Origin of the sequence: Burkholderia sp. AU45274 (genome assembly GCF_030482505.1) — a bacterium.
In the GTDB taxonomy this organism is placed as follows: domain Bacteria; phylum Pseudomonadota; class Gammaproteobacteria; order Burkholderiales; family Burkholderiaceae; genus Burkholderia.
Window position 1 is genome coordinate 1888545 of sequence record NZ_JAUJQE010000001.1, and the last position, 57671, is coordinate 1946215.

A 57671-nucleotide genomic window follows, 5' to 3' on the forward strand; every position below is an offset into this window, starting at 1 on the left:
CAGCGGCCACCTGTTTCACGACTGCCGGATCAGCGTGACGGAGTCGCACCAGGCCGGCAAGACGTCCGTCCCCGGCACGGCCGTCGGGATCGGCCAGTCGCTCGGCGTGCGGCCGGAAGACATCCGCTCCGTGCGCGACCCGGACGTGCAGCGCAGCGAATTCGCGGTCGCCGACGATCAGCTCGGCCGCCATGCGATTCACCGGATCCGCATCGACGACGGCGCGTGCAGCCTGCAGTTCGAATCGCGCGTGGTGGGTGCGACGCCTTACGCCGATGGCGTGTCGCGCATCGTCGATGCTGTTCGGCTGCACGATCTCGAGCACCGCCGCTATTCGATCGTCGAGTTCATCCGCAACGGCTGGCTGTAATCGCGGCGATGCGCGGCGGGCGGCACACGCGCTTGGCGGCGCAGACGTTTTTTGCGCAACGCAAGAAGAGGTTCGGTGCCGATTTCCGTGGAGGTCGTCGATCGCCCGATCCGCGACATCCGGGCCGCCATGAATCTCGCCGGCCGGCGCCTGACGTCCCGCATGGCCGGCGTTCAAGATCACGCCAGCCGGCTTCGCCGCCACGGCCGCTTGCGAAATTCGACGAGTAATCGTCCCGCCGCATTCGCTGGTAAGTTATCGGCCGAGGTTCATTGGCCGAGCGGGGGCGCGGGTCACCGTCACGCGCCGCCAAGCACCGCGCCGCTCTCGGGCAGCGTCGCACCGCCGTCGACGACGATCGTCTGCCCCGTAATGTAAGCGGCATCCGCCGATGCGAGAAACAGCATCGCGTTCGCGATATCTTCCGGTTCGCCCATCCGCGCGAGCGGAATGTCGCGCGCGATCTGCGCCGCGACCGACGCGTCGCCGAGATTGCCGGCCGCCGGCGTGCGAATCATGCCCGGCTCGACGCCGTTCACCGTCACGTTGCGGCGCGCGAGCTCAAGCGCGGCCGCGCGAATGAAGCCGTTCACGCCGGCCTTCGACGCCGCGTAATGCGCGAGCCCCGGATACGCGACACGCGGCCCCGTCACCGACGACGTGACGAGCAGCCGCCCCGCTCCCGCACGCTCGAATGCCGGCAACGCGGCCTGCGCGAGCCAGAACAGCGCCGACAGGTTGACCGACAGCGTCCGGTCGAGCGTCGGCTCGTCGATCTGCGTGAACGGCGTCAGCGGAAAATACGCGGCATTGTGGACGACCACATCGAGCCGGCCACCGTCGCGCTCGACCGCCGCGACCAGTGCGCCCAGTTCGTCGCGGCTGGCGGCATCCACCCGATAGGCGCGCGCCTCGCCGCCCGCGCTCGCGAGCGCATCGGCCTGCGCGGCGGCCGCCTCGCCGTTCAGGTCGGCGAGCGCGACGAACGCGTCGGATTCCGCGAATCGGCGTGCGATCGCCGCGCCGATCCCCTGCGCGGCGCCCGTGACAAGCACGACGCGCCCGCTGAAATCCGCCCGCAGGCGGCCGCTGCCCGGCACGGCATTCATCGCTGCGCCTCGCCGCCGAGCGGATGCGCGGTTTCGTTGAGCACCTGCGCGTGCGCGCCGATCGGGAAATTCGACAGCGTGCCGAAATCGCCGCCCTGGTAGCCGAAGATCTTGCCGTCGGTCTTGCGCTGCGCGAGGTCGATCAGCACGACGCCGAGCGTCGGCACCACCTTTTCTCGCCACACGAACAGATACAGCGCGTCTGCAATCCTGAAGTAATGACAGCGATCGACATCGGCCAGCCCGCCTTCGACACCCTGCAGGCACTGCCACGCATAGAAATTCTCGTTCAGGTAGATGTGCTCGTAGCATTCGGTCGGGCTATAGCGATACATCGTCCGCTTGCCGATCAGCTCGCGCGTGGGCCCGTGCAACGGCCCCGGCTGCGTGTGGCCGCCGAGCGTGCCGTGCCGGAACTCGGCCTCGACGCCCGTCAGCGGCAGCCCGCGCGCAACCCGTGTGAACGCGTCGATGCGCGTGTCGGCTTCGGTCGGCAGCGCGCCGACGACCGACGTCCATACACCGTTGTCGAGGTCGATCACGAGACTGACCGACGTCGCACGGGCGGCCGAATCGATGTAGTCGACGAAGTACAGCCCGTCGCGCAGCCGCGTCACGCGGCACGGCTCGCGGCCGCCCGTATCGGTCGCCGCATCGCGCCACTGCAGTGCGCCGGGCTCGAACGTATAGACGCGCCATGCACCCGATGCGTCGCCGAGCGCAAGTGTCCGCCCGGCGAGCGCGTCGACGGATGCGAGGATGTTCGCTTCCGGCGCGAAGCCGTCCGCGAGCGCGCCAACCTGAATGAATACCGGATCCTGTCGTTCCACCTGCCGCCTCCCGCGCAGCTTCAGGCCCGGCGGGCCGTGTACGCTGCTCATGTGCACATGGTGCGGGCTGCGCGCGCCGCGCGGTATCGGCCAAAAGGATGAAGGGCGCGCGGCGCCGGAACACGCTAAAGTGCATGACATCCGCGCCGCAACCGGCGCGAGGAGCGCACATGCACCGCGTCACCCATTACCGACGGACCGGCGAAGGCATCGAGGCAATCAGCCTCGACTCCGACCGTGCATTTCCGCGCCACGCGCACGACGAATTCGGGGTCGGTGTGATCGTCAGCGGCGCGCACCGGTCGTGGAGCGGCCGCGGGCAGGTCGACGCGCTGGCCGGCGACGCGATCATGGTCAACCCGGGCGAGATGCACGACGGCTCGCCGATCGAGGCCGGCACGGGCCGGCACTGGCGGATGCTGTACCTCGCACCCGCGCTGGTCGCGGGCGTGGCGGCGGAAGAAGGCCTCGGCGGCGTCGAACTGGCGCATCCGGCGGTACGCGACGCGCGGCTCACGGCTGCCGTCGGCCAACTACACGCGCGTATCGTCGCGGAATCCCAGCCGCTCGCCCGCGACGAAGCGCTCGTGATGCTCGTCGCCGGGCTGCTTGCCCGGCACGCGAACCGCACGCTGCCGGCGGCGGGCGTCGCACCGGCAATCCGCCTCGCCCGGGAGCGGCTCGACGCGGCGCCGGCCGCGCCCGTTTCGCTCGCCGAGCTGGCCGACCTGAGCGGCGTCAGCCGCTTCCAGCTGCTGCGCGGGTTTGCCCGCGAAGTCGGCATCACGCCGCACGCGTACCTGATCCAGTCGCGTGCGCGGCTGGCGCGCGCGCTGCTTGCCAGCGGCTTGCCGATCGCCGATGCCGCGGCCGAAGCGGGCTTTGCCGATCAAAGCCATTTGACGCGTGCGTTCGCGCGCCAGTTCGGGATCACGCCGGGGCGGTTCACGCAGGCCGTTTGACGCCGCCGCCATCCAGCGGGGCTCGTCGCCAAACACACCGGCCTCGAAGGCTGCGCTCACATCGACAACTGCGACGGCACGCCGCGCCATGCGCTGCTCGCGGTGGCTGTCGCCCGCCCCTGCGGCCCAAGCATGCAGAGTCACGCGCTCCGTATTCGACATGCCCGCGCGCGCTGCAATTTCGTTCAAGACGCGCATCAACGCCGTACGCGACGATGCGGCGCATGAAGACACGACTGATTGGCTATCTCTATCTCGCCGCCGCAATGGCAGGCGTCGGCAGCACCGTCATCGCGAGCCGTCTCGCGGCCGGCGGCCTGCCGCCGTTCGCGGCCACCGCGCTGCGCTTCCTGATCGCGACACCGCTGCTGTTCGCGCTGATGTGTGCGCAGCGCATGCGCTGGCCACGCACCTCCACGCGCGACGCCGTGCTGCTCGTCATCCAGGCGGCGGCGGGCGGCGTCGGTTATACGGTGCTGCTGATCTGCGGCACGAAGCTGTCGTCGCCGCTCGATGCGGGCGTGATGCTCGGCACGCTGCCCGCGATGTCGACGCTGATCGCGGCCGTCGTGCTGCGCGAGCGGCAGACACCGCGCGACTGGGTGGCCGCCGCGCTCGCAACGGCCGGCGTGCTGTTCGTCACGTTCGCGCCCGGCCAGGCCCTGCCGTCGCTCCGCACGCTCGCCGGCGATGCGCTGGTGCTGGCCGCCGTCGCCTGCGAAGCCGTATTCATCCTGCTCAACCGGCGGCTGGCCGCACCGTTGCCGCCGCTGGCGCTGTCCACCGCGATGTCCGGCCTCGGCTTCGTGCTCGCCCTCGTGCCGGCCGCGTTCGAATGGCACGCGGTGGCGACCGGCTGGACTGTCGACGCGGTGTCGGCGATCGCCTACTACGCGCTGGTGCCGACCGTGCTCGGCTACCTGTGCTGGTATGCCGGTTCGGCGCGCACAAGCGGAACCGAGGCCGCGCTGTTCACGGCGGTCGCGCCGGTCTCGGCCGTGCTGTTCGCGGTCGCGCTGTTCGGCGAAACGCTCAGCGGCACGCGTATCGCGGGAATCGCGCTCGTCGTCGCCGGCATGGTCGTCGGCGCGACGCGTCGACGCGAACCGCGAGCCGAAGCACGCAATACGCACCCGGCGAATCCGGATCGACCGTCCCGCCCCGCGCCCGCCGCGCAAACCGCCACCGACTGACTCGCGCTCATCGCGTCGTTGCTTCGTTGCGTCGTTGCGGAAACGGCGGCGTCTCCGCCCCGCCGTATAACCCGTCGATCCTCGCGTTTCCCCCGTGCGGCCGGCCACTGTAGGAATGTGTCCGCGCACCGCAAAACCGTTGCGCACCACCCCGCAAGATGCAATATTCGCGTGGCCGGGACCTTTGACAACCATCGCACAACAATCCGCCACGCAATGAACAGGAAGGAAGCCAAAACAAGAATCGCGGTGCTGCTGTCCGCGGGAACGAGGAAGGCCGACGCGTTGGCCGAACTGTCCGGACAGGGACTCAAGGATCGCGTGCTCGCGCACCTGATCGCGTCGCGCCCCGATCCCGAACGCTGCCGCCAGAACAAGCTGCACATCCGGATCCTGGTCGCGCTCGGCATCGCCCAGCTCGCGATCAGCCTCATGCTCGCGTACTACTTCTTCGCCACCGGCGCCGGCAACGGCCTCGTGCTGGTATTTCTCGCGCTGACCGTGCCGCTGTCGCTGCTGTTCATCTGGGGCTTTGCAACCCATCGTGTCGGCGCGTACCACGCGTTCATCCTGCTGTCGCTGCTGCAGGTGCCGAAGACCATCGCCGAGCTCGGACGCGATCCGTCGACCGCGCTGCCGAGCCTCGCGATCACGGTCCTGCTGGTGGGCTATGTCTGGTTCGTCCGCAACCGCCTGTTCCCCGACTACGGCTGGTTCACGCCGCGCAAGGTCGAAGGCCGTTACGCGTTCGTCGAGCACGCCTGACGCCACCGGCATCGAGCGCCGGCCAAAAGAAAAAAGGCGCCGGGCCGCCCCGCAATCGCGGGACGGCCCGGCGCCTTCTGCATTCCGGAACCGGTCGGCTTACTTGGCCTTTTCAGCCGAATCGCTGATCGCCTGGCCGCCCTTCGAAATGTCCTGCCCCACACCGGCGACCGTGTTGCAACCGGCAAGCGCGGCGGTCACCACCAGCAGCATTGCAGCAATCGTACGCGTCATTCTCATTCTCCTTGGAATCAACAAGCCCGACGGGCGAATCGTTTGCGGCGTCGCGCCCGGCAGATGCCGGGCACGGGGCCTGACCTGATTATACGGAGACGGCCGCCGCGCGCCAGTCCGAACCCGCCGCTGTCACGCGGGCCATACAGCCGGTTCGCGCAGATTTTCCTTGACTTCAACACGCGAGGAACTAATATACGCACCGCGTATATTTCTCGTCAGGAGCCGCCGATGACCGTTCCCCAGCAAGCCTTCCTCCGCGACGCCATGCGCCGCCTCAACATGACGCGCGAAGCGTTCGCCAGCCGCATCGGTGTGAGCCGGCGCGCGCTGGATACCTGGCTTCTGCCCGACGATTCGCAGGAATCGCGCGGGATGCCCGAGATCGTCGAGCGCTTCGTGTCGGAAATCGTCGAGCGCTCGGTGCCGGAAGGCGGCAACTATACGCAAAGCGTAGATAACCAGGGGCTCGCCAAGCAGTTCTTTTTCGAGGGCAAGCCGCAACTGCTGTCGGTCGACCAGTTCTCGCGGGAATCGGTCGAGGCGCTGTTTCGCGTGGCCGACGTGATGCAGCCGATCGCGCGCCGCCACAAGATTTCGCGCGTGCTGGAAGGTGCGGTGCTCGGTAACCTGTTCTTCGAGGCCAGCACGCGTACGCGCGTGTCGTTCGGCGCCGCCTTCTGCCGGCTCGGCGGTTCGGTGTGCGATACGACGGGCTTCACGTTCTCGTCGATGGCCAAGGGCGAATCGATCTACGACACGAGCCGCGTGATGGCCGGCTATGTCGACGCGCTCGTGATCCGCCATCCGGAGAAAGGCTCGGTGGCCGAGTTCGCGCGCGCGACCAACCTGCCCGTGATCAACGGCGGCGACGGCCCCGGCGAGCACCCGAGCCAGGCGCTGCTGGATCTCTATACGATCCAGCGCGAGTTCTCGCGGCTCGGCAAGATCGTGGACGGCGCGCACATCGCGCTGGTCGGCGACCTCAAGTACGGCCGCACGGTGCACTCGCTCGTCAAGCTGCTCGCGCTGTACCGCGGGCTCAAGTTCACGCTCGTGTCGCCGCCGACGCTCGAGATGCCGGCCTACATCGTCGACCAGATCGCGACGAACGGCCATGTGATCGAGCAGACGACCGATCTCGCAGCCGGGCTGCGCGGCGCGGACGTCGTCTATGCAACGCGGATCCAGAAGGAGCGCTTCACCGACGAGTCGTTCGAAGGCTACACGCCGGATTTCCAGATCAACCAGGCGCTCGTCGATTCGGTGTGCAAGCCGGACACGCTGATCATGCACCCGCTGCCGCGCGACAGCCGGCCCGGCGCGAACGACCTGTCGGTCGACCTGAACCGCGACCCGCGCCTCGCGATCTTCCGCCAGACCGACAACGGCATTCCGGTGCGGATGGCGATCTTCGCGGTGCTGCTCGGCGTCGAGAACCTCGTCCAGCATTCGATGCGCGACGCGACGTGGCGCCCGCCGGCATATCTCGGGCCGGAGGATGCGGTGTTTCACGGGGTCGATTGAGAAGGAACTGCGGGGGCGAGCCAGTCAGGCGCCCCCGCAGTTCAACGGAAAGCGCGCCGGGCAGCCCGGCGCGCTTTTTTTACGCGCGGTGGAAAGGTAGGCAATCAGCGCCTAGGACGCCCAGGGATCGATTACCCGCAGGCCGACCGACTCGAACGGCGCGTCGCAATCACTCTAACCCGCCTGATAAGCACGTCACACCTGGCCGATCGGCCATTGACCCTGCCCAGACCACCCCGTCACATTAGTTGACACTTTCCTTACTAACGCTAACAAGAACGCTTCTCATTCAATAAAAAATTACATAGAATGCCGCCTGAAAACAAATCGTAATAATTCCCGGCGGCATGCACATTCCCGTAGCGCACCGCCCCCGGGGCCACACCGCGAGGTCGAAGCGCACCATGAAGTCACGTCCCGACGAGTTGAAGCTCGGTAAATTCACCACCCTGTGCAGCGTGCTCGCCGCAAGCCCGGCCTTCGCGGCGGACGGCACGCCGCCGCCCGCCCCGGCCGGCACCGAAGGCCATCTCGCACCGATCGAAGTCCAGGGCAAGGCCGAGCACAGCTACAAGGCCGACTTCTCCGCTTCCGCGAAATTCACCGCGCCGCTCGTCGACACGCCGAAATCCGTCACCGTGATCCCGCAGGAGCTGATCCAGAACAGCGGCGCGTCAACATTGACCGAAGCGCTGCGCACCGTGCCCGGCATCACGTTCGGCGCCGGCGAAGGCGGCAACCCGCTCGGCGATCGTCCGTTCATCCGCGGCTACGACACGCAGGGCAGCATGTTCGTCGACGGCATGCGCGACACCGGCGCGACGACGCGCGAGATCTTCAACACCGAGCGCATCGAGATCACCAAGGGTTCCGACGGCGCGTACGGCGGCCGCGGCGGCGCGGGCGGCAGCATCAACCTGATCACGAAGGCCCCGCACCTCGGCACCACCGCCGCCGCGAGCGCGGGCCTCGGCACCGACCGCTATCGCCGCTTCACGGCCGACGGCAACTGGCAGTTCGCCGATCACGCCGCGTTCCGCCTGAACCTGATGAGCCACAACAACGACGTCGCCGGCCGCGACGCGGTGAACAACGAGCGCTGGGGCGTCGCACCGTCGATCGCGTTCGGCCTCGGCACGTCGACGCGCGTCGTCGCGAGCTACTACCACCTGCAGACGGACGACCTGCCCGACGGCGGCATCCCGTACTACTACGGCTTCAACCTCCCGAAAGGCGTTGCCACCGACGGCCCGGCGCCCGTCGACCGCCACAACTTCTACGGCCTGACCAACCGCGATTTCCGCAAGACGACGTCGGACATCAGTACGCTGAAGATCGAGCACGACATCACGTCGTCGCTGACGATCCGCAACACCACGCGCTATACGGAATCGACGCAGGACTACATCTGGACGCAGCCCGACGACAGCCAGGGCAACGTGGTCAACGGCAAGGTCTGGCGGCGCGCGAACACCCGCAACAGCGCGATCAACAGCATCGCGAACCAGACCGAGCTGTTCGGCGAATTCCGCACCGGCCCGTTCAAGCACAGCTTCACGACCGGTATCGAGCTGTCGCGCGAATGGGGCAAGCGCGACACGTACAACGTCGCCGCCGCGAACGGCAAGATCTGCCAGAACGGCATCGGCGCGGCGTCGGGCTACAACTGCACGAGCCTGTGGTCGCCGAACCCGAACGACCCGTGGGCCGGCTCGATCACGCGCAACAACGACTACGCGCGTGCCCGCACCGTGACGAAGTCGATCTACGGCTTCGACACGATCGAGATCACGCCGCGCTGGCAAGTCAACGGCGGCGTGCGCATCGACGACTACTCGACCCGCTTCACCGACACCAAGGCCAACGGCGGCAAGACCACCACGCGTGACGACACGCTCGTGAACTGGCAGGCCGGCCTCGTGTTCAAGCCCGCGCAGAACGGCAGCATCTACGCGTCGTACGCGACGTCGTCGACGCCGGCCGGCATGATGCTCGGCGAAGGCAGCGAAACGCAGTCGCTCACGCCGGGCCGCGGCGGTGTCGGCTCGAACGCCGATCAGCTGGCGCCGGAAAAGAACCGCAGCATCGAACTCGGCACGAAGTGGAACGTGCTGAACGACAAGCTCGCGCTGACCGCCGCGCTGTTCCAGATCGATACGACGAATGCGCGCGTGACGCTGCCGAACAACCAGTATGCGATGGTCGGCAACAAGCGCGTGCAGGGTCTCGAACTCGGCGTCGCGGGCCAGCTCACGAAGCAGTGGCAGCTGTTCGGCGGCTATACGTACATGAAGAGCGAACTGCGCGACAACGGCAAGGACACCGCGAACAACGGCAACCGGTTCCCGAACACGCCGAAGCACAGCTTCACGATGTGGTCGAACTACGACGTGACGCCGAAGTTCACCGTCGGCGGCGGCGCGTTCTACATGTCGCAGGTGTTCGGCGATCCCGCGAACCAGCACGCGGTGCCGTCGTACTGGCGCTTCGATGCGATGGCGCAGTACCGCATCAACAAGAAACTCGACCTGCAGCTGAACGTGAACAACCTGTTCAACCGCACCTACTTCGACCAGGCGTATCCGGCGCACTACGCGTCGATCGCACCGGGCCGCTCGGCGTTCGTCACGCTGAACGCGCGCTACTGATCGATGGAAGCCGTGTCGCTGAAGGCGCTCGCGTCGGTTTCGCCGCGCGAGTTCGCCGACATCCTGGCCGGGCCGCCCGAGCGCGCCGCCGCGTGGGTCGCGGCGGCGGCCGACAACGGCATCGTCGATGCCCAGGCCGTCTACGGACAATACCTGCTCGACGGACATGGCGTCGCGCGCGATCCGGCGGCCGCGTTCAACTGGTTCCGGCACGCGGCGCGCGCCGGCCACGCGATGGCGATGAACATGCTCGGCCGCTGCTACGAGTTCGGCTGGGGCACGGCCGCGTGCGCGCAGGTCGCCGTGTACTGGTACCGGCTCGCCGCGCGGGCGGGGCTCGACTGGGGCATGTACAACTACGCGACGGCGCTCGCGCTCGGTAACGGCGTCGACGAGAATCGCGCCGAGGCGCTCGACTGGTTCCAGCGCGCGGCCGCGCTCGGCCATGCGAAATCGATCAACCTGATCGGCGGCTTCTACGAGGACGGCTGGGTCGTACCGGTCGACCGCGACGCCGCGTTCGACCACTATCGACGCGCCGCCGTGGCGGGCGACTTCCGCGGCCAGTTCAACCTTGCACGGCTGCTCGCCGAGCGCGGGCGCATCGACGAAGCGCTCGCGTGGCTTGCACGCGTGCCGGCCACCGCTACCCCCGCGTTCGTCGCGAAGATGCGCGCGTATCTCGCGTCGTCGCCGATCGGCGCGTTTCGTGCGGCGGCGCTGGAATTGCAAACGCCACCACAGCCGCAGCCGCACTGTACGGAATCCATATCATGATGCTTCACGTCCCCGGCGTATTGACGAAAGCGCAGGTCGCGCAATGTCGCGAACTGCTCGATGCGGCCGAATGGGTCGATGGCAATGCGACGTCCGGCACGCAGTCGGCGCTCGCGAAACGCAATCGCCAATTGCCGGAAGGCGCGCCGGCCGCACGCGCGGTGGGTGACGCGATCCAGGACGCGCTCGCACGCCATCCGCTGTTCTTCTCGGCAGCGCTGCCGCTCAAGGTGTTTCCGCCGCTGTTCAATCGCTACGAAGGCGGTGAGACGTTCGGCACGCACGTCGACAACGCGATCCGGCTGCTGCGCGGCACGGATTTCCGCGTGCGCAGCGACCTGTCGGCGACGCTGTTTCTCGAAGAACCCGATGCGTACGATGGCGGCGAGCTGTGTGTCGAGGATACGTACGGCACCCATCGCGCAAAGCTGCCGGCGGGCGACCTCGTGCTGTATCCGGCGTCGAGCCTGCATCACGTCACACCCGTGACGCGCGGCGAGCGCGTCGCGTCGTTCTTCTGGATCCAGAGCATGGTGCGCGACGACGGCGACCGCACGCTGCTGTTCCAGCTCGATACGCAGATTCAGGCACTGTCCGCCGAGAAAGGGGCGAAGGACCCGATGGTCATTTCATTGACGGGGATTTATCACAACCTGTTGAGGAAGTGGGCGGATGCGTGACCAACGATATGCAATGCAGCCGCTGGACGTATTGCGCGGCTCGGTCGTGCGCTACGACGGTCCCGTCGATCCAATCGAGGAAAGCGGTTGGGAGGCGGCGCCACACGACACGCGAAACGACGGCGTCCACGCAGGCACGACCATCGATACGCGAGGATAAGAGGCTCACGCTCCCGCAGCGGAAACCGCGACACATCCTCCGCCCGACTCTGGCATATTGGCGATTCGTCTGACCAAATCAACCACGAGCACCCGGCCTCGTGCAATAGCGCTTCCTGCTGCCAGCCGGACGTGGCCCGCAACCGTCATTGCGCCACTTCGTCCACTATCGTGATTTCGCTCTCCGATCCCGTTGTCCGGTCCATTGCCCTGCTGGAGTCGCACGAAGGGTTTGTCGATCTCGCAGGCTTCCATGACCGTATCGCTGTTGCGCCCGGCCCCGACGACGTCGCAAACAAGAGCCCGCATTTCCTGAAAGTGCGTCGTGGCGTGGCGGACCGGCTGATCGCCGCAGCGCACGCGCTCCCCGCCGGCCTGCGCCTGTACGTCAAGGAGGGCTATCGCCCGCTGGCCCTGCAGCGTCACTACTTCACCGGGCATCTCGCGCACCTGCGCCGGACGCTGAAGCCGTTGCCGGATGAAGACACCCTGGTCGCGCTGACGAGCCACTACGTTGCACCGCCGGAAGTCGCCGCGCACCCGACGGGCGCAGCTGTCGACCTGACGCTCATCTCGGCGGATGGCATCGAGCTCGACATGGGTTGCATGCTCGATGCCACCGACCAGGAATCATCCGGCGCGTGCTACACGCACAACCCGTTCATCAGCCGCGCAGCCGCCCGCAACCGTCAGGTGCTGATCACCGCGCTGACGGGCGCCGGCTTCACCAATTACCCGTCGGAATGGTGGCATTGGTCGTTCGGGGACCGCTATTGGGCCGTGATGCACGATCAATCGCACGCCATCTACGGCCCCGTCGAAGAAAACATGCTCGACGAAGCCGCGTGCTGACATTCTTTCCGACGAAACGCGCCCGCCTCGGTAACATCCTCACTTGTCGATCCCTGCCCGCTCCCGCACAATCGCAGCACCTGCATCACTCTCCCCCGCGCCGATGTCCTATGCGTCACTCGCCACCGGCGTCCTCCTCGCGGGCGGCCTCGGTCAGCGCTTCGACCCGAGCGGCCTGCACAGCAAGCTGCTCGCGCTGCTTCCCGACGGCACGCCGGTTGCGGTCGCGGCCGCCCGTCATCTCGCGGCGGCCACGGCCGACGTGATCGCCGTCGTGCGTCCCGGTGCCGAAAAACTCGCGATGCTGCTGAACGAAGCCGGCTGCCACGTCGTCTATGCACCCGACGCCGCGCGCGGCATGGGCGCGAGCCTCGCGGCCGGCGTGCGCGCGACGCCCGACGCGAACAGCTGGCTCGTCGCGCTCGGCGACATGCCGTGGATCGCGGCGTCCACCTATGAAGCCGTCACGCGCGCGCTCGACGCCGACGACGCGTCGATCGTCGCGCCCGCGCACCGCGGCGTGCGCGGCCATCCGGTCGGGTTCGCCGCGCACCATTTCGATGCGCTCGCCGCGCTCGACGGCGACACGGGCGCCCGCGCGCTGTTCGCCAGCGCGCCGGTCAGGCTGCTCGACGTCGACGATCCCGGCATCGTGCGCGACGTCGATACACCGGCGGATTTGCGCTGACCGGGATCGCGCAGAGCGCGCGGTGCAATACAGCGCACGCGCCGCGCGCGGCGGGTGCCTGCCCGAAAGCGGCCCGGGCCCGGATTGCACCGGCGACACACCACCCGCCGCCACAATCCCGCTGCAAACGCACGCCCGATTGGCTATAACGGAGACGAGGCGCCCCTGCCGCGCCACCGCCGTCACGCACCGCGCGAGTCCTCCATGACCGATCACACGACCCCGACGCCCGAGCCACCGGCCGACCCGAACCGCGATCCGGAAGACGATCCGTTCTCGTCGCCGCCCGGCCATCACGACAACCCGCAGCAACCGGACGGACCGCCGAGCAAGGATCCTGTCTAGCCTCAGGGCTGTCGCGCCGCGCATTCACCGCGGGTTCCCGTCATGCGCCGTCGGCGCCGCATGAGGTTGGCTAGCGCGCCGTATACCCGCCGTCGATCGGCAACGACACGCCGCTGACCATCGACGCCGCGTCGCTGAGCAAGAACAGGATCGGTTCGACGACCTCGTCCGGCTCCGCGAATCGCCCGAGCGGAATCGCGGCCAGCATCGGCGCCCGCTTTTCCGGTTCGCTCCACGCGAACTGCGCCATCGGCGTGAGCGTGACGGTCGGGTTCACACTGTTCACACGAATGCCGTGCGGCCCGAGTTCGATGCACAGCACGCGCGTGATCGCATCCATCGCCGCCTTCGACGCGCAGTAACTCAGATGCGCGGGCAAGCCGACGAGCGCGGCCTGGCTCGATACGTTGACGATGCTGCCCCGCGCGTGCGCGACGCCACGCGCGTCGCGCGCGATCATCTTCCGTGCGACGGCCCGGGCAACGAGCGCCGCGCCGCGTGCATTGACGGCCATCACGCGATCAAAATGCGCGGCGCTCACCTCGAGCGCCGATTCGAGTGACGCGATCCCCGCGCAATTCACGAGGCCGTCGAACGCATCGTGCGCGGCGAGCGCCGTATCGATCGCGTGCTCGTCGCCACCGACGTCGAGTCGCAGCGTCTCGCACGCGGCCTCGCCGGCTAGCGCATCGAGCGCGGCCATGTCGCGCCCGGCCGCGACGACCTGCGCGCCCGCCTGCGCCAGCGCGACCGCGCACGCGCGCCCGATCCCGCTCGACGCCCCCGTGACGAGCACCCGCAAACCGTCGAAATCGAATCGTGTCTTCATGATGGCGTGTGCAACTCGTGCATGATCGGTTTGAGCGCCGGATACAGCGCCGTATAAAGCGCAAAGCGCGCCGCATACGCTTTCGCGCGTCCGGCATCGGGCCGTGCGCGCTCGACGAGCGTGACCCAGCCGCCTTGCGCGTCGTCGTGTGATACGAGCCCTGCCCCGACGCCCGCGAGCAAGGCCGCCCCCATCGCGGCTTCGACGTCCTGCTCGATCGTCCACACCGGGAAGCCCGTCACGTCCGCGATGATCTGCATCCACAGCGCCGAATGCGCGGCCCCGCCCACGACGATCAGCCGGTCATCCAGCGCCACCGCGCCGCGCCGGCCGGCCTCGATGTTGTGCCGCAACGCGAACGCGACACCTTCGAGCACCGCGCGATACAGGTGCGCGCGCGTATGCGCGAGACTCAGCCCGACGAACGCACCGCTCGCCTTCGCGTCCCACACGGGGCTGCGCTCGCCCATCAGGTACGGCAGGAACAGCACGCCGTCGGCGCCCGGCGGCACGCCTTCGGCTGCTTCCTCGAGCAGCACGTGCGGATCGCCGTGCGGCAGCAGGCGTGCCGCATCGATTTCCGCGTGGCAAAACTGATCGCGAAACCACGCAACCGACGCGCCGGCCGTGATCGCGCCGCCGAACACGTAGAGGTCGCGCTGCCCGTTGAACACGTGCGGCATGCTGACGAGCCCGTGACGCGCATCGACGTGCCGGCTCACGTAACCCCAGCACATGCTGGTGCCGATCATCGCGACATGCTGCCCCGCGCGCGTCGCGCCGGCCGCGAAGGTCGCGACGGCCGCATCGACGCCGCCGGCGACGACGGGCGTGCCGGCCGGCAGCCCGAGCTGCTCCGTCCATTGGGACAACAGCCCGCCGACGATGTCCGTCGATTCGACGAGCCGCTCGGGCATCATCGTCGCCGGAATGCCGAGCATGTCGAGCGCGTCGTCGGACCACTCGCGGCGCGCGACGTCGTACACGCCGCCGATATTGCCGGCCGAACTGTGATCGACCGCGACCTCGCCGGTCAGCAGGTAGATCACGTACGCGTTCGGCGGCAGGAAATAGCGCACGTTCGCCCACACGTCCGGCCGCTGGTCGCGCAGCCACAGCATCTTCGTGAAGCCGTAGTAGCTGTCGACGCCGTTGCCCGTGATCACGCGCAGCCGCTCGACGTTCACGTTCGCGTTGACCCAGTCGACTTCCGCGGTCGCACGCCGGTCCATCCAGATCAAGCACGGATGGAGCGGCCGCATGTCGATGTCGACCGGAATGCCCGAGCCGCCGTACAGGCTGCCCACGCACACCGCGCGAATCGCATCGGCCGGCACGCCCTGCGCGCGCGCATCGCTCACGCAGCCCGCGATGCACGCGAGCACCGCATCGAACCACACCTGCGGCCATTGCTCGGCCCACAGCGGGCGCGGCGTATCGGGCTGGTAGCCGGCCGAGCGCCGCGCGACGATCGTGCCGTGCCGGTCGACGAGCAGCGCCTTGGTGCTCTGCGTGCCGATATCGACGCCTATGACGTATTCCATGATGTCTCCGGTGAGGCGCACGCCGGCCGTCAGCGGGCCGGTTTCAGCAGCACCTTGATCGATTCGGGCGATTTCGCGACGCGGATCGCGTCGTCCCAGTCCTCGAGCGCGAAATCGTGCGTGACGATGCCTTTCGACGTGACGAGCCCGCGCGCGAGCAGGTCGATCGCGATCGGGTAGCAGTATGGCCCCAGGTGCGCGCCGCGTACGTCGAGCTCCTTGCGATCGCCGATGATCGACCAGTCGACGGTCGCATCCTCGCCGAACACGCTGAATTCGACGAAGCGGCCGAGCTTGCGGATCAGGTCGAGCCCCTGGCTCACGCCGACCGGCGCGCCGGTCGTCTCGATGTAGACGTCGCAGCCGTAGCCGTCGGTGAGCGACCGGACGATCTCGCGCGCATCGTCGCGCGCCGGGTTGATCGTCACGTCCGCACCGTACTCGCGCGCGAGTTCCAGCCGCTCGTCGATCAGGTCGATCACGACGAGCTTCTTCGGCGTCTTCAGGTGCGCGACCTGCGTCATCATCAGCCCGAGCGGGCCCGCGCCCGCGATCACGACCACGTCGTCGAGCTGGACGTCGCCACGGCTCACCGTATGGATCGCGCACGAAAGCGGCTCGATGATCGCCGCGTCCTCGAGCGACACGCCGAGCGGAATCTTGTGGACGATCGCGGTCGGCGGAATGCGCATGTACTCGGCCATCCCGCCGTCGGCCACCTCGCGCTGGAAGCCGAAGATGTTGTGCACTTCGCACATCCAGTACTGGCCCGACTTGCAATAGCGGCACTTGCCGCATGGCACGATCTGCTCGGCGATCACGCGATCGCCCACCGCCACGCCGAAATGCCCGGCCGCGCCGTCACCGAGCGCTTCGACGTGGCCGAAGAATTCGTGGCCGGGAATCACGGGCGCCTTCACCCATGGGCTCGGGCCGCCCCAGAACATCTTCGCGCCGGTGTAGCACTTGCAGTCGCTCGCGCAGATTCCGCATGCGGCGATGCGGATCACGAGCTCGTTCGCGCCGGGGCGCGGCTTCGCGACCTGTTCGACGCGGTAGTCCTCGGGGCCGTGGCAGACGACCGCGGTCATCCGCGGCAGGGCTTCGGGTGTCGTCATGGATAGTCTCTTTCGTGGATGATCTGGATGACTGATGAATCGATCGCTACCGCGACCGTTCGCGGCTGATGTAGATCGCGAGCAGGATGATTCCGCCCTTGATCACGTTCTGCACATACGGGTTCACGCCGATCATGTTCAGCCCGTTGTTGAGCACGCCGAGCAGCAGCGCGCCGACCAGCGTGCCGAGGATCGCACCGCGCCCGCCGGAGATCGACGTGCCGCCCATCACGACAGCCGCGATCGCGTCGAGCTCGAAGCCCACGCCTGCGTTCGGCTGACCGCTCATCAGGCGCCCGGTCAACACGATCGCGGCGAGCGCCGACGTGAGGCCGGCCAGCGTGTAGACGATCAGCTTCACGCGCGCGACCCGCACGCCGGTGAGCCGCGTCGCCTGCTCGTTGCCGCCGATCGCATACACGTAGCGGCCGAACGGCATCCGGTCGAGCAGCAGCCACGCGATCGCATAGACCACCAGCATGATCAGCACGGGCGCCTGGATGCCGAACACCTTGCCGCTGCCGAAGAACGCGACCCAGTCGGGCAAGCCGTCGATCGGATAGCCGCCCGTGTAGATCAATGCCAGGCCGCGCGCGATACCCATCGTCGCGAGCGTGACGATGATCGGCGGCATCCCCGCGAACGCGACGAACACGCCGTTCAGGAAACCGAAACCGAAGCCGACCGCGATGCCGATCGCGAGCGCCGCAACCGCGCTCACGCCCGCGACCATCAGCCCGGCCGCGAGCGTGCCCGACAGCGCCATCACCGAGCCGACCGACAGGTCGATCCCGCCGGTCAGGATCACGCAGGTCATGCCGACCGCGATGATCGCGTTGATCGACACCTGGCGCAGCACGTTCTCCAGGTTCGCGGCGGACAGGAAGCTCGGGCTCGCGATCATCATCGCGATGCACACGACGATCAGGCCGACGAGCGGATAGAACAGCGTCGAGCGCCGCAGCTGCGCCCACCTCGCGCGTGGCGGCGGTGCGTCGCCGTGTCCGGCTGTCGCCGCGAGCGTCGTGGAACGCGTGGAAGAAGAATCAGGCAGGTTCATGGGTCGCTCCTCGCGTGCCGGCCGTGGCATAGGTCATGACCGTGTCGGGATCGATCTCGTCGCCTGCGAGCGTCGCCTCGATGCGGCCCTGCCGGAACACGGCGACGCGATCGCACATGCCGACGATTTCCGGCAACTCGGACGAGATCATGATGATGGCGTAGCCGCGCGCGGTGAGTTCGCGCATCAGCCCGTAGATTTCGGCTTTCGCGCCGACGTCGATGCCGCGCGTCGGCTCGTCGAAGATCAGCACCGACGTGTGATGGTTCAGCCAGCGCGCGATCACGACCTTCTGCTGGTTGCCGCCGGACAACGTCGCGACCTCGGTGTGGATCGACGGCGCCTTCACGCCGACGCGCCGCATCACGTCGTGCGTGGTGCGCGCCTCGTCGCGGCGGTCGATCAGCCAGCGCATCGACCGGTACTTGCCGAGGTTGTTCAGCGAGATGTTGTCGCGGATCGAGAACGACGTGATGAGCCCTTCCGTCTTGCGGCTCTCCGGCAGGATGCCGATGCCCGCGCGCAGCGCGTCGGCCGGATCGGCGAGCTTCGCCGCCGTGCCGCGTACGCGCACGTCCTTGCGGTGCGCACGCGTCGCGCCGATCACCGCGAGCGCGGTTTCCGTGCGGCCCGAGCCGACCAGCCCGGCGAAGCCGAGGATCTCGCCGGCATGCAGCGTGAAGCGGTTCACCGGGCCGCCGCGCTCGATCTGCAGTTCGTTGACCTCCAGCACCCGCGGCGCATCGGCCGCGCGCGCCGGTTTCGGCGGAAAGCTGCTTTCGATCCGGCGGCCGACCATCATCCGTACCAGTTGCTCGACGTCCGTGCGCGCGACGTCGGTCGTCGCCACGTACTGGCCGTCGCGCAGCACCGTGATGCGGTCGCACACCGCGAAGATCTCGTCGAGGTGATGCGAGATGAAGATCATCGCGACGCCCTGCCGCTTCAGCTCGCGCATGATCGCGAACAGGTGCTCGGCCTCGGCCGGCGTGAGCGTGGCGGTCGGTTCGTCGAGGATCAGGATGCGCGCGTCGAGCGACAGCGCCTTGCCGATCTCGACGAACTGCTGCTGCGCGACCGACAGCGCACGGATCGGCGCATCGAGATCGATCGCCACGCCGAGCCGCGCGAAGATCGCGGCCGCCGCGTGACGCATCCGCTTGCGGTCGCGCGCGCCCCAGCGGTTGCGCAGCTCGCGGCCGAGGAACAGGTTGTCGACGGCGTCGAGATGCGGAATCAGGCTGAATTCCTGGAACACGATGCCGACGCCGGCCGCGACCGCATCGTGATAGTCCGCGAAATGGCGGGCGGTGCCGTCGATTTCGATCGTGCCGGCATCCGGCTGATGAATGCCGCACAGGATCTTCATCAGCGTCGACTTGCCCGCGCCGTTCTCGCCAAGCAGCGCGTGGATCTCGCCGCGCGCAATCTCCAGATCAATGTCGGACAGCGCCTTCACGCCCGGAAAGCTTTTCGTGATGTGGCTGAGCCTGAGTATCGCGTCCATCGGCTTCTCCGTGCGAAGAGCGCCGGCCGTGCCGCCGCCCTTCGCGTCGCATCGCACGTCGTTCACCAGCTGAAGCCCTTCGCGTTGCCGCGATCGACCACCTTCACGTCGACGGGAATCGCCTTCGGCACCGTCGCGCCCCACTTGCGCGCGATCGCGATGCCGAGCGCGATGCGCACCTGGTCGGCCGGGAACTGCGCGGTCGTCTCGATGAACTTCGAATTCGGCTTCTGGATCGCGGCGATCGCCTCGGGCGCGCCGTCGACGCTCGTCAGCTTGATGTCCTTGCCCGAGCTCTCGATCGCGGCGAGCGAGCCCATCGCGCCGCCGTCGTTCACGCTGAAGATGCCCTTCAGGTTCGGATGCGCGGAGATCATGTTTTCCGTGACCGACAGCGCGGTCGCGCGCTCCTGCTTGCCGTTCTGCGTGTCGACCAGCTTCACGTTCGGGTATTTCGCGAGCCCGGCCTTGCAGCCGCGCACGCGTTCGAGAATCGGCACGACCGGGATGCCGTCGAGAATGGCGACCTCGCCGCTGCCGCCGATCGCCTTCGCGAGGTAGTCGCACGACATCACGCCCGCGTCGTAGTTCTTCGAGCCGACGAACGAATCGACCGGGCCGTTCGCGTTCGCATCGACGGCCACCACCACCGCGCCGGCCTTCTTCGCCTGCGTGATCGCCGACTGGATGCCGGTCGAATCGGTCGGGTTCACGAGCAGGATGTCGATCTTCTTCTGCAGCATGTCCTCGACGTCGCTCACCTGCTTGCTGACGTCGTGATGCGCGTCGGTGACGACGACCTGCGCGCCGATCGACGCGGCCGCGTCGTTCAGCGCCTTCTGCATCGTCACGAAATACGGGTTGTTCAGCTCCTGAAACGTCATGCCGATGCGCAGCGGTGCGGCCTGCACGGCGGCAGCGGGCAGCCAGGCCGCGACGGCGAGCGCGGCAATCACCGCCATACGGGCGGCGCGACGGGGGGATGAAGCGGGCGATGCATGCGTCATGACGGTGTCTCCGGTTATGTGTGCAGCTTTTTCGTGGTTGAACGCGCCCCTCGCGACGTGGGCGACGCGATTGCGCTGGGTGAAACGGTCGGGAAAGTCAGGCGGGCCGCGGCCCCGCGATCATCCTGGCTGCGGCGCGAGCTCGGGGATGCCGGCCGTGACGACACGCGGCGGCAGCGGATTGCCGGTGGGCGCCGCGTGCAGCGCGAGCTCGCGACTGCGCGCGTTCAGGCGCTGCAGCGCGCGGAATTCGGACGGCGCCATCCCCTTCACCGCGCGGAACTGGCGGTTGAAGTTCGACACGTTGTTGAAGCCGGCCTGGAAGCAGATATCGGTGATGTTCGCGTCGTCGGCGAGCAGCATCTGGCACGCGGACTCAATCCGCAGACGATTCACGTACTGCACGAACGGCATGCCCGTCTGGCGGTGGAACGCTCGCGAGAACGCGCTGACGCTCTGCCCGGTCAGTTGCGCGAGATCGGCTTCCCGCAGCTCGGACGCAAGGTTCTTGCCGATGTAGGACAGCGCATGGCTGAGCCGCGTGGGCGTGACGTCGGCCTGGTCGTACGCGGGGCTCGCGAGCAGCGTGCGTTCGGCCGCCCCGCAAAGCCGTTCGAGGATCGTCATGAACAGCGCGATGCGGCGCATGCCGCGCGCGGCCAGCAGTTCGTCGAACAGCGGCGCGATCGCGGCGCTGGTCGCCGCGTCGAAGCCGACCCCGCGCCGCGCATCGTCAAGCAGCGCCTGCGCGTCGCGGCATTCGGGAAACGCGTCCATGCAGCGGCGCACGAACGCGGGATCGAACTGGATCACGAGATTGCGGCGCTCGACGGTTTCGCCTTCGGCCATGTCGCTGACCCAGTTGTGCGGCAGGTTCGGGCCGAGCAGCACGAGATGGCCGGGGCCGAACGAGCCGATGTGGTCGCCGACGAAATACTTGCCGCGCGTCGCGACGATCAGGTGCAGTTCGAATTCGGGATGGAAGTGCCAGCGGATCGTGCGATACGGATAGCCGTGCGACCAGACCTTGAACGACTCGTCGCGTCGCACGTCGACCACTTCCAGATCGGGGTGCATCATGGTTGGCGTCTCCATTCCCATGTCTCGCTGGCCGGTTCGTTGCGCGCGTGCGCCGCGTATTTCACGCGGCGACGCGACCGGTCGCATGGGAAGCAATGTAGGTCGATCGAGCGCGCGGCTCCACCAACTTTACGCCTGATTTCCGATACTTTTTTGCGCATTCCGGCCGCACAGGGCGCCGGACGACAAATTTGTGCAGCGCGGAACGGCCGGGTGGCCGCCCGCTCCGGTGCTCATGCGGCCGCGTGCTCGCGCGCCGTCCGCACTTCGTATGCCTTCAGGTGGTTGTACGCGATCCGCAGCAGCGACAGCGTATCGGCCGCCTCCGGGTCGCGGCGCGCGAGCAGGTCGCCGATCACGTGATCGGCTTCGACGCGCGCATGGTTCTCGACGTCGCGCAGCATCGACGCGGTCAGCGGCGACGGCGTCAGCACCATTCGCTGCATCCGCTCGATGGCGGCCGGCTCGGGCCGGTGGCCGTTGTGCTCGGCAATCGCGCTGCATTCGCCGAGCATCGTCTCGAGCAGGCGGCGGCCGTCCGGCGCGGCGAGAATGTCGCCCACCGAGCCGCGGAACAGCGACGTGCTCGCGGCGAGCGTCGCGAGGAACACCCATTTTTCCCACATCCGCGCGACCACGTTGTCGCTGAGCGTCGCATCGAACCCCGCGCCGCCGAGCGCGTCGGCCACCGCGCGCACACGCGGCGATTCACCGCCCGCGAGTTCGCCGAAGGTGACCCCGTGCGTGTCGTTGAGGTGCACGATGCGCTGCTCGCGATCGAGCGTCGCCGCGATCACGCACAGCCCGCCGAGCACCTGCGCGGCGCCGAACCGGTCGCGCAGCACGTCGAGATGGCGCATCCCGTTGAGCATCGGCAGGATCAGCGTCTGCGGGCCGACGAACGGCGCGAACGACTGAATTGCATCGTCGAGGCTGTACGCCTTGCAGCTCAGCAGCACGAGGTCGAACGGCGCGACGCCGGCCCCCGCATCGCCCGCGCGCACGGTCTGCACGTTCGCGAGCGTCAGGTCGCCGCGCGGGCTGCGGATCAGCAGCCCGTCGCGCGCCAGCGCGGCCGCGCGGCCGTCGCGTACCAGGAACGTCACGTCGCGCCCCGCCGCGGCCAGCCGGCCGCCGAAATACCCGCCGACCGCGCCGGCCCCTACCACCAGAATTCGCATCGTTGCCTCCTTTCGGTTTCGTTCGGTGCCGCGCCGCTGCCCAGGCGCCGGACGCATGTCTCATGCAACGCTCACTGGTTCAACGGCTTGATCCGCGGAACTGCTCGGCGGTCATGCACGGGGCTTCCGCATTCAAACACGTCCGGAAGTCGGAAGGGATGAAATCAATTCGGCACCGCATGAGGTCTTGTGGCCGTCGAACGCGGCGGCCTGGCCTTCAACCTTGAATTCCACGTCACCTTCGACGATCACGCAAGCGCCGTGAATCGGACAGGAACACGTGTCGCCGATGCGAGCGACCGCGCGGCCCATTACCTTGCTCGTACCGGCTCCGGTTTCCACCCGCCCACCGTGCGTATGTACATCGTCTACCCGGACAATTCCCCGCATATCTCCAGCCCTGAATGACTCGGCGCGGCAGCGCGCACATGTGCACGTGCCGCCGCGCCGACTACATCACCACGAATATCCCTGCTGACCGTAATCAGTATCGTGTCGGCGACCCCACCACGGCAGGTAAGCATTGTTTCCGCCACGCGCGCGGAACCAATCCTTGTTCGGATCGATCGTCGTCAACTTTGACGGCGGCAGGACGACAACCGCGACCGGATGCTCCGCATCGGTGGTGCCCGCAACCAGTGCGTTACCGCCAAAGTGATTGATCCGGCCGATCGCCAGTGCAACGTCGGTCAATGCGCTACCGGTCCCCATGTCGCCGAGCAGCGCCGCCGTGTTGAACGTCTGCTTTGAGTGGTCGTATTCCGGCAGAACTTCGGTGAGCGTTTGCGACAGGCCGACAAGACGGTTCGAGGCCGCATCACTGCCTTTACCTGCATCGTGGACGATGTATTTCAGGTCAGTAACCGCGACGCCGGCATTGCGTGCCGCGTGGTCTATAGTCGCCTTCCACGCCTGCACAGTGCGCGTTGTGCCAACCTTCGGCGAGAAGTCCTTCGTGTCGCCCGTCGCCGCCTTGCCGATCCATGCGAGCGGTTCACGCTCCGTGTTGAAGGTCGGGCCGGCGAGGAACAGTACAACAAGATTCTCGTTAATCTGCGCGTCCGTGGGCGGAAAACTCGGCGCATCCCAATTCATGACCCACACGCTCTTGTCGGGGTTCGTCTGCAAGTAGTTCAACGCCTTGTTCAGCGACGTAAAGCCGGCGTTCGCACCGCCTTGCGTGACCTGCACATCAGGGGGCGTGTCGCGGCTCCATACTTTCGGGAAATTCCGGTTTCCGATCAAGAAAGTTTCCCTGATCTCTTTGGTCAAGAATTCTCTGGACTCGGTGATGTCGAGCCTCTTGGGAATTGCCAATTCAACACGAATTCCAGCAAGTTCACGCCAATTCTTTGGATTGTCGGACTGCACTGTATAGAAGTACGACGGATTCATCGCGTAGCGGTTACGCAGCAAATCCAAAAAGGCTTCCATGTATTTATGATAGAAGCCCTTGAATGTTTCTTCACCTTCGTTGCCGTACACCAATGCCCCGATTGATTTGAGCGTCGAGAACGATTTCGGATCGGTGCGAACCATGTCATCGTTCTTGTTCGGTGCGGCGAGTCCTTGCGTCCACAACAATTGCCATTCGGTCGGATAGTCCTTGCGTTCGAGCGGATTCAACCAAATCAGTCCGACGACCTGCGCGACAAACGGCTTCGCCGGTTCTTCCGCTACTGGCGCTGCCTTGCCGGTGGGTGTCTGGGCGGGGGCGGCCTGTGCCGGCCGCATCATGGCCGTGGTGAACAAAAACACCACAAGCGCCAGCATGCCAGGCGCGACTACGAATCGTTTCATCCAATCTCCTATTTCCAAGTGTCCCGGGTCCGGTTGCTCCGCGTGCGCCATCAGCGTCGCCATGAGTAGGGCCGCGACCATCCATACCAAAGCAGCGACAGCGACACGTCGAGGCCATGTAGCGATCAGCGCCTTCATACTACGCCTCCGACCTTCAAATGAGCCTGACCTTCGCGCTCGTCAGCAATCTTGCCGGGCATGTTGCCTTCGCCGTTCTCTTTGTGGACCCATTTATGCATCGGGAGCTCATCGAGAATGCCAGATCTAAAATACTTGGCATATTTTCTGTTTGGATTGCTTTCCGGAATACCATTCCCCATCCGCCAATCTGCTTCAATGCGCAGCGCCTTGATTTGCTTTTCCGTCAGATAGCACAGGCCAACCGCCACATCATACGCAAGCGCATATTCGGCATGATCCGCATTGGTCATCGTTGTTGAGTGGTTTGTCGGGTTATTGGTCTGGCCACGGTCCATCCCGTCCGTGATCTGCTTGTTGCGCCAATCCGTATAGCCTTCGGGCACAGCGCTTTTCCCATCTTCACCGATCACGTGACCGTCCTTATCAACCCAATCAGAGTTCATCGCACGTCGTGCTTCCAAACGCATCAGCGCGCGATCCTCGTAGCGTTGTCCGGTTTCACTCTCAGCCGTACCTTGGGCGTCACCGTCGTTGTTCTTCGACTTGTAAACGTCGTAGGGGTCGTCGGCTCGCTTGTCCGCATCCGCCTTGCTCGCGTCGCGCCATGCGGACGGCGGATCGTTGCCTTCGTTGAAGTCGCTTTTGGCCGGTCCATCTTCTGTCGGCGCGATCGGCTTGCCGAACCGCTTCGCCTTCGGCGGGAACGGTTGATCCAGCGCGGGGGCATCCGCAGTCACGGTCCAGCCCTTCGGCGGGTCTTCATTCACGCGAAACATCTTCAGTGCAGCAGTCGCAGCAGTTCCCGCGTACATGAGGGGGGCGGTAATTAATGTCCCCATCATCCCCCAGACCGACTCGTTTCCTTTGAGCGCACCAACCAGACCGAATTTTGCCGGCGGCGACGGCGGATACCAGAATCCCGGAGTCGTCCCTTTCTGTACATGCCGCCAGTCGTCTTCCCAATATCGATAGTCTTTCTGCACGCCGACATCGAAACCCGATGCGAAGACACGCTGCGTCAGTACGCCGGGAACACCGATATCGTTGATTTCAAGCTTGCTGATACCGCGCCAGCCAATCCCTTGAACCGTCACCGCCGAAATCACCTGATCATGCGGACAACAGTACGCCGTGACGCGGCCATATGTCGATTCATTCAGACCGTGACGCACACGGTCTTCCTGTGCTGCATACGACTTGTTGCTCGTCGGCGATACCCGACTGTTCCCCATGTCTTCATCGATCTTGTCGGCAGGAAGTTCGTACGCTTTGCGCGTGCCGATGATCGACAGAAACTTGCCAAACGTCTGCGTGCGCGCTGCGTAGGTCTGCCGTCCGCGATTCCCGTGCGGGTCTTTCGTCTCACGTTGCGACCACGCATCCATTCCCGTGGAAGATTTATACGGGCCGTCCCCCTTCGCAAAGCTGTATGGTGCGTTTGCCAGCACGTAGGCATCCGCCACGCATCGCCCCTTGTGTCCCCACGGGTCTTCAACGTCGGGCAGTGCATCGCCGAAGAACGCCGCCGTGAGGCCCACAATGTTGCCTTGACTGTGACATACGACGGTAATCGGTACGGTGGCCTGCATGCGGCGGATCGACTCGATCAGCTTGGCAAGGCGCAAGGCGGCAAGGGCGCCATACGCGCGGGGCGGCGCGCGATACAGGGGCCGATTGGTCGGGTTGATGGCCTGCACGCTTGTCCAACCGAATGCACGATCATCAAGTCCGCCATGCCAAAGATCGGGGAGACTCGAACATCCATTCGTGAACGGACCGCCGCCCCAATAGTCCTGTTCGTTCAGGAAAATCTTGTCTCCGTATTCCTTCAATTCTTCGACGGTCGCCCGATAACCCCACCGGAAGTGAATCACGTTCGAGAACGACGGATCGGGTTTGATGTAGTTGTCCGCAAGCAACTTTGGATTCAGAAATCCGTCCGGCGTCAGGCTTTCCGTGTACTTCGCGGGCTTCAATTGGCCGGCGTCAATGCCTTGGTACTTCAATTGATCATCAAGACGGCCGAGCCGACGATTGAGGCCCTTGCACAGTCCTTCCTCCGCCGCCTCGAACCATTCGCCTTCGGAGTTCACGCCGTGCACGAAGATGACGATGCCGGGCAGCGGCATTTGCTTGATGCAGATAAGCCGGTTGTCCTTGTCGAACAAGGTCGGCCCTTCGGCACGACCCACAACAATAGGCGGCGGTTCTCCGCGCGATGCAGTTGCGCCCGCCGCATCGGATTTTGTGGTCGGTTCGTCGGTGCGCGCGTCGGCTACCGGTCGAGGATCGAGAAAAGAATTGGTCATCAAAACTCCGGCCCTTGCTTATACGTTCTTCTTGACGAACTGCACCGCCAGCTTTTCGAACTGGTCGGCATGCACCGCCGGCAGTTCGCCGACCGCATCGGTCTTCAGATTCGACAGCGCCCCCGACGCCTTTTGTACCTGTCCGTCGAACCCTGCCGCCGCGTTGCCGTCCGCGGCACGAACGAGCTTCGGCACGCGGCCGAGCGCCGCATGATCGAATTTCGGCATGTCCGCGGACATGCTGGCGGGCCCATCCCACGAATGGCCGGCCGATTTCACCGTGAAGGTGCCGGGGCAACCGAGTTCAATATCGCTGCCGTGCAGCTTGAGATATGCGCCCCCCGACGTGATGAACACCACCTGATCGCTCGCCATGCCCGCGAGCTTGCCGCCGGCCGCAGTGAGTTGGATGTTCTTCGCCGAATCGACTTGCGTATCGTCGTTCTGCGATTGAATCGTGACCTTGCCTTGATTTGCGATGGCCGACACGCCTTCGCTATGTGCGAACATCGCGACGCCACGTCCTCCGTGCAGGTTAATACGCTCGCCGCTGGTGACTTGCACGTGTTGCTGCGCCACTTGATCGATGTTCACGCCGGCATAGGTCACGTGCGTTTTCGGCGTGACGTTGAGCGATCCGGCCTGCGCGCCGAACGCCATCAGCGCGGCCCCATCGCCGGCCGCACCCGATCCCGTTCCTCCGGGCTTCCATTCCTTGAACGCATCGGCAATGGTCGCTTGCCCGGCCGTGTCGGCGGCTTGTCCACCGTGCTGGCCGGCATAGTCGCCAAGCGATTTGAAGAGCTCCGTGCACTGGCCGAGCAGGCCAACGAGTTCGTCGCGGTCGAGCTGCCCCCCGCTCGCCTGTGAGCGTGCGTAGGTCGTCAACAGAATGCCTTGTGCGGCGCGCAGCGCGGCGGCAGCGTCGGTGCGCAGTTCCGCACCCTCGCCCCGGTCGGTCCCGTGTCCATCCTTCCGGGGCTGCGTGAGATACCCCAAATTCAATTGCGTGTGCGCATGTTCGCTCGCTAGCTGTGCGGAAATTTGCGAGGGGGTATCGTCAAGACGTAGTTGGTTATAACGTCGCCCCTTAATCTCCTTCGTCTTGATCCCGGACACGTACCGGTTGCCCGGCAGCGCGCCGGTATGGGTGAACGTCGCAGGCGGGTTCGCGCCGTTACTCAAAACCGCGATGATGACCAAACGGTCCGGGTCGCCTGAAAGACAGCCCAATAAAACTTCCATTCCGACGCGGGGCAGAAAAAGCGCGCCGAAGTTGCCGCCCGCCAAACTCGCCCCGACACGAATCGGCGCGCTGTCGCCCGCCAGTCCATTCGTTCCGACGCCTTGCGCGTGCGTATGGTCCGCCGGATCGAGGCCGTGAATCAGCACGCGCACGCGGCCGTCTGCGTCGCAAAACACTTCCTCTCCCTCCGTGCCGACAATCGTTCCGGTCAGCAGGTGTACGGGCGGCAAATCGATCTTCGGATCGTAGGAAGGTTTGAGCGGCACGCCGCGCCGGACGCACGTGAAACTGTTTTCGTAGCGCGTGTCTTCCTGCCCCGACACGTCGGTCGGCGCGGGTAGCACGGTCTGCGCAATGTTTCGGCTCGCTGCGAATAGCGCGATCACGCGGCCGGTCAGGTCTTTCGGAAGGTTGTTCCAGATATCGTGACGAACCGACGTAACGACGAACTGGCGCTGATCGGCCGGCTTCATGTCGAGTTCCGGATCGCCCGTCAGCGTGAACCATGAACCGACCGGCATATCGCGGACGCTGCTGATACCGTCGTACCGCTCCGCTGCGAACTGGTGCGCCAGCATCCGGTTGCGCGTGATGCGTTCATGATCGTTCCATGAATCGCCGACGTGTGGAATGTCGATCGCAACATCGGTCAGCAATCGCGCAAGGTCGTTGCCGGACTCGCCCTGATCGATACCGGTAGCGACGGCGGAATCGTCCATGCGGGCCTTCTTGTAGTCCCACGATGGCCGGCTCGCCTTACCGGCCGAAAGGCTCTGATAGTGCGCAAAGAGCGTTACCGTGTCGCGTTGTTCGGTCCCTGCATCGCGCGGATGCAGGCGCACAGCACCGGCCGGTGCTTCGGCAAGCCGCATCGGGTCATCGCAAAAGACGAGTGTGTGAATCGGTCGCTCGTCGGTGATGCTGCGCGCACCGCCAGCCGAGCCTGCCTTCGCAAACACCGTGATCCCTTCGCGCCGCAGCAGCCGGCGGACAAATCGTGCATCCGACTCGTTGACCTGTCGCGTGAGTTCGCGCGCCGGGTAGCGTTCACGACGCAGGCTGGACAGGTCGAATTCGAACGCGCGGGCCAGCGCCGCACTCCGTTGCCGCCATTCGTTCATCAGCGTCGCGAGAATGTCGATAACGTTACGCGAACGGAATATGCGAGAGTTCGTGCGGCGGTCCATCAGCGACAAAGCGTCGCAAACGTTTAATCGATAGACGGTCAATTCGCCGTCCGATTGGCCCACCTGCACATCGCGAACGATCGCGTTGATCGTCTGCAAGCCGCCCCGGTCGGTCGTGAGGCGCACCGACACTGGCAGACCGAGAAGCAGCTTGGGAGACAGGTTGTCGTGTGTCGAAACGCAGTTCAGATAGCCGTCGATACCGGTCAGCAATCCTTCGTGGATATCCGCGTGATGAAGCGCCAGTAGATGACCGACCGCGCTTTGCGCTTGCCCAAAATTGAGGGCGACGGGCCGCTGGTTCCAGTCAACCAGACCGGACGAAAAACTTCGAAGGGTTTCAGCTATCGACATACCCGCGCTCTCATCGTTCTTATTCGTGACTTGGTCTTTTAAGCGGGCGGTCACGGGGACCACGCCGCGAAACTCGGAATTTGGTCGCTAGCATACCAAAGTTACAGAATCATTCGGCAGCGACATATTTTGAGATATGCATTTATTCGATTAAGTCGTCAGCCGTGGCAAGCGCGGCGTCGCGCCGATGACGTGGCCCTCCGAAGCTGCGCGGGCACACCGCGCTGGGTGATCGATCGTCGTCATAGTTCATCCCTGCGAGCCTTCTCGATATGGCGATCCAGCATCGATTTGATCCGTTCGGCGCCGGCGCGATCGATGACGTCGGTTTCGAACATGCCTTCGATCAACTGCAGACCGCATCTACCGCCGTTCCTACGTAAGCATCCATTTGTTCATCGGCATGCACTATCCCGTCGCCAGTCGCTCGAATCCGCTCATCCCCAAACTTAGCGCGCGACTCTTTTAGGCCTTTCAACGCTTCGCCGTGGGCTCATCTCCACTTTCATTGCTGCTCCTGTCATTTATCCATTCCCGTTGACATCCGGCCCCTTCCAGACCCTTGCCGCGTGACTTGCCGAAAAGGACCAACACCGCGACCGTTAATTTCGCGGCACCTTCTAAGGGATTTCCCGTCTACGGCGACGCGCGTCGGGCGCCGTCAAGACACTTACCCCGTCACGCCGTTACGGCGAGCTTCCACGACCGACCACACACCATGCGCAACCTTTCCCTGAATCAGAAACTCGCCTCGATGATCGTCATCCTCTGGCTCGGCCTGCTCGTGATCGCCGGGCTCGGCGCATGGCAGACGCGCGCATCGATGATCACGGACCGCCGCGACCAGCTCGCGTCGCTGGTCGCGCAGGCCGCGAGCGTGACCGACCATTTCTACAAGCTGTCGCAGCAGAACGCGCTGCCGGAAGCCGAAGCGAAGCAGAAGGCGCTCGAGGCGATCGCCGCGATGCGCCACGGCGCGGACGGCTACATCTCGATCAACGACTCGAAGCCGGTGATCGTGATGCATCCGATCAAGTCCGAGCTCAACGGCAAGGACGTGTCGAATTTCACCGATCCGAACGGCAAGCACCTGTTCGTCGAGATCGTGAAGGCCGGCAACCTGGAAGGCGGCAAGGGCTTCGTCGAGTATCTGTGGCCGAAGCCGGGCGCCGACAAGCCGCAAGACAAAACCAGCGCGGTGCAGCGCTTCGCGCCGTGGGACTGGTATCTCGTGACCGGCATGTACATGAACGACGTCCGCTCGGCGGTGCTCGAAAGCGTCGGCCGCTGGCTCGCGATGACGGCCGTGCTCGGCGGGATCGCGACCGCCGTGATGGTGCTGGTGCTGAAAAGCGTGCGCGCGAACCTCGGCGGCGAACTGGAAGTGGCGCTCGACGCCGCGCAGCGCATTGCACAGGGCGACCTGACCGCGCGCGTGACCGTGAAGCAGGACGATCGCGGCAGCCTGCTGCATGCACTGCACACGATGCAGGGCGGGCTGATCGACATGGTGTCGCGCGTGCGGATGGGCACCGAGAACATCAACGTCGGCGCGAGCGAGATCGCGTCCGGCAACACGGACCTGTCGCAGCGCACCGAGGAACAGGCGGCCGCGCTCGTACAGACCGCGTCGAGCATGGACCAGATGACCGCGAACGTGAAGCAGAACGCGGACAGCGCCGCGCAGGCCGCGTCGCTCGCCGACCAGGCCGCGCAGGTGGCAACGCGCGGCAGCGCGGTGGTCGACGACGTCGTGCGCACGATGAACGAGATCACCGACCGCTCGCACAAGATCGGCGACATCATCGGCGTGATCGACGGGATCGCGTTCCAGACGAACATCCTCGCGCTGAACGCGGCGGTCGAGGCTGCGCGTGCCGGCGAACAGGGCCGCGGCTTCGCGGTGGTCGCGGCCGAGGTGCGCTCGCTCGCGCAACGCTCGGCGACGGCGGCAAAGGAGATCAAGTCGCTGATCGTGTCGTCGAACGAGACCGTCGAGCAAGGCGCGGCGCTCGTCACGCACGCGGGCGAGACGATGGCCGAGATCGTGCAGTCGGTGCGGCGCGTGAACGAGATCCTCGACGAGATCAGCCATGCGTCGCGCGAACAGAGCGCCGGGATCGAGCAGGTCAATCGCGCGGTGGGCGAGATGGATCAGGTGACGCAGCAGAACGCGGCGCTCGTCGAGGAAGCCGCGGCCGCCGCGCATTCGCTGCGCGATCAGGCCGAGGCGTTGCGGGATGCGGTGACGCGGTTCGCGTTGCCGGCCTGACGGCGGCTGCCCGGCGCACGCGTGCTCACGCGGCGCGGCCGGGCCGTGACGCGGTCAGGCCAGTGCCGAGCCCCAACCCCGCCGCCCGCTGGATCAGCTCGACGTCGTTGCTCACGCCGAGCTTCTTCATCGCACTGATCTTCTGCGCGCTGACCGTCTGCTTGCCCTTGCTCAGACGCTGCGCGATCGTCTTGATCGGCACCCCCGACAGATACAGGCGAATGACCTCGATCTCGCGCGCCGACAGCTTCACGGGCGCCTCGCCGCGCTCGCCGAATGCGTCGACCGCGCGCCTGACGAGCGGCGACAGGTAACGCCCGCCGCTGTAGCTCGAATGAATGGCCGTGACGATATGGCCGACCTCGTCGAACTTGCTGACGATGCTCACGCCGCCGATCGCGAGGATCGACCCGAAGATCAGCGGATTCTCGTTCGCGACCAGCGCGACGATCCCGACGTTCGGACGCGTGCGCCGCAGCCAGTCGAACAGCGCAAGGCCGTCCATCTGCTCGTCGGCCCGGATCGCATAGTCGACCAGCACGAGATCGCAATCGACGCCGCCGAGGGACGCGACCAGTTCGGCCACGCTCCGGTACACCGCGACGATCTCGATCGCACAGCCGCTGCCCGCGACCTGCTCGATGCCGGCCAGCGTCAACGGCCAGTCGTACGCGAAAACGACGCGAACATTGAATTTCCTCATGCGCAGTTCCAGATGGTTCATCGGCCGCGCGACATGGAACGCGCACGGCCGGTTTGGCGTTGAAAGGACATTCAGGCTATTTTTAGCCTGAATGTCGATTCTATGAAGCTGCGCGCAGGCGGGATATCGGACGGCATCGGGATCGGCCGCCGGGGACGTAATACGAGTTTGATATTTGCGCCGGTTCGAATGTCCGATACAGGGCGGCGGGTAGCCGCGGACCTCGGTCGAATGGCCAGCGTGGCGGCCGATGCGGGCCAAGCGACCGGCCAGCAGGTAAAATCGACGCCTTTGCATCCCGCGCCGGGCCACCGGCGGCGCGCGACGCGCCGATGCCGGCCGCGCGCCGCCGCCCGTTTGCCGGCTGCCCGTACCCCCGCTTTCCCCATGACCGAATCCGACCTGCAACCCGACGACACCTCCATCCACGAAGACGGCCTCTGGCGCGACAACGGCTGGACGGCCCGCATCATCAAGAACGAAGACGACGACGGCTGGGCCGTCGAGATGATCAAGGACGGCGAGTCCGAGCCCGCGCTCGTCGGGCCGTGGACCATGGGCCGCGACAAGAAGAATCCGAAGCCGATGGACGCGAACGCGTTCCGCACGCTCGTGAAGACCGCGACCGAGGTGCTGATGCGGCACGAGCAGCAGCGGCGCGCGATGCTGCACAAGGAAGTGACGGTTCAGGGCGAGGACGACCAGGATGTGTCGGTGACGCTCGACATCGTGCCGGACGAATTCGAGCCGTACGCGCAGCTCAAGGCATTCGATCCGTATGGCGAGCTGCTGGCCGAAGCGAAAGTGTCGGCCGGGTTCAAGCTCAACAAGGCCAGCGCCGAGCGCTGGGTCGCATCGGGCTTCGAGCGGCCGGCCGCCTGATCGCGCGCGGCGCGCCGGGCCGCGCGCTCAGGCGCCTGCGCCCTGCCGTGCGCGCCGCAGCCGGCGCGCCGCCAGCTTGCGCCGCACGAGCTGTTCGAACTGCTGCGTCGCGACCGCCGGGTCGCGCGCGGCCAGCCCGAGCGCGTTGCGCACGAGCTGGATCGGCGTCAGCACGAGGCCCCACGGCACCCCCCACCAGCCGAACGCGGCCGACGCCAGCAGCGCGACCGCCTGCTTCCTGCGGCCGCAACGCCGGCAGCACACATGGCGTCGCGTCGCCCAGCGCGTGACGAACAGCAGCGACACGACGCGATGCGACGCATGGACATCCACCGGCTGGTCGTCGCGACCGCAGATCGGGCACGGCCCGTAACGCCAGTCGTGCACGTACTCCCAGACTTTCGCGTCGGGCACCCGTTCCGCCTCGACGACGATCGGATGCGCTTGCGCGCACGCCGGACGGCAATAGCGGCGGCCGTCGATCGACCGCCCGCCGACCAGGAACGTCCTGCCGCAGTGACTGCACTCTGCCACGGTAACCTCGGATAAGCGTGATGCGCCGCGTGCCGGCCGCGCGCAGCAGGGCTGCAGCGGCGGTCCGGACGGGCCGTTTCCTGTCTTAACGGCCGACATCGCGCGGTCTTGAGCGGCGGTTTGCCGCAGCGCGTCAGCCGTGCAGCCCGTGCGAGGTCATCAGCCGGTACAGCGTCGCGCGCGAGATGCCCAGCTCGGCCGCCACATCCGCATGCTGGTGGCGGTGGCGCATCAGCGTTTCCTCGATCGCGTGCCGCTCGGCCTGCCGGCGCGCTTCCGCGAGCGTCGGCGGCCGCCGCGACGTATACGGGTGCAGTTCGAGATCCGTGGCCGAGATCATCGGGCCGTTCGTCATCACGACCGCGAACCGGATCCGGTTGATCAGCTCGCGCACGTTGCCGGGCCATGGGTAGTTGTGGATCGCCTCGATCGCGCACGGCATGAAGCCGCGAATCCGGAGCGAACTGTCGCCGCGATAGCGCCGCAGCACGTGGTCGGCGAGCAGCATGATGTCGCGGCCGCGCACGCGCAGCGGCGGCTCGTCGATGCGCAGCACGCACAGGCGGTAGTACAGGTCGGCACGGAACCGCCCCGCCTGCATCGCGGCCTCGAGATCGACGTGGGTCGCCGACACGATCCGCACATCCACCGGAATCGACGCGTGCCCGCCGAGCCGCTCGATCGTGCCTTCCTGCAGGAAGCGCAGCAGGCTCGCCTGGCTCTCGAACGGCATGTCGCCGATTTCGTCGAGAAACAGCGTGCCGCCGTGCGCGGCCTCGATCCGGCCGATCTTGCGCTGGTGCGCGCCCGTGAACGCACCGCGCTCGTGGCCGAACAGTTCGGCCTGCAGCAGCGTCGGCGGAATGGCCGCGCAGTTCACGGCGACGAAGGGCGCGTCGGCGCGCAACGACTGCTGGTGGATCGCCGCCGCCGTCAGCTCCTTGCCGGTGCCGGATTCGCCGGCGACGAAGACGGTGGCGTCCGTGTTCGCGACCTTGCGGATCGTCGCGAACAGCCGGCGCATGGCGTCGCACGAGCCGATCATCGTGCCGCCGGGGGGCGCGGCATCGGCGTCCGGGCTGCCGTCCGCGAGCTTCAGCATCCCGTATGCATGGCCGACCAGATAGCCGATCGTCGTATAGGCGTTCGCATTGCGCACGTAGTCGAAGCAGCAGTGGCGAATCAGGCGCGCGATGGTGAGATCCCGCAGGCGCTCATGGTCGGCGAGCGCGACCCAGCCGACGCGCGGATCGCGCAGCAGCGTTTCGAACGACTTGACGTCGGGCGACGCGAAGCTGCCGAAATCGACGATGCCCGCATGCGGGCGGTTCACCCTGACGAGATTCAGTGCGTCCGCAACGGTTTTCGCGCGCCACACGTCCCAGCCGCGTGACGCGAGGCAGTCGACGAGCGCGGCATCGTGCTGCTGCGACAGGTAGACGAGCGGCCGCGGCGGTACGACATGGTTGCGCCGGACGGCAACGAACGGCGCCGGTCCCGCCTCGCGTTCGAGATCCTGCGGGCCCGACACCCTGATCTGGCAGCAATAGTTCACGATGGCCTCGTCGCTTGGATGGGTGGTCGAAACGGCCGTCGCCGGATCGCGCGGGGCGGGACATCGTGGTCCCGCGGCGCGGCGCCGGGCCGTCCTCGGATTGACGTTTCGTTATCGGCAGAACACGACGCGCTGCGTGTAGATCTGCGGCTCGACGACCGGCTTCGCGGAACGGTTGAGGTCGTCACGATAGGCGCGGTAGGTCTTGCCGTTTACCGTGACTTCCGTCGCAGGGGCCGTCTCGATCGAGCCGAGCCCGTTGCGCTGCCACCCGCTCACCCGATCCGCCGCCGTCACGCTCGACTCGCCGGCGATCTTCTGCGTGATCGCGCTGCCGTCGCTCCATGGCTGCGTCTGCATGTCCTCGGCGTGCTGCATCGCGCCGACCGTCTTGCCGGTCGATGTCGGCCCCTTCTGCGCTTCGAACGGCGCGCCACGGCCGTACACCGGCGATTGCCACGACGGGGCGTGACCTTCCTCCGGCATCATGTAGATCATCTGCGGATCGCCGATCATCATCATCGGCGCGCATGCCGTGTTGTCGGCGCGACCGAGCGTCGACAGCGCCTGCTGAACGCTCACGGCGTTCGCGGCGGTCTGCTCGCCCAGGATCACGAAGACCGCCGGATTCTGAAATACCGACTGCGCCGCGGCTTGTGCGCTGTACAACAACAGAGCGACCAAAAAGATCCTCATGATTGAGGCCTCCTTGCATCCTCGTCAGGCAAAAAGAGGTGTTGACCTCGGGGATGGGATCAACACCCGTCAAACAGGCAACGACCGTCGGGCATCGGGGTCGAACGTCTCCCGTGCGGCCGGTGTTCCGGTCACACGGGAAACCGACCCGCGTGCTTACGACGACGTGCTCGTCGAGATGACCGCCGGAGCCGGCACGACCGGTGCAGCCGGGGCGGCCTGCTGGTCGACCGAAGCCGGCGGCAGTGCTTGCGCCGGATCGGACAACGCGGGCATGTCGGCGGGCTGCGCAGCCGCTGCTTCCGGCACCTTCGCGTCGGCGGTCGGCATGTCGGCAGGCGCCGCGGCGACGGCAGGCTGCGCGGCTTCCGGTGCGGGCGCTGCCGCGGCGACCGGCGCCGGCTCGGCGGCCTTCGCATCGGCTGCCGGGGCGGGCATCGCGGCTTCAGCCGCGGGCGCCGCGACGACGGCAGCCGCCGGCGTCGTGTCCGCAGCCGGCGCGGCAGCGGCCTGCGCTGCGTTGTCGGGCGCGGCCGGCATCGGCTCCGGCGCCTTGTCGGCGACGGGCTGCACGGGCTCGGGGGCCTTGTCGGCGACCGTCGGTGCAGGTTCAGGGGCCTTGTCGGCCACCACCGGTGCGGGTTCCGGTGCCTTGTCGGCGACCACCGGTGCAGGTTCCGGTGCCTTGTCGGCGACCGGCTGCACCGGCTCGGGTGCCTTCGTGTCGGCGACCGGTGTGGCAGGCGCTTGCGATGCCTTGTCCGCGACTACCGGTGCGGCAATCACGGCGGCAGCCGGCACGGCAGCCATCGCAGCCGCCGGGACGACCGACGCTGCAGGTGCGGCAGCCACCGCAGGTGCTGCGGCTACGGCCGGCGCCGCGGCTGCAACGGCGGGGGCCGCGACGGCCGGTGCGGCTGCAACGGCAGGCGCTGCCACTGCCGGCGCGGCAGCCGGTACTGCAACAGCCGGCGCAGCAGCTGCGACAGCCGGTGCTGCAGCAGCCGGCGCAGCGGCAACCGGCGCCATCGACGGCACGGGCACGGGTACCGGCACCGACACGGGTGCTGCCTGCACGAAAGACGTCGCCACCGGACGGGGCTGCGCCGGTGCCGGCGCGGCAGCGCCGAGCGGCGGCAAGCCCATGCGGTCGCGCACGATCGGATCGCGATACTTCACGTCGTCGGCGACCGTCGCTTCCACGCTCGGCGCCACGTTCGAACGGGCGAGCGGCGCGGTCGTGCCCGGGCACAGGTGCCCGGTCGCCTCCACCGCACGCCGGTTCGCGTCGCTCTGGCAAAGCAGCGCGAGCGCCACGTCGGTCAGGCCCATCGCACGGAATTCACGCGCATCGAGACGTCGCACGCAGGCCTGGTCGACCAGCGTCGTGCCGCCCGTCGCGCCGAACCCCGGGAACGACACACCGACGCTCACCGAGCCCATGCAGGTATCGGACAGCGTGGTCGTGAGGCCCGGCGCCTGGATCGAGGGGTTCGTCTTGATCGTCTGCGTCCCGGAGTAATTGACGTTTTCCGACGACTGGGTGTTGTACGGGTTGGTGCCGGGCGCGCCGGACGACTGCAGCGAATTGGTGCTCTGCGGCGTGATGCCCGAGCCGCCGCTCGTGCTGGACGGCATCGTCACGTTCAGATTCACGGTCGAATTGCCGCTGCCGCGCACCCCGCTGGAGCTGGTGGCATTGCCGCCGCGCGAGCTCGTGGTGTTCGTGTTCATGCTCGAGCCGCCGCCCTGGCTGATCGCCGTCGAGCCGCTCGACGACTGCGCGCTCGACGTCGAGTCGGCGGTTTGTGCCTGGGCACCGATCGTGGTCATCGCGAACATCGCCGCACATGCCACCTTGATCCTGTTGCTGTTCATTTCACTCTCCGGACGAGGTTTGACCTCCCACCCAGGCAACCGTACTAATTCCCCTGAATGCCTTCAGTTTTCGCTGCTTCCCCGAACTGCTTCCAGCCGTTGCCCAGCTGGGACCATGAGCCTGCCGACATGCCCTGCCACTGCTGGGCGTCTGGTCCGCCGATGGCACTGCCCGAAGAAAGCGTTTGTTGTTCTGACGGTTTGGTTGTCTGGTCAGGGTTGTTTGACGTCTGCAAATTCGATTGCACACCATCGGCAGCACGGTCAGCGCCATACGCCGTCAGAGACGCGAGCATCAGAGCGGCGGCAATCAGGTTCTGCTTCATGCCAACTCCTTACGTGACAACAATGCGGAAAAGAGACCAGCGTCGCAGGGAAACTGGTCCCCCCCACCCCTGACTAATGACTGCTCCCGGTTGCGCTCGAGTCGCCCTGGCTTCCGCCCGATGCGGACGGCGAACCGGCCGGGCCGGTACTCCACACGGTCGACGAGTTGTAGTGATTCGAGCCCGCGATCGCGCCCGACCCACCACTGCCCGTCAGCCCCACGGCACCCGCATTGGCATTGCCGTTGTCGTTCGCACCCGTAGCCGTGTAGTGGTTCGCGCCGAGTACGATCGTGGCGGTCACCCCTCCCGACAGCGCATTCGCGTTCTCGTTCGTTTTGCTGTTTCCAGCGAACGATCCGGCGGCACCGATACCGCCGCCTGCCGCGAACGCGCCTCCGTTCGTCCCCGACCCGCTGGCTGTCGAAGTCGAGTTGTGAAACGCGGACGCCGTGCCGGCGGAACCGGCGGGTGTCACGGTACTGCCTGCATTCGCGCCGGCCGTCGAAGTCGAATTGCTGGTATAGCTGCCGGAGCCGACCAGCACCGAACCGGAAACGCCCGCCGCAACGGATTGCGTCTGGTTGGTCGTGGACGATCCGGCTGCCAACGCAGCGGACGAAATGACGGTGAGCGCTGTCGCTAAAAAGACTTTGGCTTTCATAGCAATTCCTTGCTGTGAGTGTGTTCGGCGGTGGCGGAGCCGGGTCAACCCCCATCGAGCGGAACCCGGCATCCGTACCGCCAGCCAATGACGAACGCTACGCGTCGCGGCTTAGTGGTGATACGTCCAGCCGATCGAGCCGGCATTCGCGCCGCTGGTGCCGCCTGCTTGTGCACCGCCGAAGCCGAAGCCGCCGACCGACGACGATTGGTAGTGGTTCGTGTACGAGACCGAACCGCTGCTGCCGCCACCAGCCGTTGCGCCGGCTGCGCCGAGTGCCGAGCCGGAATCGGTTGCGGTGAAGTGGCCGAACCCGGCGACCCCTGCCATCGTCTGGCCACCGCTCGACGAATTGCTGCTCGACACCGTGCCGCTGCCGGCGAACGCTGCACCCGAAACCGCCAGAACTGCTGCTGCAATCAGAAGCTTCTTCATGGTCGACTCCAAAACGGCGTGGACGGAGTGAATCAGGAAGATCGCACGCCATCAACCTTCCTGACTTGAGCAATCCTCAAAATTAAGGATCACTATCCAATCAATAAAATCCTGTTGCCTTTTAAATCACGTTTTTTTGCGATTTTGGCCAGACGAAGCTTAGCTTCGAGATTTTTGGTTATCCAAATTTTTTTGGTAGGTGTTTTCTATTATTTTTATGAACATTGGCCTTGCATCGAAAACACCATTGCTTGACAGACCGGAACGATGCGCACTTCTTTCCGGCTTGCGATATTCGATACCCCGCCGGACGGCATGCCATAAATCGACACCCCATTTCCGGAATCGAAAATTCGCGAATACATTAACCACCGCAAATTGCAGCGCCGCTTGAAATACACCTTTTACGCGAGCGACAAACGACTGCGTTGCAGCCAGGTGGCGTGTCTTCTCCCTGAGCTATCGAAGAAGCGTCTTCCGGATAATCCGGCCGACAGGCGTTCGATCTAATCCGGCCGGCGCCGGCATGGGCCAGGCGCGATCGAAGCGGCCCTGCATGGCCGAGGACGAATCGGCATCACGCTGTCCGGCACGAACAGCCTGATCCATCCGGGTGAACTGAATGAGAGCGAGTACCGCTGTCGCCCGACTGCCGTGCGGCGCGACAACCGCGCCAGCACGCGGAGCGCGCGGCGGGCAAGAAACCGGGACAGCACGACTCGCGAAGCTGGCACAGCGTCGCGAGCGTCACCCCGGCCTTTCCGACTCCCCCACTGATGCGCAAAGTACGCGCCGATCAATCTACAACTTATGGTCTTCATCGCCGTTTCCCCGACTGCTTATTGACGAGTTGGCCGCCCCACCGCTTTGTTACTTCGTTTCAGCCGCCCGCCGGTGCGTCCATTACCGCAAGCAGCGTGCCACGCGATATTCCACCGCAGATTGCGCTCGTCACATGCCCGCCACAGCGGCCCGCAGCGCCGGGAATGACATTTTTTGTTTCAGGAATGTATCGCAATAACAGTCTGACGCCCGCCCCGATCGTTGAGCGTCGCGACGCAATCGCCGGATTAGACGGACGAATCCGGCCCGCGGGCCCGGCCCGGGCGGCCAGATGAACGAGTGTTTCAAACTTGAGAACCGGGCTGCCGCGCAAGGCCGGCGGCGCGGGCATTTCTGCCTGCAAACCGGGGGGCGCGGCAGGTACGCCCCCTTCCCGTGCCATCAGAAACGAGAATCGATTCGCCCGACACCGCGCACCGAAAGCCCGACAGAGCAGCCTCCGGCACGTCTTCGACAGGCGTTTCCCCTGATGACCGAGACGGATTTGATTCATCCGTGAAAATACCGACAGGATCACACGCCGCTCGCGGGCCGAAATCGACCGTAAAAAATAAAACTTTCGCGGCGGCGTAATAATTAAAACAAATGAAAAATCTCGCCCCCGTCACCCCGCACATCATTTTTTCACTTTCATTCGCCCTGCCTTTCACGCACCGGATCACTCGATTCGCGGCACATTCGGGAAACGTTTTTAATCCGTTATCCACGCATTTCTCATTGATGAAACATTCAAACTCAACACCTTTTTGACGACGCGATTCCCGCAAAAGCCTGATTTATCGTGCGTTTCGTCGTATCGAATCGCATCGATCCGGCAATTTCCCCGCTCGCTTTTCTGTCCCCACGATACATGCATGAAACAGAAGCCCGCATAGCGCGCGGCAATCGCGCCGCCGGTTCCGTGCGCATCGCGACGGCATCGTTCATGGCATGCCGATTGCCTGATCTCCGGCTCTCACCGAGCGGCACGCCGAGGCACAAGATCACGAACGGCGGCCTGCTCGTCCATCAGCGAATCGGGGAAAAGGCGATGAAGATCACCACCGATCGATCGACGTGCGCGTCGTTCAAGCTTCAACGGGGTAGTCAACGAAACCGGAGCGCCTGTCGCGGCGCTTCGTCGACCTCGGCCCATGCGAACCGGCGCTTGCCGAAGCGCTACCCGTGCGGCGGGATGGAACGCGTGCGCACCGCCGTCGAGCAAATCGACGTGTGGTTTCTCGAGCTGCTCGACGAAGGAGAAAGCCATGAATGACAGGGTCGCGCTCGAGACGCGCGCCGGTCAGCGCGTCCTAGTGACGGGCGGCGCCGGCTTTCTCGGCAGCTACGTATGCGAGCGCCTGGTCATGGAGGGCGCGTCCGTCACGTGCATCGACAGCCTGCTGACGGGGCGCAAGCTCAACGTCGCCGACCTGAAGGCGTCCGGCCGCTTCGAATTCGTGAAGGGCGACGTATCGCTCGGCCTGCCGCAACTGCAGGTGGACGAGATCTGGAATCTCGCGTGCGCGGCATCGCCGCCCACCTACCAGATCGATCCCGTCCATACGATGATGACCAACGTGCTCGGCATGAACCACTGCCTCATGCTCGCGCGCAAGACGGGCGCACGCGTATTCCAGGCGTCGACCAGCGAGATCTACGGCGACCCGGACGTGCATCCGCAAACGGAAACCTATCGCGGCAACGTGAACACGATCGGCCCGCGCGCGTGCTACGACGAAGGCAAGCGCGCGGCCGAGGCGCTGTGCTACGACTACTACCGCACGCACGGCGTCGACGTGCGTGTCGCGCGCATCTTCAACACCTACGGCCCGCGGATGTCGCCGCGCGACGGCCGCGTCGTGTCGAACTTCATCGTCGGCGCGCTCAACGGCGCGCCGCTCGAGATCTACGGCGACGGCCGGCAGACGCGCTCGTTCTGCTTCGCCAGCGACCTGATCGACGGCTTCTTCTGCCTGATGAGCGCCGAGCGCAACGTCGGCACGCCGGTCAACATCGGCAACCCCGGCGAATTCACGATGATCGAGCTCGCGGAGAAAGTGCTCGCGATGACGGGCTCGACATCGGAGATCGTGTTCCGGCCGCTGCCGATCGACGATCCGCACCAGCGCAAGCCCGACATCTCGGTGGCCTCGGCCGAGCTCGGCTGGCGGCCGGGCATCGATCTCGACGAAGGGCTGCGCCGGACCGTCGACTATTTCAGCCGTGAACTGTGGCTCGAGCCGGTGCTGCGCGTGACCGGGGCCACGGCATGAAAGTGCTCGTGACAGGCGGAGCGGGCTACATCGGCAGCCATACCTGCAAGGCGCTCGCGGCGGCGGGACACGAACCGGTCGCCTACGACAACCTGTCGACCGGCCATCGCGACGCGGTTCGCTGGGGGCCGCTCGTCGCGGCCGACCTTCTCGACCGCGACGCGCTGTCGAAGGCGTTCGCCGCGCATCGGCCCGATGTCGTGATCCATTTCGCCGCGCTCGCGTACGTCGGCGATTCGGTGCTCGCGCCCGACCGCTATTACACGGTCAACGTCACCGGCACCTGCACGCTGCTGAGCGCGATGCACGCGGCCGGCGTCGGCAAGATCGTGATGTCGTCGTCGTGCGCGACGTACGGCATTCCGGACATGCTGCCGATCTCGGAGCGCACGCCGCAGCAGCCGATCAATCCGTACGGCTTCACGAAGTACGCAATGGAACGGATGGCCGCCGATTTCGAGCGCGCGTACGGGCTGAAGTGGGTCGCGCTGCGCTACTTCAACGCGGCCGGCGCGGACCCTGACGGCGCGATCGGCGAATGCCACGAACCGGAAACGCACGCGCTGCCGCTCGCGATCCGCGCGGCACTCGGCACCGGCCGGGCGTTCCAGGTGATGGGCACCGACTACCCGACGCCCGACGGCTCGGCGATTCGCGACTACGTGCATGTGAGCGACCTCGCCGACGCGCACCTGAAAGCGACCGCCTATCTGTGCGGCGGCGGCCACAGCGTCGCACTGAATCTCGGCACCGGCAAAGGAACGTCGGTGCTCGACGCACTGCGCGCCGTCGAAGCCGTGACGGGCCGCCGCGTGCCGACGGTAACGGCCGCGCGCCGCCCGGGCGACCCGCCCGAGCTGTACGCCGACGCCACGAAGGCCGCACTCGTGCTCGGCTGGCGGCCGCGTTTCACCGCGATCGAACCGATGGTCGAACACGCCGCGGCGTGGTTTCAGAAAGCACTGCAATTCGAATCCGGCAATTGAGCAAGTTTCCTTGAACGCCACGCAGGGGAATCACCATGAAGGTACGGATCGCCATCGTCGGCACGGGCTACGTCGGGCTGGTCAGCGGCGCGTGCTTTGCGGATCTCGGGCATGACGTCGTCTGCATCGACAACAATCGCGGCAAGATCGACGCGCTGAACGAAGGCTGCATGCCGATCTACGAACCGGGCCTCGACGCCGTCGTCGCCCGCAACGTCGAACGCGGCACGCTGCGCTTCAGCAGCGACCTCGCGGCGAGCGTGCGCGATCGCGACGCGGTATTCATCGCGGTCGGCACGCCGACGCTGCCGGGCACCGACCAGGCGGACCTGCGGTACGTCGAGGCGGCCGCACGCGAGATCGCGTCGAACCTGACCGGCTTCGCGGTCGTCGTCACGAAGTCGACGGTGCCGGTCGGCACCAACCGGATCGTCAAGCAGATCGTCGAACGCTGCGCGCCGGACGGCATCGACGCGGCGATCGCATCGAATCCGGAGTTCCTGCGCGAAGGCTCGGCGATCGACGATTTCATGCACCCGGACCGCGTCGTGTTCGGCGCCGAGCATCCGCGTGCGATCGAGATCATGAAGGCCATCTATGCGCCGCTGGAAGCGATGGGCCATCTCGTGCTCGCGACCGAGATCGAAACGGCCGAACTCGTGAAGTACGCGGCGAATGCGTTCCTCGCGGTGAAGATCAGCTACATCAACGAGATCTCGGACCTGTGCGAAGCCGTCGGCGCCGATGTCGAACTGGTCGCGAACGGGATGGGCCTCGACCGCCGCATCGGCGCGTCGTTCCTGAAGGCCGGCCCCGGCTGGGGCGGCTCGTGCTTCCCGAAGGACACGCGCGCGCTGAAGGCGACGGCTTCCGAGCATGCGGTGCCGCTGCGCATCGTCAGCGCGGCGATCGAATCGAATGCGCTGCGCAAGGAGCAGATCCTGCGCCGCATCGAAAAAGCCTGTGGCGGCTCGATCAAGGACAAGCGCATCGCGGTGCTCGGCCTCACGTTCAAAGGCCAGACCGACGACGTGCGCGAAAGCCCGAGCATCGACGTGATCCAGCTGCTCGTCGGCGCGGGCGCGCATATCCGCGCCTACGACCCGGCGCGTCCGCACGAAGCGTCGCGGCTGCTGCCGCAGGTCTTCATGGAGGGCTCCGCGATCGACGCGGTGCGCAGCGCGGACGCCGTCGTCGTGATGACCGAATGGAAAGCGTTCGAGGCACTCGATCTCGCCGACCTCGCGGATCACATGGCCGATCCCGTGATGCTCGACATGCGCAACCTGTTCAGCGAACGGCTCGCCGTCGACAGCGGCTTTCGCCGCTACGAGCGCGTGGGCCGCGCGTGCGGCGAACGCACGCCGGCCGACCCGGCACCGGAACAACCGCCTGCCAGCGAGGACACCCGGCTGCCACGCGGCCTGCTTCAAGACTGATGATCTGACCTTGACGGGAGAGCACCATGAAGAAGCTGGTTGCGTCGCTCGCGGGCGGCCCTGCGCCGGATACCGCCGACACCCCCTCCTCCGAAGCGGATCGCGCCGCATCGATGAACGCGGACGTTCCGCTCGTCGTCCCGTTGATGGACAGCGGGACCCGTATCGTCTTCCACCTCCTCGCGCTGGGCTGGTTCGTCGCGCTGGGCATCTTCTGGCGCTGGTGGTTGCGCGACGAGCACTACGTCGACGCCTTCCGCTTCGGCGTCAACTGCTTCGTGCTGTTCTGGACCACCTTCATTCCCGGCTACTTCATCTTCATCATCCGCTCGGCGGTCGTGCCGAACCCCGCGCTGTCGGTGCCGCGCGACTGGCGCGTCGCGATGGTCGTCACCAAGGCGCCGTCCGAGCCGTTCGACATCGTCCGCACGACGCTGCTCGCGATGCTCGACCAGACCTACCCGCACGATACGTGGCTCGCCGATGAGGACCCGTCGCCCGAGACGCTCGACTGGTGCCGCGAGCACGGCGTGTTCGTGTCGACGCGGCGCGGCGTCGCCGCGTACCACCGGACGAGCTGGCCGCGCCGGACCAGGTGCAAGGAAGGCAATCTCGCGTACTTCTACGACAGGGTTGGCTACGACCACTACGATTTCGTGTCGCAGCTCGATGCCGATCACGTGCCGACCCGCACCTATCTCGAGGAGATGCTGCGGCCGTTCGTCGATCCGGCAGTCGGCTACGTGTCGGCGCCGAGCATCTGCGACAGCAATGCGGCCATGAGCTGGAGCGCACGCGGGCGCGTGAACGTCGAGGGGCCGCTGCACGGCACGATGCAGGCCGGCTATGCGGGCGGCCTCGCGCCGCTGTGCATCGGCTCGCACTATGCGGTGCGCTGCCGCGCGCTGCGCGAGATCGGCGGGCTCGGGCCCGAGCTCGCGGAGGATCACTCGACCACGATGATCTTCAATTCGAAGGGCTGGCGCGGCATGCATGCGCTGAACGCGATCGCGAACGGCGAAGGGCCGCGCACGTTCGGCGACCTGGCCACGCAGGAATTCCAGTGGTCCAAGAGCGTGATGATCATCATGCTGCGCTACACGCGCCGCTATTTCATGGGGCTGCCGCTGAAACTGAAGGCGCAGTTCCTGTTCTGCCAGCTGTGGTATCCGCTGTGCGCGCTCGCGATGGCCGGCGGCGTCGTGATTCCGGTCGTCGCGCTGCTCACGGGCCGCGTGTGGGCGCACGTCGACTACCTCACGTACCTCACCTACGCGCTGCCGCTGGCCGTGCTGCTGCTGTGCGTCGTGACCTGGGCCACGCATTCGACCCAGTCGTGCCGCCCGCTGAATACGAAACTGCTGTCGTGGGAAGGGCTGTCGTTCGTGTTCGCACGCTGGCCGTGGGTCGTGCTCGGCTGCGTGTCGGCGGTGTTCGACTGCGTGCGCGGCAAGGAATTTCCGTTCAAGGTCACGCCGAAGGGCGGCGCGATCGAACAGGACGCGCCGCTGCGGGTGGTCGCCCCGTATCTGCTGATCTCGCTGTTCTGCAGCCTGCCCGTCGTCACGGTCGAGGATCCGCGCAACGCCGCCGGTTTCTACCTGTTCTCGACGCTGACGAGCATCCTGTATCTGGTGATCGCGGCCGTCGTCACGGTGAATCACGGCCGGGAGCAAGGGCTCCAGTGGTCGGCGTTCAGGCAGATGTTCTTCAGCCGCCTGCCGGTGCGCAACGCGCTGTTCGTGTTCGCGCTCGCGATACTGCTGTCGGGCATCGGGCTGCGCGCGCCGAAAGGCTGGCAGGCGATGATGTGGCGCTCGGGATTGCCGGCCGTGGTCGCGCCCGTGCCGGGCGAACCGGTGAGGCAGCCCGAACTCGGCGCCTACGATCCCGACAACACGCTCGCGGGTGAGCGGAATCTCGCGTTCGACCATGTGTTCGTGTCGTGGAACGCGCCCGACATCCGCGCGGAAATCGACGATGCGTACCGAAACGCGCAGGCGCGCAACCGCTCGCTGATGCTGACCGTCGAGCCCTGGGCGGCCGGCGACACGCGGCCAGGCGCGCTGCTCGACGATATCGCGCACGGGCGCTACGACGCGCGGATCGCGGCCACCTGCTCGGCGCTCGCCGCGCTGAAAAGCCCCGTGTTCGTGCGCTGGGGCCACGAGATGGAGGCCGACACCGGGCGCTATCCGTGGGCCATCGGCGATGCATCGGCCTACGTGCAGGCGTACCGGCGGGTCGTGACCGCCTGCCGCGCGATGACCGACCAGATCCGCTTCGTGTGGTCGCCGGCCGGCAACCGGAACCTCGACGACTATTTCCCGGGCCGCGGCTATGTGGACGACATCGGCCTGTCCGTGTTCGACTGCCCACGCTGCGCGATCTGGCCGGCCGGCGGCCATGCGTCCGCCGCGAGCGTCCTGCGGACCAAGTACGAGCGGGTGGCCGACTACGGGCTGCCGGTGATGGTCACGGAACTCGGCGTCGATGGGTCGAATGCGCGCAAGCGCGCGGCCCTCGACGAATTCCAGCGGTCGCTGTGGCGCTATCCGCTGCTGAAGGCCGTGGTGTATTTCAACGCGGTCGATACGCCCGGCGCGTGGCCCGCGCATTACGTGCCGGACTGGCGGATCGCGCCGGCCTTCCTGCAGACGACGGTGGTCGCCAGGTGACCGGTGCGGCGATCGACGGCGCACCGGCTTTCAGCAATCGGCCGTCAGCCGAGCAGTTCCTTCCTGCGCAACTGCACGACGTCGCGCATCGGCGGCGCGCCGAACAGCCGGCTGTATTCGCGGCTGAACTGCGACGCGCTTTCGTAGCCGACGACGGCGGCCACCGACCCGACGTCACCGCCCTGCCGCAGCAGCAGCCGTCGCGCCTCGTGCAACCGTAACTGCTTCTGGTACTGCAGCGGGCTCAGCGTCGTCACGTGCTTGAAATGATGGTGCAGCGACGACACGCTCATGTTGACCGCCTGCGCGAGCGACTCGACGCGCATCGGCTCCGCGAAGTGATCGCGGATCCATTCGATCGCGCGGGCGATCCGGTGCGTCTGGCTGCCCGCGATCGCCATGTGCCGCAGCCGCGTGCCCTGCCCGCTCGTCATCAGCCGGTACAGCAGTTCCTTTTCGATCAGCGGCGCGACGACCGCAATGTCGGCCGGCGTATCGAGCAGCCGCATCAGCCGCAGCGCGGCATCGAGCAGCGGCGGCGTCAGTTCGGCGAGCGCGATCCCCTCGCCTTCGGGGCCCGCATCGGGTTCGGGCAGCCGCATCTCGGCCGCGAGCTCGACGATGCGCTGCGGATCGAGCGTCAGCGACAGGCACAGGTACGGCGCGTCCGGTGACGCGGACGTCACGCGCGACAGGATCGGCAAGTCGATGGAGGTAATCAGGCAATTCTGCGCGTCGTACTCGTAAGCCTGGCCGGCCACGATCACGCGCTTCGAGCCCTGCGCGGCGATCACGAGCGCGGCCCGCGACACGCCGCAGCCGAGATCGACCGGCCGCGTGTGCCGGTGCAGCATCAAACCCGGCACGGCCGTTGAATGCGAGCCGTCCGCGGGCGCGAAGCGGCTGATCAGCGTCGCCAGCTCGCGCTGCCCGGATGCGCGCGACGCCACGATATCGGTCATGTCCATGACGCTTCCTCGATCAATTTCCTCATGTCGCGGGAGCATAGCGAAACCGCCCGCCGCCTGCCGGGGATTTGCAGGATTGTTCAATAAATTTGCAGGATTGGGTAGACGCAAAAACCGGCCGCTCGCGCACACTCAGGGCCTGCTCACGCTCATAGCGGGCTTGCGAACGTGCGTTGCCGGTCGTAGTGCAAGGAATGAGGAGCGCCGTTTGGCCGAGCCAAACGCCCCGAAGGAAGTCCCCTTGGGGGACAAGCGACGATCGACGCCGCAATACGGCCGGCAACGCACGTTCCCCTGTTTTGGATAAATTCATTCGTGGGGCTGGCCCCCAGAAGGGCCGATCGCGGCGTCATGCTCCTTGCGAATACGTCGAGTATTCGCTGCGTCGCATTCCTTGCGCTCGGCCCTTCTGGGGCCAGCGCAAGCCCGCTATGAGCGTGAGCAGACCCTGTAACCGGGCGCATGCCGGGTTTTCCCCACGGAGACAATCACAATGCCTACCTCCTTTGTCCTGAACGGCAAGAGCGTCACGCTCGACGCCGATCCGTCGATGCCCGTCCTCTGGGCGATTCGCGAACACGCGGGACTGACCGGCACGAAGTTCGGCTGCGGCATGGCGCAGTGCGGCGCGTGCACCGTGCATCTCGAAGGCCAGGCCGTCCGCTCGTGCGTGCTGCCGCTCGCCGGCATCGCGGGCAAGCACGTCACGACGATCGAAGGCCTGCAGAGCAAGCCCGCGCAGGCCGTGCAGGCCGCCTGGGTCAAGCTGCAGGTGCCGCAGTGCGGCTACTGCCAGTCCGGCCAGATCATGTCGGCCACCGCGCTGCTCGAACAGAACCCGAAGCCGACCGACGCGGACATCGACGCCGCGATGAACGGCAACCTGTGCCGCTGTGCGACCTACGCCCGCATCCGGGCGGCGATCCACGACGCGGCCGCGACGCTGGGAGCCTGACCATGACGATCGAACTCGACAACACCGGGTCGGTGCGTCCGTCGCGCCGCACGTTCCTGAAGGCCGCGGGCGCCGCGGCTGCCGTCAGCCTGACCATCGGCTTCGACTTCAGCGGCTTCGGCCGCCGCGCGCTCGCCGCGACCGCGCCCGCCGCCGGTTTTGCGCCGAATGCGTTCCTGCGCATCACGCCCGACGGCACCGTCACGGTCATCGCGAAGCACGTCGAAATGGGCCAGGGCGCGTATACGGGCATCGCGACGATCGTCGCCGAGGAGCTCGACGCCGACTGGTCGCACGTGCGCGTCGAAAGCGCGCCGGCCGATGCGAAACGCTACGCGAACCTCGCGTTCGGCACGATGCAGGGGACGGGCGGCAGCTCGGCCATGTCGAACTCGTGGCAGCAGCTGCGCGAAGCCGGCGGCAAGGCCCGCGCGATGCTGGTATCGGCCGCGGCGGCCCGCTGGAAGGTGCCCGCGAGCGAGCTGACGACGGCCAATGGCGTCGTCACGCATGCGAAGAGCGGCAAGACGGCCGCGTACGGCACGCTCGTCGCCGATGCGGCGAAGCTGCCGGTGCCGGACAAGGTCACGCTGAAGCAGCCGGCCGATTTCAAGCTGATCGGTCACCCCATTCCGCGCGTCGACGCGTCGGCCAAATCGAACGGCACCGCGCATTTCACGCTCGACACGACCGTCCCCGGCATGCGCGTCGCGCTGCTGCAGCGCCCGCCCCGCTTCGGCGCGAAGGTGAAGTCGTTCAACGCGACGGCGGCCAAGGCCGTGCCGGGCGTCGTGTCGGTCGTGCAGGTGCCGGGCGGCGTCGCCGTCGTCGGCACCGGCTTCTGGGCCGCGAAACAGGGCCGCGACGCGCTGAAGATCGAATGGGACGAAACGAACGCCGAAAAGCGCGGCTCGGACGAGATCATGCGCGAATACCGGCAGCTTGCCGACAAGCCGGGCACGTCGGCGCGCAAGGACGGCGATGCCGATGCGGCGATCACGGGCGCGGCGCGCAAGATCAGCGCCACGTACGAATTCCCGTATCTCGCGCACGCGCCGATGGAGCCGCTCGACGCGGTCGTCAAGCTGACGGCGAACAGCTGCGAGATCTGGGCCGGCGACCAGTTCCAGACCGTCGACCAGGCCAACGCGGCCCGGACGGCCGGCCTGAAGCCCGAGCAGGTGCAGATCCACACGCTGTACGCGGGCGGCAGCTTCGGCCGGCGCGCGAACGCGTGGTCGGACTACGTGGTCGAGGCCGTGTCGATCGCGAAGGCGCTCGGCGCGGACGGCAAGCCCGTCAAGCTGCAGTGGACGCGCGAGGACGACATCCAGGGCGGCTTCTACCGGCCGATGTACTTCCACAAGCTCGACGCGGGGCTGACCGCGGACGGCAAGCTGATCGGCTGGCGCCACCGGATCGTCGGCCAGTCGATCCTCGCCGGCACGCCGTTCGAGGCGTTCATGGTGAAGAACGGCGTCGACGCCACCTCGGTCGAGGGCGCGGCGAACCTGCCGTACGCGGTGCCGAACGTGTCGGTCGAACTCACCACCACCAAGGTCGGCCTGCCCGTGCTGTGGTGGCGCGTGGTCGGCAGCTCGCACACGGCGTACGCTGTCGAGGCGTTCATCGACGAAGCCGCGCACACGGCGGGCAAGGATCCGTACGCGTTTCGCCGCGACCTGCTCGCGAAGGAGCCGCGCATGCGCGCGGTGCTGGACCTGGCCGCGCAAAAGGCCGGCTGGGATCCGGCCAAGCCGCTGCCGAAGGGGCGCGGGCGCGGGATCGCGGTCGCCGAGGCGTTCAAGAGCTATGTCGCGCAGGTGGCCGAGGTGTCGGTCGACGCGGACGGCAAGGTGAAGGTCGAGCGCGTGGTGTGCGCGGTCGATTGCGGGATCGCGATCAATCCCGACATCGTCGCCGCGCAGATGGAGGGCGGCATCGGCTTCGGGCTCGGCGCGGCGATGCACAGCGCGATCACGCTGAAGAACGGCCAGGTCGAGCAGCGCAACTTCGACGGCTACCACGTGCTGCGGATGGCCGAGATGCCGAAGGTCGAAGTGCATATCGTGCCGTCGGCCGAAGCCCCGACCGGGGTCGGCGAGCCGGGCGTCGCGCCGATCGGGCCGGCGGTCGCGAACGCGATCTTCGCGGCGACGGGCAAGCGGCATTATGTGCTGCCGTTCGATTCGGCGGATAGCGCGAAGGCTTGAGGATCGGCCGGAACGCCGGCCGCGGGGCGCAGACGTCTCGCGGCCGGTGTTTTTTATTCAGGGGGCCGGCAATGTAGGGTTCGATGTCGGCAAAAATCACCCGTAACGCATTGATTCATATAGAAAATCAATCGACCCATGTAGGGTTCGATGTAGGGTTCTCCATTCGGCCGCGGCGACGCTCCGCCGGCCGCGCCCCCCGCCTCGCCCGACACGTTACGTCGGACGTAACGCCCGTAACGTCGCCTGCCGATGCTACGTAACAATCCTTCACGGTTGTCCCGCCCCCTTTTCTCTACGCCCCACGCCTTCCGTTAAAAATTCTTTTAAATTCAAGGCTGCCGCGCCGCCTGCACGGGCGCCGCCCCCTGTCGATCTCCGGCGATCCGCTCCCTGGCCCGGAAGTTGCAGCACAGGACCCGCAAACACTCCTTTATGGACATGCGAGGGCCACCATGGATTGCAAATACCTGTACATCGACAACATAAAAATCAACTTCGTGCGCCGCACGATCGAAATCGACAACAAGATCATTGATGTCACGCCGCGTGAATTCGACGTCGTCGAATTCCTGCTCGACAACATGAACAAGGTCGTGCCGCGGCAGGCAATCCAGGAAGCCGTGTGGGGTCGTGAACTCGGCGTGTCGTCGCGCACGCTCGACACCCATATCTCGCGTATTCGCTCGAAGCTGCAGCTCGATCACGACAAGAACCTGCGGATCATTCCGATCTATGCGGTCGGCTATCGTCTCGTGCTGTTCGGTGCGGCGATGACGCACGTCGAGCGCCACGAAGCCGCGCCGATCCTGCGCGTGGCGCCGCAGGCCGTGATGGCCGCCGACTACGCCTGACGCTTCCCCCGCGCCGCCCGCACGCGGCGCGCCGGCCACGCTCCCCCCACCGCGCTGCGGCGATCCGCAGCGCCTCGCGGCCCGCCAGCCGGGTGCGGCCTGCACGCCGCCCGGCCCGCCAGCCAGTCGCGACCCGACCGCCGCCTCCGGGCGGCGGTCGCTTTTGCGCGCCGGCAGCCGAACATCCTCACGCGTCACGCTTCGTCGCGCCCGCTGCGTCCATCGCCGCCCATGCCACCGTCCATGCCCGTGACAACGGATTCCGGCGTGACACGCGGCCTGCGTCGTCCCTACAATCGACGCAGCAGCCGCGCGCCCTCCGCGCCGCCGGCCCCGGAACGAACGGAATGACCATGAAGATGCGCGCTTCGCGAACCGTTGTCGCCTGCCTGTATGCGCTGGTTGCGCTCATGTGCGCCACGCCGCCGCCCGTTGCGCATGCAGCCAGCGACGACACGCTGCACGTCGCGTCGATGACGTCCGGCAATCCCGATGAGGGCAGCGCCGGGCGCGACACGCCGCCCGCACGCCAGCGGCGAATGGATGCCGCCGCGACCACCCCGCCCGAGCGCGCACGCCGGCAGGCGTCGCCCGCGGCGTCCGCCGATCCGCCTTCGTGCCATGCGCGGCCCGTGATGACGATGTGCCGCGGCCTGCACTCGAACGCCGCGAAGCAGCGCTGCATGCGCTGCCTCGACGAGTGACGACGCGCAGTGCGCCGCGTTATGCGGCGCGCTGCGCCTCCAGCCACGCCTGGAACATCAGCACCGTCCACAACTGGTGCTGCCAGTTCATCCGCCCGGTCACGTGCTGCCGCCACAGGCGCTCGACCGCGGCCGCATCGAAGAAGCCTTCCTCGCGCAACCGCGACGGCCGCAGCAGCGCCTCGGCCCAATCCCGCAGCGAGCCGCGCAGCCAGTGATCGACGGGCGCGCAGAAGCCCTGCTTCGGCCGGTCGATCAGCGCGGACGGCACGTACCGGTCGAGCAGCCGGCGCAGCAGCACCTTCGATTGCCCTTCCGGCAAACGCACCGCCGCCGGCACGCGCCACGCGAATTCGACGACGTGATGATCGAGGAACGGCATGCGCGTTTCGAGGCTCACGGCCATCGCCGCGCGATCGACTTTCGCGAGGATGTCGGTCGGCAGGTACGTGAGCGTATCGATCGCCATCGCCTGCTCGGCGAAGCTCAGGTGCGCGGGCCACGCGGATACGGTGTCGAGCGGCGTCGCCGGCTCCTGCCCCGACAGCGCGAGGCGCTCCGGATGATGCACCGACGACATCAGCAGCCGGTACAGCCCGATGCGGCTCTCGGCCGTCATCACGTGGCCGAGCTTGTGCAGGCGATCGCCGATGCGCGCGGCCGATTCGCGTGCCTCCACGCCGCCCCATGCACCCTGCGCGACGGCCGCGAGCTGGTCCGCATGATCGGGCCGCAACGCATGCAGCGCGGCGGCGATCCGTGCGCGCACGGCACCGGGGACACGATGCAGCTTGCGCCACAGGCGCGGCGTCAGGAAGTAGCGTGTATAGCCGCCGAACAGCTCGTCGCCGCCATCGCCGGACAGGCTCACCTTCACGTGCCGGCGCGTCAGCTCGGACACGAGAAAGGTCGGGATCTGCGACGCATCGGAGAACGGTTCGTCGTAGATCGACGGCAGCTTCGGCACGACGCCGAGCGCGTGGTCGGCCGTGACGTAGAGCTCGGTATGACGCGTGCCGAGATGACGCGCAACCGCCTTCGCGTACCCGGCTTCGTCGTAGCCGGCTTCATGGAAGCCGATCGTGAACGTATCGACCGGCGTCGACGATTGCGCCTGCATCAGCGCGACGATCGTCGACGAATCGATGCCGCCCGACAGGAACGCGCCGAGCGGCACGTCGGCCTCCATCTGCCGCGCGACGGCCTGACGCAAGACCGCGTCGAGCTGGCCGACGGCCTCGTCGGCGTTGCCCTCGAACGGCTGCGCGCGACCGTCCTCGATCGCCTGATCGAGCGTCCAGTACGCCCGCAGGCGCGGCGTGTCGCGCGCATGCTCGAACTGGATATACGTGCCGGGCGGCAACTTGCGGATGCCACGATAGATCGTGTGCGGCGCAGGCACGCTCGACTGGCGCAGGTACAGGCACAGTGCGTCGCGATCGATCGCGCCGTCGAAACCCGGATAGCCGCGCAGCGCCTTCAGCTCGGACGCGAACACGAGCGCGTCGCCGATCCGGCCATAGTAGAGCGGCTTCTCGCCGATCCGGTCGCGCGCGAGCGTCAGCACCCGCGATTCGCGATTCCACAGCGCGATCGCGAACATGCCGGTCGCGCGCCGCAACGTCGCCTCGACACCCCACGCGACGATCGCCGCGATCAGCACCTCGCTGTCGGAGTGGCCACGCCACGCCGGTGCGCGACCCGCGCGCTCGAGCTCCGCGCGCAGTTCGCGATGGTTGTAGATTTCGCCATTGAAGACCATGACGTAGCGGCCGCACGTGGATGCCATCGGCTGTCGGCCGTGTACCGACAGGTCGACGATCGCGAGCCGCCGGTGGCCGAGCGCGATGCCGGCTTCCGGATCGACCCAGATCCCCTGTCCGTCCGGCCCGCGATGCGCGAGGCTTGCCGTCATGCGCGCGAGCGTGCCGCGCGCTGTCTCCTCATCGAAGGCGACGCTATTCAGAAAGCCGTCGATTCCGCACATTGATTTGTCCGCCCCTGTTGACCAGTTCCGTCACGCATGGCGCAACCTCGCGGCCTGCCGTCCGGCGTGACGGTCGAGCCATATTACGAAGAAATAAATCAGCAATAATTCACAGGTGAATGTCTCAATCACTCGAAAAAAGCACTGTCAAGCGTCGCGTGCGCATCGCGACGGCGCCGCGGTCGCAAACGGCCCGTCGGGCCGGCCACGGGCGGGCCGGCGACGGTCATCGGGTCACGCGGAGAAAACGGGGAACTGACAGCGTCAGGACGGCATCCGGCGCGCCGCCAGATACGCGAGTTGCGCGCGGTTCTGCACGTTGAAAAGTTTTTCGAGCGAGCGGATGTGGTGGCCGACCTTGTGCAGCGACGTGCGCAGCGCGCTCGCGATCTCCTGGTCGGACAGCCCGTGCACGAGCCGGTCGAGCACCTGCTGCTGCTCGTCGCCGAGCGCGAAGCCGCGCATCCGTGCGATGCGTGCCTCGAGGAACGGCAACGCGACACGATGCACCGCGAGGCTCACCGACAGCGCACCGCCGATCACGCGATCATCGATCCATTCGGTGCCGTGCGTCTCCGACGTCACGTTCACCGCGACACGCAAATCAAGACGCGGGGCCGACAGGCCGAACAGCACGCCGCTGTTCATCGCATGCGCGCGCAGATGGCCGGCGAGCGCCAGCATCTTGCGGTCGCCGCTGCCCTGCGCGGCCGCCTCGATCTCGTCGAGCCGCCACGCGACCGGAAAGCCGCTCTGCCGCACCTGTGCGAACCGCGGGTCGCTCTCGTAGAGCATTCCTTCGATGAACGGCTGCATGAACGTTGCGGGCGCGAGGTCGCGCAACAGATGCGCGCACAGGATGCGCCGCCCGATCATTTCGAAAGCGCCATAACCGAGCGTACTGAAACCGATTTGCCGCAAGCGCGCATGGCATTGCGCGAAATCGACCGGAGCAAGGTCGGTTTTACCGGATTCAATTTGAGCGCCGGTAAAAACGTCGTGCCCGATTGCCTGATATTGATTCGAATAAGCCGCAGTCGTTGCGATATCGGCCTGCGAAAACCACTCGACGCGTGGTGCGCCGTCAGCATATGTCATGAGGAGCCCGCCCTTTCCCAATATGTGAAACTGCGCCCCGTCACGATCTGGTCTTTTCTTTATGGATTGTCTGGTCTTCGTTATAGGCGTGCGAATAGGAATCTTCCGCCGCCATTAGTATTACGGCATATTACGCATACACAGGCATTTTTGTACAATGCCCCCGCGTTTCGTCAGGGATGACGATCGGCGCATATCACACGATGCTCGATCGCACCGCCACGAACGCCGTACACGATACGGCCGCCGCCAGGCGATGCGCGTCGATTCCGAGGGATGGCACATGTCCGATATTGCATTGCATGAAGAAGCGGTCGCCCCAACCTTTCCCCGCCCGACGCACGGGTTGAACGCGTGCCCGGACGTGCTGCGGGAGCGCCCCGTGCAGGTCGTCTGGTGCGACGACGTGAAGCGCGGCGAGCTCACGCAGCCGCACGCGCCGAAGCTCGGCGTCGCCGATACGCTCGCGCACGCGCAGAGCACGGCCGAGCGCAGCCGCATCGTCGCGAGCCTGCTGCACCTGACGGGCTTCTCGACGTTCGCGTACTTCGCGCTCGAATTCGCGCACGAGCGCGTCGAAAGTCTCTACCTGCACGAAGCCTTCACGCCGGCCACCTATCGCGGCGACTACGTGCGGCACAACCATCACGACATCGATCCGCGCACGCTCGGCGCGCGCGTGTGCAACATGCCGATCGTGTGGGACCTGCAGCAGTTGCGCCGCGAACACCGCGAGCGCGACGACGGCCCGCGCGCGACGCCGGCCGCGCTCGACGGCTTCCTGCAGACGATGCACGACGACGGAATGTGCAGCGGCATCATGTATTCGATGGCCGTGCCCGGCACGCGGCTGCATGCGTTCATGAGCTTCACCGCGCCGCGCCGCACGCGCGAATGGATCACGCCGGCGACGATCGAGCAGGCGCTGTCGATCGGGCTGTCGGTGCACAAGTTCGCGTCGCCGCAACTGATCTCGACGTCGCGCGAACGTGCGGTGAACGGGCTCACGCCGTTCGAGCAGGAACTGCTGCTCGGCATCGCCGAAGGCGCCTCCGACAAGGAGATCGGCCGGCGCCTCGACACGAGCGCACACAACGTCGACTATCACCTGCGCAAGCTGCGCAAGCGCTTCGGCGTCGCGAACCGCATCCAGCTCACGTACCTGACGTCGAAGCTCGAGCTGATCTGACGATCGCGCGGCGTGCACGGCCTGTCGCAAACGGACGCGTAAACGCACATGCCGG

50 protein-coding genes and 1 pseudogene (1 of these 51 only partly in view) are annotated in these 57671 nt (G+C 66.5%); 24 read left to right on the top strand and 27 right to left on the bottom strand.

All coding sequences use genetic code 11. The features are described from left to right. On the top strand, positions 1-370 hold the 3' portion of the coding sequence (locus QZM35_RS08435; RefSeq protein ID WP_089427083.1) for a dihydrodipicolinate reductase. 323 nt of this gene lie to the left of the window's left edge; the window shows 370 of its 693 coding nt (coding positions 324-693); its start codon lies off the left edge, out of view; its stop codon occupies positions 368-370. A gap of 299 nt (positions 371-669) precedes the next feature. On the opposite strand, the gene QZM35_RS08440 is transcribed toward QZM35_RS08435, so the two are convergent. Then, positions 670-1479, bottom strand: a complete 810-nt coding sequence (locus QZM35_RS08440) for an SDR family oxidoreductase (protein WP_089432966.1) — start codon at positions 1477-1479, stop codon at positions 670-672. Further along, positions 1476-2309, bottom strand: coding sequence for a molybdenum cofactor biosynthesis F family protein (locus QZM35_RS08445; RefSeq protein WP_089433332.1), 834 nt, complete (start codon positions 2307-2309; stop codon positions 1476-1478). The genes QZM35_RS08440 and QZM35_RS08445 overlap by 4 nt, the downstream gene beginning before the upstream one ends. 170 nt (positions 2310-2479) lie before the next feature. Between QZM35_RS08445 and QZM35_RS08450 the strand changes: the two genes are divergently transcribed. The 3 genes from QZM35_RS08450 to QZM35_RS08460 all read left to right on the top strand — a co-directional run bounded on the left by QZM35_RS08450 (position 2480) and on the right by QZM35_RS08460 (position 5229). After that, on the top strand, positions 2480-3271 hold the full coding sequence (locus QZM35_RS08450; protein WP_089432967.1) for an AraC family transcriptional regulator: 792 nt from the start codon (positions 2480-2482) through the stop codon (positions 3269-3271). A 224-nt stretch (positions 3272-3495) separates the two neighbouring features. Further along, complete coding sequence (locus QZM35_RS08455) at positions 3496-4464, top strand: DMT family transporter (protein WP_256976905.1); 969 nt, start codon at positions 3496-3498, stop codon at positions 4462-4464. Positions 4465-4680: 216 nt separating this feature from the next. Next, positions 4681-5229 (top strand): permease, encoded by a 549-nt coding sequence (locus QZM35_RS08460; RefSeq protein ID WP_089432969.1) that lies wholly within the window; start codon positions 4681-4683, stop codon positions 5227-5229. Between the two features lie 99 nt (positions 5230-5328). Here QZM35_RS08460 and QZM35_RS08465 read toward each other — a convergent pair whose 3' ends face one another. Next, positions 5329-5463 carry an entericidin A/B family lipoprotein gene (locus QZM35_RS08465; protein ID WP_006485835.1) on the bottom strand — a complete coding sequence of 45 codons (135 nt, stop codon included), beginning with the start codon at positions 5461-5463 and terminating at the stop codon, positions 5329-5331. A gap of 231 nt (positions 5464-5694) precedes the next feature. Here QZM35_RS08465 and QZM35_RS08470 point away from each other — a divergent pair, with 231 nt between their 5' ends. The 8 genes from QZM35_RS08470 to QZM35_RS08505 all read left to right on the top strand — a co-directional run bounded on the left by QZM35_RS08470 (position 5695) and on the right by QZM35_RS08505 (position 13139). Continuing rightward, the gene (locus tag QZM35_RS08470; RefSeq protein WP_089427078.1) at positions 5695-6990 is read left to right on the top strand and encodes an aspartate carbamoyltransferase; all 1296 of its coding nucleotides are present in this window, start codon (positions 5695-5697) and stop codon (positions 6988-6990) included. A 404-nt stretch (positions 6991-7394) separates the two neighbouring features. Further along, on the top strand, positions 7395-9638 hold the full coding sequence (locus tag QZM35_RS08475; RefSeq protein ID WP_089432971.1) for a TonB-dependent siderophore receptor: 2244 nt from the start codon (positions 7395-7397) through the stop codon (positions 9636-9638). 3 nt (positions 9639-9641) lie between these two features. Next, on the top strand, positions 9642-10415 hold the full coding sequence (locus tag QZM35_RS08480; RefSeq protein ID WP_301775774.1) for a tetratricopeptide repeat protein: 774 nt from the start codon (positions 9642-9644) through the stop codon (positions 10413-10415). Continuing rightward, entirely contained in the window at positions 10412-11095 is a 684-nt protein-coding gene (locus tag QZM35_RS08485) for a Fe2+-dependent dioxygenase (protein WP_175866802.1), read from the top strand. The genes QZM35_RS08480 and QZM35_RS08485 overlap by 4 nt, the downstream gene beginning before the upstream one ends. Positions 11096-11108: 13 nt before the next feature. Next, on the top strand, positions 11109-11255 hold the full coding sequence (locus QZM35_RS08490; RefSeq protein ID WP_301775775.1) for a hypothetical protein: 147 nt from the start codon (positions 11109-11111) through the stop codon (positions 11253-11255). A gap of 170 nt (positions 11256-11425) precedes the next feature. Further along, on the top strand, positions 11426-12106 hold the full coding sequence (locus QZM35_RS08495) for a M15 family metallopeptidase (protein ID WP_254600163.1): 681 nt from the start codon (positions 11426-11428) through the stop codon (positions 12104-12106). Between the two features lie 103 nt (positions 12107-12209). Continuing rightward, the gene (locus QZM35_RS08500; protein WP_089427073.1) at positions 12210-12794 is read left to right on the top strand and encodes an NTP transferase domain-containing protein; all 585 of its coding nucleotides are present in this window, start codon (positions 12210-12212) and stop codon (positions 12792-12794) included. 204 nt (positions 12795-12998) lie between these two features. After that, positions 12999-13139, top strand: coding sequence for a hypothetical protein (locus QZM35_RS08505; protein WP_174972170.1), 141 nt, complete (start codon positions 12999-13001; stop codon positions 13137-13139). Positions 13140-13209: 70 nt separating this feature from the next. On the opposite strand, the gene QZM35_RS08510 is transcribed toward QZM35_RS08505, so the two are convergent. From QZM35_RS08510 to QZM35_RS08565, 12 genes are all read right to left on the bottom strand, one after another. After that, the gene (locus QZM35_RS08510; RefSeq protein ID WP_174972167.1) at positions 13210-13968 is read right to left on the bottom strand and encodes an SDR family oxidoreductase; all 759 of its coding nucleotides are present in this window, start codon (positions 13966-13968) and stop codon (positions 13210-13212) included. Continuing rightward, on the bottom strand, positions 13965-15512 hold the full coding sequence (locus tag QZM35_RS08515) for an FGGY-family carbohydrate kinase (RefSeq protein ID WP_301775776.1): 1548 nt from the start codon (positions 15510-15512) through the stop codon (positions 13965-13967). Before QZM35_RS08515 ends, QZM35_RS08510 begins: the two co-directional genes overlap by 4 nt. A 29-nt stretch (positions 15513-15541) precedes the next feature. After that, positions 15542-16630, bottom strand: coding sequence for an alcohol dehydrogenase catalytic domain-containing protein (locus QZM35_RS08520; RefSeq protein WP_174972163.1), 1089 nt, complete (start codon positions 16628-16630; stop codon positions 15542-15544). A gap of 46 nt (positions 16631-16676) precedes the next feature. Further along, positions 16677-17690 carry an ABC transporter permease gene (locus QZM35_RS08525; protein ID WP_301775777.1) on the bottom strand — a complete coding sequence of 338 codons (1014 nt, stop codon included), beginning with the start codon at positions 17688-17690 and terminating at the stop codon, positions 16677-16679. After that, positions 17677-19197 carry a sugar ABC transporter ATP-binding protein gene (locus QZM35_RS08530; RefSeq protein WP_301775778.1) on the bottom strand — a complete coding sequence of 507 codons (1521 nt, stop codon included), beginning with the start codon at positions 19195-19197 and terminating at the stop codon, positions 17677-17679. The genes QZM35_RS08525 and QZM35_RS08530 overlap by 14 nt, the downstream gene beginning before the upstream one ends. Positions 19198-19259: 62 nt before the next feature. Then, positions 19260-20204 carry a substrate-binding domain-containing protein gene (locus QZM35_RS08535; RefSeq protein ID WP_089427069.1) on the bottom strand — a complete coding sequence of 315 codons (945 nt, stop codon included), beginning with the start codon at positions 20202-20204 and terminating at the stop codon, positions 19260-19262. Positions 20205-20324: 120 nt separating this feature from the next. Beyond that, entirely contained in the window at positions 20325-21284 is a 960-nt protein-coding gene (locus QZM35_RS08540) for an AraC family transcriptional regulator (protein WP_301775779.1), read from the bottom strand. A 233-nt stretch (positions 21285-21517) separates the two neighbouring features. Beyond that, the gene (panE, locus tag QZM35_RS08545) at positions 21518-22465 is read right to left on the bottom strand and encodes a 2-dehydropantoate 2-reductase (protein ID WP_301775780.1); all 948 of its coding nucleotides are present in this window, start codon (positions 22463-22465) and stop codon (positions 21518-21520) included. A 132-nt stretch (positions 22466-22597) separates the two neighbouring features. Beyond that, positions 22598-22855 carry a PAAR domain-containing protein gene (locus QZM35_RS08550; RefSeq protein ID WP_089427067.1) on the bottom strand — a complete coding sequence of 86 codons (258 nt, stop codon included), beginning with the start codon at positions 22853-22855 and terminating at the stop codon, positions 22598-22600. A gap of 66 nt (positions 22856-22921) precedes the next feature. Further along, entirely contained in the window at positions 22922-24403 is a 1482-nt protein-coding gene (locus QZM35_RS08555) for a virulence factor (protein ID WP_174972161.1), read from the bottom strand. Continuing rightward, entirely contained in the window at positions 24400-26715 is a 2316-nt protein-coding gene (locus tag QZM35_RS08560) for a hypothetical protein (protein WP_301775781.1), read from the bottom strand. Before QZM35_RS08560 ends, QZM35_RS08555 begins: the two co-directional genes overlap by 4 nt. Positions 26716-26733: 18 nt before the next feature. After that, on the bottom strand, positions 26734-29502 hold the full coding sequence (locus QZM35_RS08565; RefSeq protein WP_089427066.1) for a type VI secretion system Vgr family protein: 2769 nt from the start codon (positions 29500-29502) through the stop codon (positions 26734-26736). 718 nt (positions 29503-30220) lie between these two features. Between QZM35_RS08565 and QZM35_RS08570 the strand changes: the two genes are divergently transcribed. Continuing rightward, on the top strand, positions 30221-31774 hold the full coding sequence (locus QZM35_RS08570; protein WP_089427065.1) for a methyl-accepting chemotaxis protein: 1554 nt from the start codon (positions 30221-30223) through the stop codon (positions 31772-31774). 25 nt (positions 31775-31799) lie between these two features. On the opposite strand, the gene QZM35_RS08575 is transcribed toward QZM35_RS08570, so the two are convergent. Next, a complete protein-coding gene (locus tag QZM35_RS08575; RefSeq protein ID WP_089433336.1) occupies positions 31800-32477 on the bottom strand; it encodes a response regulator transcription factor in 678 nt (225 codons plus the stop codon). A 387-nt stretch (positions 32478-32864) separates the two neighbouring features. Here QZM35_RS08575 and QZM35_RS08580 point away from each other — a divergent pair, with 387 nt between their 5' ends. Beyond that, complete coding sequence (locus QZM35_RS08580) at positions 32865-33359, top strand: hypothetical protein (RefSeq protein WP_069252109.1); 495 nt, start codon at positions 32865-32867, stop codon at positions 33357-33359. Between the two features lie 27 nt (positions 33360-33386). On the opposite strand, the gene QZM35_RS08585 is transcribed toward QZM35_RS08580, so the two are convergent. The 8 genes from QZM35_RS08585 to QZM35_RS08620 form a co-directional block, all read right to left on the bottom strand. Further along, positions 33387-33893 carry a hypothetical protein gene (locus QZM35_RS08585; protein ID WP_089427064.1) on the bottom strand — a complete coding sequence of 169 codons (507 nt, stop codon included), beginning with the start codon at positions 33891-33893 and terminating at the stop codon, positions 33387-33389. Between the two features lie 133 nt (positions 33894-34026). Further along, the gene (locus QZM35_RS08590; protein ID WP_254600174.1) at positions 34027-35424 is read right to left on the bottom strand and encodes a sigma-54 dependent transcriptional regulator; all 1398 of its coding nucleotides are present in this window, start codon (positions 35422-35424) and stop codon (positions 34027-34029) included. A 135-nt stretch (positions 35425-35559) separates the two neighbouring features. After that, entirely contained in the window at positions 35560-36144 is a 585-nt protein-coding gene (locus QZM35_RS08595; RefSeq protein ID WP_089427062.1) for a hypothetical protein, read from the bottom strand. Positions 36145-36300: 156 nt separating this feature from the next. After that, positions 36301-38022: a chemotaxis protein CheA gene (locus tag QZM35_RS08600; protein WP_301775782.1), complete on the bottom strand. Its 1722-nt coding sequence runs from the start codon at positions 38020-38022 to the stop codon at positions 36301-36303. 44 nt (positions 38023-38066) lie between these two features. Continuing rightward, positions 38067-38348: a hypothetical protein gene (locus tag QZM35_RS08605; RefSeq protein WP_089427060.1), complete on the bottom strand. Its 282-nt coding sequence runs from the start codon at positions 38346-38348 to the stop codon at positions 38067-38069. A gap of 73 nt (positions 38349-38421) precedes the next feature. Next, positions 38422-39012: a hypothetical protein gene (locus QZM35_RS08610; protein ID WP_089427059.1), complete on the bottom strand. Its 591-nt coding sequence runs from the start codon at positions 39010-39012 to the stop codon at positions 38422-38424. Positions 39013-39123: 111 nt separating this feature from the next. Then, complete coding sequence (locus tag QZM35_RS08615) at positions 39124-39447, bottom strand: hypothetical protein (RefSeq protein ID WP_089432979.1); 324 nt, start codon at positions 39445-39447, stop codon at positions 39124-39126. A gap of 1127 nt (positions 39448-40574) precedes the next feature. Then, complete coding sequence (locus QZM35_RS08620) at positions 40575-41057, bottom strand: hypothetical protein (RefSeq protein ID WP_301775783.1); 483 nt, start codon at positions 41055-41057, stop codon at positions 40575-40577. Between the two features lie 14 nt (positions 41058-41071). On the opposite strand from QZM35_RS08620, the gene QZM35_RS08625 reads away from it, so the two are divergent. Genes QZM35_RS08625 through QZM35_RS08645 form a run of 5 tightly spaced genes read left to right on the top strand, consistent with a single transcriptional unit; the run spans position 41072 to position 47648 of the window. Next, a complete protein-coding gene (locus tag QZM35_RS08625; RefSeq protein ID WP_256978289.1) occupies positions 41072-41545 on the top strand; it encodes a hypothetical protein in 474 nt (157 codons plus the stop codon). Further along, positions 41538-42545 carry a UDP-glucuronic acid decarboxylase family protein gene (locus tag QZM35_RS08630; RefSeq protein ID WP_089427055.1) on the top strand — a complete coding sequence of 336 codons (1008 nt, stop codon included), beginning with the start codon at positions 41538-41540 and terminating at the stop codon, positions 42543-42545. The genes QZM35_RS08625 and QZM35_RS08630 overlap by 8 nt, the downstream gene beginning before the upstream one ends. Continuing rightward, positions 42542-43531: a UDP-glucose 4-epimerase GalE gene (galE, locus tag QZM35_RS08635; protein WP_301775784.1), complete on the top strand. Its 990-nt coding sequence runs from the start codon at positions 42542-42544 to the stop codon at positions 43529-43531. Before QZM35_RS08630 ends, galE begins: the two co-directional genes overlap by 4 nt. A 35-nt stretch (positions 43532-43566) precedes the next feature. Then, entirely contained in the window at positions 43567-44970 is a 1404-nt protein-coding gene (locus tag QZM35_RS08640) for a UDP-glucose/GDP-mannose dehydrogenase family protein (RefSeq protein ID WP_144025211.1), read from the top strand. A 26-nt stretch (positions 44971-44996) separates the two neighbouring features. After that, positions 44997-47648 (top strand): glycosyltransferase family 2 protein, encoded by a 2652-nt coding sequence (locus QZM35_RS08645; protein WP_301775785.1) that lies wholly within the window; start codon positions 44997-44999, stop codon positions 47646-47648. A gap of 44 nt (positions 47649-47692) precedes the next feature. On the opposite strand, the gene QZM35_RS08650 is transcribed toward QZM35_RS08645, so the two are convergent. After that, positions 47693-48616 (bottom strand): AraC family transcriptional regulator, encoded by a 924-nt coding sequence (locus QZM35_RS08650; protein ID WP_089475257.1) that lies wholly within the window; start codon positions 48614-48616, stop codon positions 47693-47695. Between the two features lie 493 nt (positions 48617-49109). Between QZM35_RS08650 and QZM35_RS08655 the strand changes: the two genes are divergently transcribed. The 4 genes and pseudogenes from QZM35_RS08655 to QZM35_RS08670 all read left to right on the top strand — a co-directional run. Then, positions 49110-49571 (top strand): (2Fe-2S)-binding protein, encoded by a 462-nt coding sequence (locus QZM35_RS08655; RefSeq protein WP_175953316.1) that lies wholly within the window; start codon positions 49110-49112, stop codon positions 49569-49571. 2 nt (positions 49572-49573) lie between these two features. Further along, the gene (locus tag QZM35_RS08660; RefSeq protein ID WP_301775786.1) at positions 49574-51784 is read left to right on the top strand and encodes a xanthine dehydrogenase family protein molybdopterin-binding subunit; all 2211 of its coding nucleotides are present in this window, start codon (positions 49574-49576) and stop codon (positions 51782-51784) included. 455 nt (positions 51785-52239) lie between these two features. Further along, a complete protein-coding gene (locus QZM35_RS08665; RefSeq protein WP_089427051.1) occupies positions 52240-52638 on the top strand; it encodes a winged helix-turn-helix domain-containing protein in 399 nt (132 codons plus the stop codon). A 509-nt stretch (positions 52639-53147) separates the two neighbouring features. Continuing rightward, positions 53148-53342, top strand: a pseudogene (locus tag QZM35_RS08670) (lytic transglycosylase); the annotation flags it as partial. Positions 53343-53361: 19 nt separating this feature from the next. Here the strand turns inward: QZM35_RS08670 and asnB are convergent. Then, a complete protein-coding gene (gene asnB / locus QZM35_RS08675) occupies positions 53362-55329 on the bottom strand; it encodes an asparagine synthase (glutamine-hydrolyzing) (RefSeq protein ID WP_089427050.1) in 1968 nt (655 codons plus the stop codon). Positions 55330-55593: 264 nt separating this feature from the next. After that, positions 55594-56427 (bottom strand): autoinducer binding domain-containing protein, encoded by an 834-nt coding sequence (locus QZM35_RS08680; protein WP_174972138.1) that lies wholly within the window; start codon positions 56425-56427, stop codon positions 55594-55596. Positions 56428-56710: 283 nt separating this feature from the next. Between QZM35_RS08680 and QZM35_RS08685 the strand changes: the two genes are divergently transcribed. After that, positions 56711-57616: a LuxR family transcriptional regulator gene (locus QZM35_RS08685; RefSeq protein WP_089475696.1), complete on the top strand. Its 906-nt coding sequence runs from the start codon at positions 56711-56713 to the stop codon at positions 57614-57616. Positions 57617-57671 lie beyond the last annotated feature (55 nt).

Bases quoted from the DNA above. Each gene is read 5' to 3' on its own strand.
- QZM35_RS08440 (WP_089432966.1), bottom strand. From the start codon at position 1,479: ATGAATGCCGTGCCGGGCAGCGGCCGCCTGCGGGCGGATTTCAGCGGG.
- QZM35_RS08450 (WP_089432967.1), top strand. From the start codon at position 2,480: ATGCACCGCGTCACCCATTACCGACGGACCGGCGAAGGCATCGAGGCA.
- QZM35_RS08455 (WP_256976905.1), top strand. From the start codon at position 3,496: ATGAAGACACGACTGATTGGCTATCTCTATCTCGCCGCCGCAATGGCA.
- QZM35_RS08460 (WP_089432969.1), top strand. From the start codon at position 4,681: ATGAACAGGAAGGAAGCCAAAACAAGAATCGCGGTGCTGCTGTCCGCG.
- QZM35_RS08465 (WP_006485835.1), bottom strand. From the start codon at position 5,463: ATGACGCGTACGATTGCTGCAATGCTGCTGGTGGTGACCGCCGCGCTT.
- QZM35_RS08470 (WP_089427078.1), top strand. From the start codon at position 5,695: ATGACCGTTCCCCAGCAAGCCTTCCTCCGCGACGCCATGCGCCGCCTC.
- QZM35_RS08475 (WP_089432971.1), top strand. From the start codon at position 7,395: ATGAAGTCACGTCCCGACGAGTTGAAGCTCGGTAAATTCACCACCCTG.
- QZM35_RS08480 (WP_301775774.1), top strand. From the start codon at position 9,642: ATGGAAGCCGTGTCGCTGAAGGCGCTCGCGTCGGTTTCGCCGCGCGAG.
- QZM35_RS08485 (WP_175866802.1), top strand. From the start codon at position 10,412: ATGATGCTTCACGTCCCCGGCGTATTGACGAAAGCGCAGGTCGCGCAA.
- QZM35_RS08490 (WP_301775775.1), top strand. From the start codon at position 11,109: ATGCAGCCGCTGGACGTATTGCGCGGCTCGGTCGTGCGCTACGACGGT.
- QZM35_RS08500 (WP_089427073.1), top strand. From the start codon at position 12,210: ATGTCCTATGCGTCACTCGCCACCGGCGTCCTCCTCGCGGGCGGCCTC.
- QZM35_RS08505 (WP_174972170.1), top strand. From the start codon at position 12,999: ATGACCGATCACACGACCCCGACGCCCGAGCCACCGGCCGACCCGAAC.
- QZM35_RS08510 (WP_174972167.1), bottom strand. From the start codon at position 13,968: ATGAAGACACGATTCGATTTCGACGGTTTGCGGGTGCTCGTCACGGGG.
- QZM35_RS08515 (WP_301775776.1), bottom strand. From the start codon at position 15,512: ATGGAATACGTCATAGGCGTCGATATCGGCACGCAGAGCACCAAGGCG.
- QZM35_RS08520 (WP_174972163.1), bottom strand. From the start codon at position 16,630: ATGACGACACCCGAAGCCCTGCCGCGGATGACCGCGGTCGTCTGCCAC.
- QZM35_RS08525 (WP_301775777.1), bottom strand. From the start codon at position 17,690: ATGAACCTGCCTGATTCTTCTTCCACGCGTTCCACGACGCTCGCGGCG.
- QZM35_RS08530 (WP_301775778.1), bottom strand. From the start codon at position 19,197: ATGGACGCGATACTCAGGCTCAGCCACATCACGAAAAGCTTTCCGGGC.
- QZM35_RS08535 (WP_089427069.1), bottom strand. From the start codon at position 20,204: ATGACGCATGCATCGCCCGCTTCATCCCCCCGTCGCGCCGCCCGTATG.
- QZM35_RS08540 (WP_301775779.1), bottom strand. From the start codon at position 21,284: ATGATGCACCCCGATCTGGAAGTGGTCGACGTGCGACGCGACGAGTCG.
- panE (WP_301775780.1), bottom strand. From the start codon at position 22,465: ATGCGAATTCTGGTGGTAGGGGCCGGCGCGGTCGGCGGGTATTTCGGC.
- QZM35_RS08550 (WP_089427067.1), bottom strand. From the start codon at position 22,855: ATGCGGGGAATTGTCCGGGTAGACGATGTACATACGCACGGTGGGCGG.
- QZM35_RS08555 (WP_174972161.1), bottom strand. From the start codon at position 24,403: ATGAAGGCGCTGATCGCTACATGGCCTCGACGTGTCGCTGTCGCTGCT.
- QZM35_RS08560 (WP_301775781.1), bottom strand. From the start codon at position 26,715: ATGACCAATTCTTTTCTCGATCCTCGACCGGTAGCCGACGCGCGCACC.
- QZM35_RS08565 (WP_089427066.1), bottom strand. From the start codon at position 29,502: ATGTCGATAGCTGAAACCCTTCGAAGTTTTTCGTCCGGTCTGGTTGAC.
- QZM35_RS08570 (WP_089427065.1), top strand. From the start codon at position 30,221: ATGCGCAACCTTTCCCTGAATCAGAAACTCGCCTCGATGATCGTCATC.
- QZM35_RS08575 (WP_089433336.1), bottom strand. From the start codon at position 32,477: ATGAGGAAATTCAATGTTCGCGTCGTTTTCGCGTACGACTGGCCGTTG.
- QZM35_RS08580 (WP_069252109.1), top strand. From the start codon at position 32,865: ATGACCGAATCCGACCTGCAACCCGACGACACCTCCATCCACGAAGAC.
- QZM35_RS08595 (WP_089427062.1), bottom strand. From the start codon at position 36,144: ATGAGGATCTTTTTGGTCGCTCTGTTGTTGTACAGCGCACAAGCCGCG.
- QZM35_RS08600 (WP_301775782.1), bottom strand. From the start codon at position 38,022: ATGAACAGCAACAGGATCAAGGTGGCATGTGCGGCGATGTTCGCGATG.
- QZM35_RS08605 (WP_089427060.1), bottom strand. From the start codon at position 38,348: ATGAAGCAGAACCTGATTGCCGCCGCTCTGATGCTCGCGTCTCTGACG.
- QZM35_RS08610 (WP_089427059.1), bottom strand. From the start codon at position 39,012: ATGAAAGCCAAAGTCTTTTTAGCGACAGCGCTCACCGTCATTTCGTCC.
- QZM35_RS08615 (WP_089432979.1), bottom strand. From the start codon at position 39,447: ATGAAGAAGCTTCTGATTGCAGCAGCAGTTCTGGCGGTTTCGGGTGCA.
- QZM35_RS08630 (WP_089427055.1), top strand. From the start codon at position 41,538: ATGAATGACAGGGTCGCGCTCGAGACGCGCGCCGGTCAGCGCGTCCTA.
- galE (WP_301775784.1), top strand. From the start codon at position 42,542: ATGAAAGTGCTCGTGACAGGCGGAGCGGGCTACATCGGCAGCCATACC.
- QZM35_RS08640 (WP_144025211.1), top strand. From the start codon at position 43,567: ATGAAGGTACGGATCGCCATCGTCGGCACGGGCTACGTCGGGCTGGTC.
- QZM35_RS08645 (WP_301775785.1), top strand. From the start codon at position 44,997: ATGAAGAAGCTGGTTGCGTCGCTCGCGGGCGGCCCTGCGCCGGATACC.
- QZM35_RS08650 (WP_089475257.1), bottom strand. From the start codon at position 48,616: ATGGACATGACCGATATCGTGGCGTCGCGCGCATCCGGGCAGCGCGAG.
- QZM35_RS08655 (WP_175953316.1), top strand. From the start codon at position 49,110: ATGCCTACCTCCTTTGTCCTGAACGGCAAGAGCGTCACGCTCGACGCC.
- QZM35_RS08660 (WP_301775786.1), top strand. From the start codon at position 49,574: ATGACGATCGAACTCGACAACACCGGGTCGGTGCGTCCGTCGCGCCGC.
- QZM35_RS08665 (WP_089427051.1), top strand. From the start codon at position 52,240: ATGGATTGCAAATACCTGTACATCGACAACATAAAAATCAACTTCGTG.
- asnB (WP_089427050.1), bottom strand. From the start codon at position 55,329: ATGTGCGGAATCGACGGCTTTCTGAATAGCGTCGCCTTCGATGAGGAG.
- QZM35_RS08680 (WP_174972138.1), bottom strand. From the start codon at position 56,427: ATGACATATGCTGACGGCGCACCACGCGTCGAGTGGTTTTCGCAGGCC.
- QZM35_RS08685 (WP_089475696.1), top strand. From the start codon at position 56,711: ATGTCCGATATTGCATTGCATGAAGAAGCGGTCGCCCCAACCTTTCCC.